The sequence below is a fragment of the Hahella sp. CCB-MM4 genome (assembly GCF_002260525.1).
Lineage (GTDB): Bacteria > Pseudomonadota > Gammaproteobacteria > Pseudomonadales > Oleiphilaceae > Hahella.
Genome location: NZ_MRYI01000001.1, coordinates 288,358 through 346,028, shown reverse-complemented (window position 1 = coordinate 346,028; position 57,671 = coordinate 288,358). Strand labels below are relative to the sequence as shown.

Genomic DNA, 57,671 nt, shown 5'->3' with positions numbered 1-57,671 from the left:
ACCTGGTCAACAGAAAATTGGCTAAAAGGCGTGTTTGTCTGTTTCTGGTTGTTCTCTGTTCCTGAGCATTCTATCTCTTCAGCGTATTCTGTATTGCGAATAACTTATTAAGTTGTTTTTATATGTATCGAGAAATGATGTCATTAAGTGAATGATGATATATTTTATTGGCTAAAAAGTAATAGAGTGTTTTGGTATTTGAAATAAGTAATATATTTATTCGTATAACATTATATTTTTAAATGATTTTATAATAATTTTAAATGTTAATAGTGATAAAATATATTATATGTTGTAGCGGGAAATACCTATAAAGTTTTTTAAAATTTGTCGACTTGGAGCGTTGACGATTGGATGTTTTCTAACCTAATCTTTCCTCACTTGATCGCTCTAAGACCGAAAAAGCGAAAGGAAATACTAAGTAATATAACATCGCATTTTAGTGGCTATAAGCATCAAGTGGCACAGTGGTGTCAGGCGTTGGAATTCAGGGACCAAGTCCTTTCATCAAACATATGAACGAATTTCCAAAGCCTCCGCTCTGTGAGACAGGGATGGGCAAACTGTACTTGGACGTTTGGTTAAAAAAGATAAATTTGGGCTACAAGTGCAGTCTAGGGATAGCTCGACGCAACAGGGATACTGGTAGTCAGATAGCAAACTGATAAAGCCTTACAAAGACTTTTACATGGATTGTGGAGTTTAGTTAGTCGTCAGCTTCACCGCATTCGGGCAGCGACCTTGTCTGTAATGTTTCCACTAACCTCCGGCGTTATTCACTGAGCGCTTGAGGGTCAATGTTTGTTGATTCCTGACAAGTCCTGAATCCTCAGGCGAAATGTCTATTTTGCGAAATGTCAGTCAGCTTTGCCCGGGTAACACACCTAAACCGGAGTTTTCAGCATGTCTGATCGACACATAAAAAATAAAGTACTGCTGCTGGGTCTTTCACTGGCTACCGCCCATACCATGGCCGCGGAACGAGTGGACCTACGCACGCAACAGGATATCATGTTCTCAGTTTCAGGTGCTTCAGTAGCCACAATGAGCAACGAAGCGGTTCTGGGGTTATTCGGAGAAGATGGACTAGCCACACTATCCAAGCGGACTGAATCCAATGGCCGTACCTATGAGCGCTTGCAACAGACCTATCAGGGATTGAAGGTTTTTGGTGAGCACATCATCATGGTGCGTGACCAGAGCGGAGCGGTCGTTCATATGAACGGCGGCCTGATCCAGGGTGTACAGGCCGACATGGACAATGGGTTCGTTCCTGGTGTTAAACCTTCCGTTACTGATAAAAAGGCAATGGAAATAGCCAAGCAGAATAGCGGTCTGGCCTTTTTCAGGTCTCCGCAATTCAAGAATGAGTCTTCCGAGTTGATGGTCTATTTTGATGAGGAAACGGAACTTGCCCGCCTGGTGTATGTTGTCAATTATTTTGTTGACGCAGCCCAAGGCGCAGCAGAGCCAAAACGTCCTTTCTTTATCATTGATGCTCACAGCGGAGATATCATCCGGACCTGGGATGGGCTGACTACGAGAGACGGTACTGGTCCTGGAGGAAACGAGAAGACCGGGCGTTATGAATACGGGACCGATTACCCCGCTTTTGAAGTGGATGATTCCTGCCGGATGACCACGACCAATGTGGAAACGATCAACCTGAATCATGGAACTTCCGGTGGCAGCATTCATCAATTCACCTGCCCGAGAAATACTGTTAAAGAAATCAATGGCGCTTATTCTCCCCTGAATGATGCACACTTTTTCGGTATCGAAGTATTCAAGATGTACGATGAGTGGTTCAACACCGCTCCTTTAAATACCAAACTAAGATTGCGGGTTCATTACAGCAATGGATATGAAAACGCATTCTGGGACGGAAGCCAGATGACTTTCGGTGACGGCGCCAGCTATTTCTACCCGCTGGTAGATATCAACGTTGTCTCCCACGAGGTTTCTCACGGCTTCACCCAGTTCAACTCTGATCTGGTATATGAAAGACAGCCTGGTGGTATCAACGAAGCATTCTCCGATATGGCAGGGGAAGCGGCTGAGTACTTCATGACTGGCTCCAACGATTTCTATGTCGGCGCAGCTATCATTAAGAACGGCACCGCACTGCGTTATATGCAGGATCCCCCCCAGGATGGCAGCTCCATCGGTAATGCTGACGACTACTATGACGGCCTCGATGTGCACCACAGCAGCGGTGTATACAACAAGGCTTTCTATCTGCTGGCAACCACCGACGGATGGAACACCAAAAAAGCCTTCGAAGCTTTTGTTAAGGCGAACCAGAACTACTGGACACCTAACACTGACTTCAATGATGGGGCCTGTGGTGTTGAGTCTGCCGCTGAAGATCTTGGCTACAGCAAGGCTGACGTCACCGCGGCGTTTGAAGGTGTTGGCGTAAGCTGTGACGGCACTCCTCCTGACGGCCAGGTCATTCAGATGCAGAAAGGTACTTCAATCGACGGCATTTCCGGCGGTCAGGGTTCAGAGACGTTCTACTCTCTGGAAATTCCAGATGGCGCAACCAACCTGACATTCAACATGAGTGGTGGCTCCGGCGATGCTGACATGTACGTACGCAAAGGATCCAAGCCAACCACCAGTTCCTATGATTGTCGCCCATATGAAAATGGGAACAATGAGGAATGCTCGTTTGGCGAACCTGGTTCCGGTACCTACTACGTGATGGTACGTGGCTACAGCAGCTATTCAGGTGCTTCACTGATTGGCGACTATGAAGGTGATGATACTGGCGGCGGTGAATTTGAAAACACTGACGACTATAACATTCCTGATAATAGCTCCAGCGGTGTTACCAGCCCGATAGATGTGAAAGACGTAGGTTCTGCTTCGTCAGTGAAAGTTACTGTGGATATCATCCACACATATATTGGTGACCTGGTTGTTGAGTTGATCGATCCTAACGGTGGCAGCTTCGTTCTGCACAACCGGGCAGGCGGCAGCTCTGATGATCTGCACAGCACCTACACTGTCGATCTGGATGGTAAATCAGTAGATGGCACCTGGCAGTTGAAAGTAACCGATCGCGCCTGGCGTGATACCGGCTACATCGATGCCTGGAAAATGTCATTCTAACTGGCTAAAGCAGCCGGGAGACTGTGCCCGGCTTCAAGTCTAATAAGAGCGCCCGATGGCTTTAGCCATCGGGCGTTTTTTATGTGTTTCACTTAGAGTTTCAAATTCACTTCGCTGTTATTCGTCGCATCCCGTTGCGAGCTTTGAATCTTTCCTGTCATCCCCGGCATAGAGGCCGTACCTTTTAGGTCTGTTGGGAATTTTTACCCAAAAAAAGTACCAAATAAATACCAAAAATACGCAGAAAGCGAACAAGTGTTGTCTTATAGGTATTATATTGGTATGTTTAATTAAATAGTGGTTCTAATATAGGTATTGTCGGCTGATAAGGTCAGCCGTAGATCATCACTCAACAACAATAAGAATCAGTGCCCCCAAACCTAAGTGTTATCAGGAAATGGACTGGCTTTAAGGATGGTGGCGCTGGATGAAAAGCCGGCTAGTTGTGCAGTCATGTTGGCACCGAATTCTAACGATAGGGTGTTAAGCAAATGCCTTTATAAGGCACAACAAAAAAAGGAGAACCTTCCGATGATAGACTGGAAAGAAACCACCCGACCAAAGCGTCTGTTGCTTTGTCTTGCCATGATGGGCCTGGCACAAGCACAGGTAGCTGCGGCAAGCGCATCGCATTCCCCATTGACAGGCCATGCTAAAAATCAGCAGGCCTACCACTCCATAAATAAATCCATAGTTCAGCAATCCTCAAACCTCGCTGTTACCTGGCAGGTTGTGGATAACCTGCAAGACAGCTATAACAGCTTCCTGGCGGATCTCACTATCGAGAATCGTGGGGATGAAGAGCTGGCCGCAGGTGACTGGACGATCTATTTCAATTTTGTGCGGGATATCCTGGCGGTGACTCCCGCTGACCAGTTCAGCATCCAGCACATTAACGGTGATTTTTTCAAAATGACTCCGGCGGCCGGCTTCACCGGGCTTAAACCTGGCGAGTCTGTCACTGTTCAGATCAAGGCAAGCTTCTGGGCTATCAGCAAATCCGATGCTCCGGCAGGATTCTATATTGTTCAAAATGGACCTAGTGGCGATTCAGACCCAATGGCAATCACCGATGTAACATTGGGCGACCAGGTGACGCTTGAGCAAACCAGCCGGTTTGACGGCGACAACCTGCCTCTGGATACGGCAGGTGTTCGTTTTGAGCGTAATCAACAGTATCTGGCGGCAGCAAACACAGCGGGAACGATTCTCCCGACACCGGCTCAGATGACTGTCGATAAGACTGCAATGTTGACGGTGGATGGTCCTATCCAACTATTCTTCGATCATCATTTTGCCCGTGAAGGCAAGTACCTGAAAAACCAGCTTAAAGCCCTGGGGATACCGGTAGAAGTGGTCAGCAGCTGTGGAAAAACTGCGAATGCAATCTGCCTCCAGGGTGAATACGCCAGCACGAATGCGGGCGATAGCGAGAGTTATCGTCTCAACAGTTCAGCAGGGGCTGGCGTAGAGATATCCGCCGCGACCTCTGCCGGAATGTTCTATGGTGTACAGTCACTTCTGGCGTTGATTCCTGTCGAGACCTATCAAGGAGCCGGATTGCCCATGCAATTGCCGGTGGTGCAGATTGAGGACGCTCCCCGTTTCAGTTATCGGGGAATGCATCTGGATGTTGCACGCCATTTCAGCCAGGTGGATAGTGTTAAGCGCCTGATTGACGTGATGGCTCTTTATAAGCTCAATAAACTGCATCTTCACTTGTCTGACGATGAAGGCTGGAGACTGGAAATACCGAGTCTGCCAGAGCTCACAGAAGTGGGGGGGAGCCGGGGACACACGTCGGATGAACTCGATCATCTGGTGCCTTCCTTTGGTTCCGGACCTTATGCGGACAGCAATAACGGTTCCGGTTACTTCTCCCGTGAGGAATTCATCAGTCTGCTGAGATACGCGGCAAAGCATCATATTGAGGTCATTCCTGAATTTGACCTGCCCGGCCATGCGCGGGCCGCCATCAAGTCCATGGAATTCCGTGCAAAAAGACTGGCCGATGAAGGCAAACCTTATCAGGGAAAAAGCTTTTTGCTGAGCGATCCGCAGGACCAGTCCCAGTACAAATCCGTACAGGGCTGGACTGATAACGTTGTAAATCCATGTATGCCGTCCACTTATTTCTTCATCAACCAAGTGGTAGGCGAAGTCTTCAACATGTATCTCGAAGCTGGACAGCGCATGCCGGCGTTCCACGTTGGTGCGGACGAAGTGCCAAACGGAGTGTGGAAAAACTCTCAAGCCTGCGAGCAGATGTTTGGTCGTGATGAACTGACTGCGGATGACGTTGAAATGTTGAACCGCTTCTTCAATTCGACAGTGACTGGCATCGTATCCGCATACGGTACCAAGATTGCGGGATGGGAAGAGTTGGCATTCATCCATGAGGACGGCAGCAAGGTCGTCAATCCGAACTTTGTCGGCGGCATCATGGTGCCTTATGTTTGGAATAACGTCTGGGGCTGGGGCACGGAAGACAATGCCTACAAACTGGCGAATGCGGGATATCCCGTTGTTCTGGCGAATGCCACCAATCTGTATTTTGACCTGGCGTACCAGAAAGATCCTGAGGAGCCTGGATACTATTGGGCGGGGTTTGTGGATACCCGCACAGTGTTTGAATTTACTCCCATGGACCTCTTCAAATCAGCCTGGACAGACCGTATGGGGAATCCACTCAATGATAGTATGTGGGGAAGTCATACCCGTTTAGCCGCCGATCATGCGGACATGATCAAAGGTATTCAGGGTGAACTCTGGAGTGAAAATGTCAAAACGGACGGGGATCTGTTCTATCTGGCATTGCCCAAGCTGTTAGGGTTAGCGGAAAGGGCATGGGCTCCACAACCGGATTGGGCCGTCGTCGAAGATCAGGGACAGCGTCTTACAGATCTCAACAGCGCATGGAGCGGCTTTGCTTCCCGCGTGGGCGAATATGATCTGAAGCGTCTGGACTACTGGAACAATGGTTATGAGTTCCGGGTGCCCCTGCCGGGTGCAAAGGTGGAAGACGGAACTCTCGAAGCCAACGTGGCGTTCCCGGGACTGGAGATCCGCTACACCTTGGATGGATCTGAGCCAGACCAGAGCTCAGCCCTCTACACCGGACCGGTGGCTGCAAACGGCTCAGTTAAGCTGAAAGCCTTTACGCCAAGTGGCCGCGGTAGTCGTACTGTGGAAGTGAACTAGTTCATCTTCTGAAATAAAAAACGCCGACCCTGAGCGGTCGGCGTTTTGGATATCTTTAGATAAAAACTGGAATCAGTTTTCCATCCAGACTCGAATTCCTCCGTTGTCCTCATTCACTACCAGAGCAAAACTGCCGGATGTCACCTGATTGGGGCTGCCAAGGTTGGAGTCCAGCGCGAACACAACTTTCTTGCCTGTTCCCGTTGTCACGCCTGCCAGTCCTGAAACCCCATCTTTGAAGCTGACATTGCTCCATGCTTTGATGCCGGCGTTCTTGCGAATGCTGATCAGGTTCTTGATGAAGTCATGCAGGCCCCAGTCGTACATATGTGGCCAATACACGGTCGGGGTGCCGGGTGACAGCAATATGTAAGCGTACGCCATTTTGCGTTTCCAGTCGGCTAGTGCCCAGTGATGCTGTCCGCCTAACGGACCTGGGGAGTAGCCGGTATCGTGATTGTCGACAAAAGTGACCGCCACTTCCCGCCATTGGGCTGAAGGATTGCCGTTCAATCCATAGCGCCAGTCGGAGATATTACCATTCTGCATGCGTTCTTTAAGGGCAAAATCGAATACCGAACACTTTGAGCTGTTGGTAAAGTCTTTCAGGATATCCTGCCAACTGGCACTGTGGCGCCAGTCACTGGAAGGGTATTCCGAAGGGCCTTTCCAGAGTTCTCCAACGCAGTAGGCGCTATCGTAAGCATTTTGCATCCAGGCATTAATCCGCTCCGGACTATAACCACGGACGAAATCAAATCGATAACCTCCCGCGCTGTAGTTGTTTTTGAGGTTGATTAACTCACTCTTGAAGCGGTTATAGATAGTGGCATCAGCCGTATTCAGATCGGAGCCGCCATCCATGAAGGGATCACCGTCATCACAGCCAAAACAATCATTCCGATAGTGTCCCTGGCCGGAGGGATAATCAAAGCCGTCTCCAGAGATACCGCGATTGTGGTGATTGGGGACGATATCATAGACGACTTTGATTCCTTTGCCGGATAGCGCGGCGGCGGCCTGTTGGAGCTGGCCATCGTTACCGTAACGGCTGTTTTTGTCAAAGTCTGTCCAGAAATAGCCTTCGCCTCCGAAAGTGACGCCACTTCCTGCATCATAGGAAGATTGGTCACGCCAGGGCACCGGCATCCAGATGGCGGTAAAGCCGTCATCTTTAATTTGCTGGGCATTGTTTTTGAGAATGTTGTACCAGTTATATTCTGCTGTCCGCACGACATTCCAGTGGAAACCCTGGAGGATGATTTCATTCCCGCCATGGAAGCGGACACCGCCTCCACTTTTACCGGAGACGTCTGCAGATGCGAAAGGGGCGGTGAATACCAAGCTGGCTGATACAACCAGGGATAAATTCGTTCTTTTTAATAAGGAAAGCATTATGTGTTCCTGTTAGAGAATTTTTTGTATTCGGCAAGCCGATTCTTATGGTCTCTACAACAACCAGAACTCACTTTAGTCAGGTTAAGGGATGATTGGCATCCTCCGGTGGAGGGGAGGTTGAGGGGGAGCTGGTATGATTAGGTTAGGCGGACTATGGCAAATGGGTAATCCTGTCACCTTTCAGACCTTTTAAATGCCTGTACACAGGAGAATGCCCGTGTCTCGTATCCTGTTTTTTGTATATAAGAGGATAAGAGATAGAGACAGGAAATAGATACAGGAGATAGAAACAGGTGCCGCCAATGACTGCACCTGTTACGCGAACCCCTAATATATCAGGAATCGGCCAGTGCCGCCTTGGCCGCTTTACGCCACTTGAAAATCCCCAGCGATGTCAGCAGACCCAATATGACAAAAGTCACGCCGGCATACTCCGCCTGACTTGGGGTTTCATGCAGTACCCAGTCGCCGAACACGACTGCCAGTCCGGGGGCTAATGAAACAAAAATCGCAGCCTGGCCGGCGCCTAAAATAGAAATGGACTTTGTGTAGCAGACCAGGGCGACGGCGGCTGCCAATACTCCTTGAAATACACCCTGCAGCAACAGCTCCTGCCAACCGGCCTCCATGATATGGGTATCACTCATTGCCAGATAACCTGGCACATAGAATACCATGGAAAGTACAGACACTATCGCCGCTCCCATGACTGGCGAGACGTTGAAGCGTTTGCTGTTGAGTGTATAGGACGCCCAAAGAAAGCCGGAAAGAATGAATAGCAGGTCTCCTGCCCAGGCCTCAGATAAGCTGTCGGAAGAGGTTGTGATGCTGCGGTAGCCAATACTCAATATTCCAAGAAGAATCAGGGCAAAACCCGCCCAGCGCTGTGAACTGGGTCGGTCTCCCAGAAGTAGAATGCTTCCCAGCGTCGAGAACAGGAAGGTACAACCTGAAATGATAACGCCGCCATGACTGGCCGGGGCCAGGGTTAATCCGCCCACACTGATCAGGACATAGGGGGCTCCAGCCCCAGTGGTCAGTATCAGGGCTTGTTTCCAGGTCAGGCCACCCAGTCCAGAACGAATAATCCACGGTAGAAATATCATTCCGGCAACCGCAAAACGAATGGCGGCAACATCATAGGCTGTGAGGGTCTGCTGTACCCCCAGCCGTGAAATTACCGGCCACACTCCCCAAATCAACGCGGCCAGGACACCCATGGCAATACCCTGTCCGATACGAGCACGTTCTACTGTCACAACCCACCTGTCTCTCAATCATTACGGTCGAAAATATGGGCCCATTGTAGTGTTGGTTGTGTGGAGAAATTATGCATATTGATGGGTGAATATGAGTAGAATATGCTTATTTGTCATATTTATGCAGAAAATAGGCGAATATGGACGCATTAGACTCATTTGACATCGCTCTGCTCAGAGCGCTTCAGGAAAACTGTCAGCAGACATCCCAACAACTGGCGGAGCAGATAGGTTTATCTCCTACCGCGATTCAACGGCGGATAAAGCGGTTGAGGGAGCAGGGAATTATTCACAAAGAGGTGGCGATTCTGAACTCTCAGGTATTGGGCAATCGGATGACGGTGATCATTCAGGTCATCCTTGAAAAGGGCGGGCCGCAGATTGTGGATTCATTCAAGCGTCGGATGAAGAAATATCCGGAGGTGCAACAGTGTTACTACGTGGCAGGAGAGTATGATTTCATATTGATCGTCAATGTCGCCAATATCACCGAGTATGACCTGCTCACCCGCAAACTGTTTCCGGATGATCTGAAAATCAGTAAGTTCTACACCATTATTGCCATTGAGGCGGTCAAGGCTGAGTTGAGTCTACCGATATGACATTGTTGCCGTCATTTGAATGAATTAACCGGCAGTTTTGGTGCGGCTATCTCAACTCAGACTGTTTTTCATTGGTGATGTGCAGTAATTGACGGATTACGGGAGGGGAGAGAAAAATTTCGTGCCCGCCGTCTACCGTTATGAGTTCTGCACTTTTATCTGCTTTCTGTAAGGCCTCGAAATATTCGTGGCTGAGAGTTGGCCGGGCAACGGGGTCTTCCTTTCCTGTGATAAGCGTTATGTGTGTATTGGTCGATACGTCGTTGACCTGATCAACAGGTGATATCACATCCAGATCACCCTTAAAGAATGATTTGCCTGTCAGTTGAAACATATCGGTCCGCCACTGGTTAATGTTGCAGGGACAAGAAACCAGCACCGCTTCATCCACGAGGTCTGGGTAGGTGGCAATCAGATTCCCGGTAATGGCGGCACCGCCTGAGTGACCTACGAGAATAACATTGCTCGGCTGATATTTGTCCCGCAGCTGCTCAATGGCTTCTGCAATCTGTCTGACTCTCGGTGCGTCATAGTTATCCCCGATGGCATCTCCTTTGGCGCCGTCTGATGTGCGGCCATCGGGGTCAGAGTAACCCGGTCGCAGCATCCCGACAGCGATTAGATTGTCTGAGTTGGAGGCAAGGATTTCGGCCAGCTGATAGTGATAATCGGGGGGATGAAAAGGCGCGTCGCCGTGCAGAACCACCATTAGGCGAGGGTGGGTGGATTGCCGGGGGCTATGGTAGGTTCTCACTTTTGTACAGGCTTCTGCAGCCCAGACTTCATTCTTTTGATCATCGCACTGAGCATGAGATATAAGGGGTAGGCAAAGTATAAAAGCCAATCCAACGAGCCGCATAGTCAAAAGGGAACACTCCATATCACTGTTTTAATATGCTGATTCCAGCACTGAATCTCTAAAGGCCAGCAGATTGGGAAAACTGGCCAGGGCGTCCTGGTGTTGTGTGCCAACCAATATCGTACCGATGCCGGCACTGCTGGCTCCTCCCAAATCCCGTCTGGCTGAATCACCGATCACAAGCGCTTCTTCGGGAGATAATTCCAGCTGCTTTAACACCCTCTCAAACGGAAGGGGAGAGGGCTTCACTATACCGTGATCGGAGGAGAATGATATGGCAGCGAATAGCTCTTCAATTTCCAGTTGTCGAAAAGTTTCCCGCCAGGCAACACTGGGAGACCAGATGTCGATCACTGCGGCCAGGGTGAACCTGTCGGCCAGATCATGAAGAGCGGCCGTGTAATCCGGTGGAATGATGCCAAGTTCATGGAAGGAAAATGTGGCGATCAGGCGGTCGATTTCACGGCGGTTCAGTGGTTGACTACATGTTTCCAGAAGTGCTGTTTCTACACTGGGAAAATGGAGCCGATAAGTTTCATCCGGATAGCGTTCATCCAGATATTGATAGGCATCGGAGATGATTTGATTAACTTCGCTGGCAGGCAGCGTTCCTTCTTTTTCGCGGTCTATTTCGTGATCTATCCCATGATAGTAGGCGGAATAATCCTCATTTTCGCCAAAGCGGTCTTCTTCGAACATGAAAGTGCTGTTCATATCCAACAGAAGCGCTTTTTTCCCATTCAATATTTCACGCATGGAAGCCACTTAAACCGGGGGTTAATTAACAGGTAAGAATAGGTCGGTAATCATCTCATGCTCGGGAACATCTGGAAAGAAGCTTACCCGCTGAAAGAACAAAGGAAAGTCTCTCAGATCCTCGCCGCTTTGTGGAAGCCAGACCGTGTAGAGGTAATGCACTTTTTCTCCCAGACTACTGTCCGGCCCAATGTGTCGGACTCTGGCGCAACGTCCGGCAGGGATCACCTTTTCCACGATGCCGAATTCATTCTCGGTAACGGGTGCCATGATAGAAGCACAAAGGTCAAACCGGTATTCTTCTGCTGGAACCACATCCACATCATCATAAACCAGGTTGAATGTATCACTGACACGAGGTGATAAACCTTGCTGTTTGCGCCATTGAATAAACGTTCGGATAGAGTCCCCAAGCAACCGGGGAGATCCCCGGTGTTCCAGCACGGCAATTCTGGTTTCAGGAAAATCCACAATATCTATTTTGTTATTGGCGATTGAAGTGTCCATTTTAACGCTCCCCAGATCGGTTAACAGATTCATTTGATTCCAGGGAGACCAGTCCGGCTGGTTCCGAAATTCTGTCGGCGTTTGCCCGATGGCTTTTTTAAAAGCGCGGGAAAAGGATTCAGAATTTTCATAGCCACAATCCATGGCGATGTCGGTCACCATTAGATGATCGCGAAATGCCAGTTGATAGGAAGCTCGTTTCAGCCTCTTCAGTTGGATGTATCGGGAGACGCCAATTCCGTACAACTCTGAGAATTGCCTTTGAAAGTGATACTTTGAAAAGGCTGCCAGACCGCAAAGATGCTCCAATGACAATTCGTCATTCAGATGCTGATCAATGTAATCAAGGACTCTATGAAATCGTTTGAAATAGGTTTGGCTGGCTGTCATCGAATATCTCCCTGGAGGTGCCTACTGTATCGTTGCGAGGGGAGTCGCCGCCTGACAGATAGTGCTGAATCCGGGATTATTTTGGAGTGTTTTCATCAGAGCCGTCCCAGCTATCATCAGAGCTAGCCCTCTTTTCACCAGACCTCGCCTAATTTTGATCTGAGTTATCGCTGTCAGGAGGCGCGCCAATATCACACTTGCGACATTCCAGGATATGCCCGAGCATGGCCTGTCGACCCTCGGCAGAAATGACCCACGGCCTGTTGGTCCAAGGGGGCTGGTGGCGAACATGTTGATTATGTCCACATGCCAGCTCAGCCACCCAGTGCTGCTCTTCATCAAGGTGAAACCCTGTTATTCGTTGTTGCATCTGATCAACTACCGGATAAATAAGGCGACCAGTATATCAGCCAGAGAGCAGATTGCCCGAAACAGGACCAAGGCCATGTGAGTCAGGCCACCTTATCGGAACAAGGCATGTCCGAGGACAGCAGAGGGAACTAGGTATGTCTAAGAGCCGCAGAGATAACAGGGTTTCAGGGGAGTTCGGGCATATCCAGTTTATACCCGGCACCATACACCGAGCGTATGGGGTCGTCGCCGATCAGAGACGCCAGTTTCCTGCGAAGTTTGCTGATATGTGAGTCAATCGTTTGATCATGGACGATTTGGGGATTTCGGTAGAGATGGCACATTAGCTGATCGCGGGAAAAGATGCGCCTGTTTTGGTAAAGCAGGGCTTCCAGAATCTGCCATTCAGCCAGGGTCAGATCAATATCGCTGCCATTGAATTTCGCCGTGAGGGTCCCCTCATCCAGAGATAGCTCTCGCAGATCTTCCGGGTATGGGGTCCAGGAAACCGTTTTACGCAGTGCGGCCTTGATGCGTGCAACCACATCTCTGGGGCTATAGGGCTTACATACAAAATCGTCGGCTTCAATTTCCAGGCTGAGCAGACGATGGATTTCCGCAACGCTGGCGGTCAGCATGATGATGGGAACCTGAGAGCACTGCCTGACCTCCTGGCAGATACCGATACCGTCCATTCCCGGTAGCTTGATATTGAGGAGCACCAGATCCCATGGGTGATTGAGAATGGTGATGGTGGCGGTTTTCCCGTCGCTCAGGTGTGTGACATTGAAGCCCTGTTGTCGCAGATATTCCGTCAGAATCTCAGCCAGCTCCATGTCATCTTCGATAAGCAGGATATTCATGCTATCTCTTCTCCAGCATGGGGGATAAGGGCGCTAAGTTCGCCCGGAGACCAGCTGATATAGCGATAAGAATGGCCGTGAAGATTTGCGCTCTGAAGCTCAAAAAGCCCTCCAATTGATGTACCGTTGACAACAGAGCGGCAGATTAGCTGACAATTGTGCAAAAAATATGATTTGCCGTTTTGTTTTGCTGCGGTAGTCGGCTGACGGGGCCGCACAAAGCGCTGTCGTTATTGGAAACTGCGAAACCGGTCCATAGTTTTCGCGTCGGATAATTCGTACACTTTGGCTACATAATAAGTAAAACCCACCTTTTGCCGGTTTAGGCTGAGGACTTCAGGTAGGCAGATGCAAACAATGCAGATCCACAATCCAATCAAAGCACCTTTAAAGGCTCAACTCATTACTGCGGTTCTTGCCGTCTTTCTGTTGATTGGCTGTCAGACGGTTTCACGGGAGGATCAACTGGCTGTGAGCCGGGCGGAAGAGCCGACGGAGCTGATGGCCGCTATCCTTGATGGGGACATGGGAAGAGTTCAGTCGCTGATTTCATCCGGAAGCCGTATCAATGTTGTGTCTCCCATCGGATCTCCTCTGGATGTCGCAGCCAGGCAAAAGAATGCGGACGCCGTGCTAATGCTATTGAAGGCTGGTGCGGACCCCAATGTAGGACTTAGAAACGGTCAGCCGTCGCCACTGCATTATATGACGGAGCAGGGTGAGACCAATGCGGTTCGGGCGTTAACTGTAGCAGGCGCTGAGCTGGACTATCCTATGGGATCCGGCGCGACCTCACTGGCTTTGGCGATTCAGCATGGACATCTCTCCACCGCTAAAGCCCTGATCAAAGCCGGAGCTGATGTGAATGCCGTGGTGGAAGGCAAATCCCTGCTGATGATGGTGGTTGAGCAAAACTCACTGTTGATGGCTCAAATGCTGGTGGATTCCGGCGTGGATATCAATTTCCAAAATGATGAGGGTCTGTCGGCGCTGACACTGGCCCAACAAAAAGGATTCGTGGACCTGCAGATGTTGTTACTGCAATCAGGCGCTCGCTCTTGATTTCGCCTAGGTCTCATCCCATATAGTTCTGCCCTACGCAATAGAAAGAGGCTATTCCATGCAAATACCGGTGTATTTTGTCCGGTCGTTCACCGACTCTGCATTTGGTGGAAATCCCGCCGCTGTTTGTCCTTTAGAGGAGTGGTTGGCGGAGGATGTCATGCAGGCAATAGCAGCAGAAAATGCAGTTGCTGAAACGGCGTTTGTCGTCAATGAAGGACACGGGTTTCGTATACGCTGGTTCACTCCTGAAATAGAAATGGATCTCTGTGGGCACGCCACTCTGGCTGCGGCACATGTTCTTTCACAGCGTTCGGATCAGCCCCTGGAATATATGGAGTTTCAGTCGGCCAGCGGCCTGTTGACAGTGTCTGTTGAGGAAGCCAAAAGTGGGAAAACAGGACGGCTTTATACCATGGACCTTCCTGCCCGCGTACCTGAGCCTGTGGGGAATCTGCCGGAGATTATTCAGCAGGCATTCTCTGTTCCGCCCATCGCGGTGCTTAAATCCCGTGACTATATATTGGTATATCCCGATGAAGATACCGTCAGCAATCTGCAGCCTGATGAGCAACTCTTAAAGCAGATTAATCTGGATCCCGGTGGCGTTGTCGCGACAGCTCCCGGTGACAGCGTAGACTTTGTCTCCCGTTACTTTACCCCCGGGGCAAGTATCTTTGAGGATCCGGTTACCGGATCAGCCCATTGTTCGCTGGTGCCATATTGGGCGGCCCGATTGGATAAATCAGACTTGCATGCCAGGCAGATATCGCCACGCATGGGAGAGTTGAAGTGCGTGTTGAAGGGGGGTCGCGTTCTATTATCCGGTGAGGTGGCAGGATACCTGGAGGGCAATATCACCGTCTGAATGACGAGTAACTCCTCATGTTTCAAGGTTGCAGTATTGAAACATGTAAGTGATTGATATTTATATAGAAATATATGATGGAAGATTTTTCTGTCGCAATTTCAATACAAATGTACTGGGACAGAAAGTATCGGAACTCTGAAATTGTTTGTTAACTCATTGAATTGTAATTAGTTTTAAAAACCTGGTCTCTTTATTGACTCTATTCAAAGTGAAAGATGATGGCAGCTGGGAAATTTCACCATCTTCGGAGAAATACGCTGCCTCTTGATTAGACCAAATAAGGACGAGGTATAAATGATGAAAAAGCTTACCGCCATTTTAGTTTCTGGTTTGTTGGTATCTTCTGTTGCTTTCGCTGCTGAAGGTGAAGAAGCAAAATTGCAGTCAGAGCAATCTTTTGCTGCTATTGACGCTAACCAGGATGGCGTAATCGACACTGAAGAAGCTCGTGCAGACAGCGCTCTGATGGAAAAATGGGCCAGTGTTGACCTGGACGGCGACGGCGCGATCTCCAGCCAGGAATATTCTGTATATGCAGGTGAAGCTACTGCCGCTGGCGAGTAATTCACCAAACCCGATTGTCACTGATTAGCGACATCAGTGACGACAAAAAAACCGACATTATTTGTCGGTTTTTTTATGTCCGGAGGACGGGGCTGCTGTGCATCTAAATGTGCTGCTGCCTCTCCGCTTCATCTATCCGGTCAGCCCACGATGTAAGTTGCGGTGCCTACGGCAATATCCTGATTTCTGTCGTTTACCAGATGCATTCGGGTAACGGCAATTTTCTGGCCATGACGTATCACTTCGGCCTTTGCCGTAAACACTTCTCCACGACCACCCCGAAGATAGTCCACCCGCATATCGATGGTCCCGATCTTGCGAAGCTTGCGTTGTATTTCCTTGGGGTCTGCGTCGGTGATGCGGTCAATCGTATGGATCAGGGCAACCAGACCTCCAGCCACATCAAGCATGGTGGCCGTCACACCGCCGTGAAGTATCTTCTGCAAAGTATTCCCGATAAGCTCAGGCTTCATTTTGCATTGCAAAGTCACCTCGTCCTTGTTGACTTCGACAACCTGAATCCCCACCAACTTGTTAAATGGGATGTGTTCATTGAAGTATTGGGTGATGGTGGCGATGAGTTCGTCTTTGGTCATAGGTTGCAACAATCCTCTCTGCAAACCTAGCTAGAGTAACCTGTCGGGTGGTGCTTGGATATGGGAAAAAGGTCAAATGGCCAATAGCCTGTTCGGTATAAGGAGAAGCCCTGTATGCCTAGAACGGCCACCACCAGCTTGATTCCTCTTTTTCAGAAGAGGCCAGTGAAGCCACATATTCATCTTCCCGTTTATCCAGCTTTCGCAGTTCCCTTTCTGCTTTCACTGCTTTAGTTGGTCCGCCACCGAATGGCCAGTACCATTTGGGATCACGCCAGTAACCGGCTTCTTTCAATTGAGCGAGCTCAATTTCACGACGCTCCTCCAGATCCTGGCGCTCACGGGTAAAGTTGTCCATCCGGTTGGTTTCGGCAATGGAGACTGCTGCGGAGTTTTTCGCGAAAGGTGCCTGACTTTCCAGAAAGCGGGTTTCGACGATTTCATTAAAGGCGACATCGGAGGTAACCAATTGCATATCTCCTTGGGCCAGAGGGTTTTCCTCATCCAGCTCAGGATTGGGAGCGCCGGGCTTGTCTACTTCTGAGTAGCGGAAGTAATAGATTTTTCCGGCTTCGACTTCAAAATCCGCGTCTACGATTTTACTTAAGGCAAAGCTGCCCATGCCTTCAAAGCCCAGTAGCAGTCCTATCGGGCGGCGCATGGTGATATGACGGGTTCCTGGAGCCATTTCCAGCCAGGTGTATCCATTAGAGCGAATGCTGAAGTAACGGTGATCATCAATAAAGACGGAGGGGGCATCGATTTCCTCTGAGCCCCAATCGCTGTCAGGACGGTAAAAATAGACCAGAGCATTATTCTTATTGTCCCACTCGGTATCAGGGATATGCACAAATCTTTCGCCGCTTACCGGTGCCAGGAATGCGCCGCCATGTTTTTCAAACGCCATATACAAGGACGGGCAACCTGCCAGAACGCTGGTCATCGCTGTCAGTAGTGCGACTTGTAGCGTTTTAATCCACATAACCTGCCTCAGCTAAATCTTTCATTCGAACACCGGAAAGCGGTGTCTGATTATCTTATTTGGCGGAATGCTAGCAAAATGGTCATCGGAAAACTGCGATGCACTGCAAGAGATGGATACAAAAAATTACATTTGGTTGAAATGTGAACAGGTTGGAGTTGAGTGTTTTTAAAATATCAGGTCACAAGAGCTCAAACGGTAGCAGGCGAGATTAGCATATCCCAAGGTCGTCCAAAGGATTTTGGCTCCAGGGGGGGATAAAAAACTCCTCAATGTAGCTTTCAGGAACACTTCGAACATCCTGGTAGCGCCATGCCGGTCGCCGGTCCTTGTCGATCAGCAATGCTCTGACACCTTCTTTGAATTCGCCGTGCCGGGTGCACTGCAGTGCCATTATCAGCTCCTGCCTGAAAACCTCAGGGAGTGACAGTGCCGCACCGTCACGCACTTGTTTCCAAACCAGATGCAATGACGTGGGACAGGCCCCAGACAGGGACTCCTGAGATTTTCTTAACCACCCGTCCTGGGCTGGAAGAGACAGTATGGAATCTACCACTTCAGGTAGAGTTTCTGCCCGCGTTACCTGTCTGACCAAATCTCTGTGCTCGGCGATTTGTCCCTGGGGAAGCTGTGCTTTGTGTTGTTCCTGTAATGCTCGCAGTAACTGGGTGACCCGGCTGTGATTACTTTCACCACTGCTCCATTGCAATCTTGAAAGAGATTCCAGCAGCGATGCCTTCTGGCTGGAAGGGAGAAAATGATCTGCCCAACCTAACTCAATGGCATCTGTGGCATTGCAACTGGCTCCCGTCAGCCCCAGGTAAAGGCCGGAGCCCCCTGTCATTCTACTGAGAAACCAGGTGCCCCCCACATCGGGAAACAGTCCGATGGAGGTTTCCGGCATGGCAATGCGGGAAGCTTCGGTGACGATCCGATGGCTGGCGCCGGTCATAATTCCCAGACCTCCACCCATGACAACACCGTGTCCCCAGCAGATGATAGGTTTGGAAAAATTGTGGATCAGGAAATCCAGCCGGTATTCTTCGCTGAAAAATTTGAAGGCATAGCTGCTGCTACCGGATTGTTCGTCCTGGCAGATGGAATCATAGAGCTTGACGATATCCCCGCCGGCACAGAATGCCCGGTCACCTGCGCCTTCCAGCCAGACGAAACTGATTGCCGGATCCAGACGCCACTGATTCAGGGCTTCTGTCAGCTTTCTAATCATGGGAAGGGTGAGGGCATTAAGGCTTTCGGGAGCATTCAGGCAGGCATATCCCATACGTTGCCCGGAATTGCATTCGCGTTCTTCAATGATGATACCGGTGTTTGCCATATCTGAGTAATCCCTGCCTGCAGAAAACGTCGTTAGTATAAAGGATTGCTGATTCTGTGTTTTTTTCCACTGTGCCTGCGGCTTTTTGTACTGTGTCTATGATTGGCCTCATGGACCCGACTTTTATGGCGTACCTGGGACAGACAAGGATTGTCCCAGGGGATGGCTGGTGGATCTCTGTGCCCGTCATCAGCGTATGGCTTCCAGGCTGTGTTCCAGCAGAATGCGTCGTGCGATGATGACACGCATAATCTCATTCGTGCCTTCCAGTATCTGATGTACCCGGCTGTCCCGTACATATCGTTCCAGTGGATATTCCCGAATATAGCCATAACCACCGTGTAGCTGGAGCGCGTCATTGCAGATGTTGAAACCGGCGTCGGTGGCAAACCGTTTCGCCATGGCACTGTAAGTGCCGGCTTCCGGATCCTGTTGATCCAGCTTGAAAGCGGCCAGTCTGACCATTTGTCTGGCTGCCACCAATTCCGTCGTCATATCCGCCAGCTTAAACTGGAGAGCTTGAAATTCTGCCAGGGGTTTATTGAACTGATGACGCTCCAGCAGATAAGATCTGGCAGTTTCCAGCGCTGCCTGGGCCGTCCCTACGGAGCATGTGGCGATATTGATGCGGCCGCCGTCCAGTCCTTTCATGGCAAAGGTGAAGCCTTCTCCCTCTTCACCCAGGCGATAGGTCGTGGGAATTTTGACATCTTCAAAGGTTATGGCCCGGGTTGGCTGGCAGTTCCATCCCATTTTTTCCTCTTTGCGACCGTAGCTGATGCCTTGGGTATCTGCGGGAACCAAAAACGCGGATACTCCTTTGGGACCAAGGCCGCCGGTCCTGGCCATGACAATCAACACTTCAGTGCTGCCAGCCCCTGAAATGAACATTTTGGAGCCATTCAGGACATAGTGTTTGCCTTTGGATTTTGCTGTCGTTCTCAATGAGGCGGCATCTGAACCCGAGCCAGGTTCAGTCAGGCAATATGAGGCCAGGAGCTGTCCGGCGACCAGCTTGGGAAGCCAGACTTGTTGTAATTCTTCACTACCGAACATGGCGACCATCCAGGTGGCCATATTGTGAATGGTGAGATATGCCGTGGTGGCTGTGCAGCCTCGAGCCAATTCCTCGATAATGATAGAGCTGTCCAACCGGGACAGACCCATGCCGCCATGGTCTTCCGGAGTGTACAGCGACAGAAAGCCCATTTCTCCTGCCCGATGGATGGTGTCCAGTGGAAAGTCCGCCTGAGCATCCCACTCCGCGGCAAAAGGCATCAGCTCTTTCTCGGCAAATTGTCGGGCACTGGCCGCATAGGCCTGCTGTTCTTCGGTAAGGTTAAAATCCATAAATTCAGTCAGCTCTATAGTGTAAGCAGCGATAATCGTGCGATGGGGAGACGGATTTGAAGATGTCCAATCGATACCTGTATATCTTCGCGGCGGTTGCATAGGCCGCCGGGGCTCTACAAATCAATCTCCCTGTGAGTTCATACTTATAAAAGTTTAACGCATCTGTATGGTCAGGTTAGGCCTCTGTACCTCTTCACCATGATGAAACCAGCGGCTGATGACTGTCTTGGTTTCTGTGTAGAAACGTATGGCCTGTTTACCGTAGGCATGCTGGTCACCGTAAAAAGACTGACGCCAGCCGGTAAATGAAAAGAACGGTAACGGCACCGGAATGGGAACATTGATTCCCACCTGGCCCACCAGCACATTACGTTGGAAGTGACGGGCGGCGCCACCGGAGTTGGTAAACAGCGAAGTACCGTTCCCATAAGGGTTGTTGTTAATCAGGTCCAGTGCTTCATCCAGACTGTCCACATGCATGGTGATCAGCACCGGGCCAAAGATTTCTTCTTTGTAGATGGACATGTGAGGCTTTACATCGGCAAACAGGGTCGGCCCGATCCAATTTCCGTCCGGATAATCGGGATGGGTAAATCCAGAGCCGTCCAGCAGACAGTCGGCTCCTTCCTCTTTGCCTTGCTCGATCAGGCCAAGTACCCGCTGACGGGCTGCACCACTGATCAACGGGCCGAACCCCGCGTCCTCCTCATTCCATAATCCCGGTTTCACCTTTGACATGGCGTCCTTCAACTCATCGAGCCATTGCACTGAGTCGCCCACGAAGACAGCCACGGATATCGCCATGCAGCGCTGGCCGGCAGCGCCGACCGAGGAGCCTACCAAGTGTGAAATCACTTGCTGCCTGTCCGCATCCGGCATGATCACCATATGATTTTTAGCGCCGGTCATGCATTGCACGCGTTTTAAATGATCGGTCCCGGACCGGTAGATATGCTGGCCGACCCTGGCTGAGCCAACAAATGAGATCGCTTTGATTGCTGGATGGGTAATCAGATGGTCCACCTGCTCCCGATCGCCATGAATGACTTGCAACACGCCTTTAGGGAATCCTGCCTGCTGGAATATTTCGGCAATTTGCATGGGCGTCAGCGGGTCTTGCTCCGATGGCTTCAGTATAAAAGTATTGCCGCATGCCAGGGCGAGGGGGAACATCCACAGAGGGATCATGGCCGGGAAGTTGAATGGAGTGATGCCGGCGCAGACTCCCAAGGGTTGCAGGTAGGAACTCGTATCGATATCCCTGGCCACGTTTTCCACGGTCTCGCCCATGATCAGGCTGGGAATATTGCAGGCGTGCTCCACCACTTCGATACCGCGCCACACATCACCTTTGGCATCAGCGAAAATCTTGCCGGTTTCCTGGCTCAGAGTCTCGGCAATATCGTCCTGTTGATCTTTGAGTCGCTGGCAAAAATTCATCATCAGTCTGGCCCGTTCAGGGACAGGCACGTCACGCCAGTCTTTAAAAGCCTGCTCTGCGCTCGCAATCGCCCGGTCTATTTCCTCGAAGGTCGTGCAGGGCACCTGCGCCAGGGTGAGTTGGGTGGCTGGGTTGATGTTGGCAATGGATCGGTGGGCTTGGCTTTCAACAAACTCGCCGTCCAGGTAAAGAGGGACTGAATGTGTCATAGCCATCTCCGTTTGTTGGTTCCACACGGATAGTGAGTATGATAATACGCTCAATAGGGAGTGATGTCGCGACAGATGCTTTGAGCAAGGTTGCCGTTTGGAGCCGTGTTGGGGACTATGAAGATATAGGGAAATTATTCAGATAAAAATATGGGCGGGTATGGTTGGGATTAAGGAAAGCAGCGACCGGTAGTTAAGTACCGATCGCCCTGAAGATCAGGCATCTGCCAGATTGTTATCTGTTTCAGCGTTTTCGGCTTCACGTTTGGCGATGGCCTTGGCAATCAGATGATTGAACAGGCTTCTCGCGCTATAGGTGATTCCAAACAACACCAGTGCAGCGGCTATCGTTGACTCGATTGGGGCTTCCAATAACATAGTGAACTCCTGATTTAACTTAAGAAAACTATGATTAGTTCACTGCAACCATCGAACTAATCACAGGCTTCTTCAGTGTTCCGGATGTGCTGTCTGTCAGCGACAAAGGATGTCAGGAGCTGGAGCGCGCTGTTAAATGCCTTGTTTAAAATTGTCTGTATAAGCTTGAGGTCATCTGTTCATAAAGGTGAACAGATGTACGAAAAAGCGGACGCAGAATAACCAACCTTTGTATGCTTGGCAACCAGACCAATTGTTAACCATTGCAAACTCAGGCTTGTCAGGGGAATGAATTTGTTAGCTGACATATTGTTTTTATTGAAAAAATTGATAGGCGGATGGATTAAGCCACTGCCTTTTTCTTTATTTCTGTTCATGTTGGGATTCCTGCTGCTATGGCGAGGTCGAAAACGGGCTGGCCTCAGATTGACGGCAACCGGGCTGGTGATTGTCTTGCTGTGCAGTAACGGTCTCTTTGCAAGGCAGTTGGTGATGCCGTTGGAGAGCCAATATCCGGCATATGACTCACAACCGGTGGATTATGTACTCGTGCTTGGCAATTATCACCGTTCCGCCAAAGGGATACCGGTGACGAGTGTATTGGAGGGCGACAGTATGTATCGCCTGACAGAGGGCCTTCGTATTGCAAGGCTGAATCCTGAGGCGACATTGATTCTTTCAGGCTATGCATTTGAAGACCCCGTATCCAATGCGGAAGCTTATCGGCAGGTTGCGTTGGCATTGGGCATCAATAATGGGCGGATTAAGCTGATGGAACAGACGAAAGATACGGGAGAAGAACTGGAAACGGTGGCCGGGATGGTTGGGAATCGTCCGCTGGCGCTGGTGACTTCTGCCTATCATATGCCCCGCAGTATGGCGCTGGCATCAAAGCAACAGTTGAACGTGGTTGCCGCTCCGGCCGCCCATAAGAATAAGCCCGGAGTACGTAGTTGGCTGATGGATTTTATTCCCAGTCCATCGGCTCTCGAATTAAGTCATATGGCAATCCACGAATACATGGGGTTGATCTGGTATCGAATGACAGGACGGCTGTAGGTGCAGTTGCTTTCTTTTGTAATAGCTCAAGCCTGACCTAAAGCAGTATCCATGGTATCAGTATTTGCAATCCAGGCTTCTGGTCAGCGCGTAGAAAAACCTATGAAATCTGATTCCTACGCGGCTCCAGGCTATCCATAGTCAGACAAGCTATGTTATAAAAACCGTGCCGTGATTACTCAGTCTCCTGACAAGGTATGGCATTGCGGTCCTTGGGAGGAGGTAAATAACTTTATAACGGAAGCTATTATGAAACTGATGAAGAGTACTCTGTTGGTGGTTGCCGCCAGCACCGTTTTGAGCATTGCAACAACTGCCTCTGCTGGAGATGCAGCAGCAGGTAAGGCAAAGTCTGCCGTTTGTGCAGCATGTCATGGGGCTAATGGTAAGGCGACGATTCCAACTTATCCGAATCTGGCCGGTCAAAATGAAATGTATATTGTGGAAGCATTAAAAGCTTACCGTGCGAAGAATCGTACTGGCGGACAGGCGGTGATCATGCAGGGACAGGCAGCAGCTCTGTCTGATGATGATATTGCCAACCTGGCAGCCTACTTCTCTAGTCTGTAAGCCGTCCAGACTGTCAGCAGACCCGTCTGTAAAGGCGTGGGATGCGGGAGCCGGCCTTCACTGGGCTGGCTCCACAATCGTGATGTCTTGATTAATTATCGTGAGCTAGTGATTAATTCAGAGATCTCTCTCTACACCACCCGATAGCTGGGAACATATTCGGTTCCGGGCAGTTTCATCCTTCCCTGTTTCACAAATGACGTCAGCAGCGCATTGAAGGGTTTGATCAGATCCGGATTTCCACTGATCTCAAACGGCCCGTGTTGGGCGATCTGACGGACGCCTTCTTCTTTCACATTCCCCGCCACGATACCGGAAAACGCACAGCGCAGATTGGCTGCGAGCTCATGGATCGGCTGGTCATAATGCAGTTTAAGTGACCTCATGGTGTCATGAGTCGGCATGAAGGGACGCTGAAATTCCGGGGCGATTTTCAGGTTCCAGTTGTAGTAATAAGCATCACTGGTGGTTTTACGGTAGTAGGTAACGTCCTGCAGGCCTTTTTTCATGTTCAATGCCACTAGCTCCGGGTCATCGATAATAATCTGATAACGCTTCTGAGCTGTTTTACCCAGCGTCAGGCCGATGAATTCATCGATCTGGCCAAAATACTCCTCATTGTCTTTGGACCCTGTAAATATCAGCGGAAATGGCAGATGATCATTTGCCGGGTTAGTGAGGACTCCGAGGATATAGAGAATTTCCTCGGCTGTTCCCACACCACCGGGAAATACCACAATGCCGTGTCCCATACGAACAAAGGCTTCCAGACGCTTTTCGATGTCCGGCAGTATCACCAGCTCATTCACGATGGGATTGGGTGACTCTGCAGCAATGATGCCGGGCTCAGAGACGCCAACGTAGCGGCCACTGCGGATACGCTGTTTGGCGTGAGCGATGGCGGCTCCCTTCATCGGGCCTTTCATAGCGCCGGGTCCACAACCGGTACAGATATCCATGCCACGCAAACCAAGGGAGTGTCCGACCACTTTGGTGTAGTCATATTCATCCCGGCTGATAGAGTGGCCTCCCCAGCAAACCACCAGGTTAGGGTAGCGGCGCGGAACCAGGACACCCGCGTTACGCAGCAGGTGAAAGATAAAGTTGGTAATGCCGTCGCCATTTTCCAGATTAAAAATGGCGTTGTGTGACATGACGTTGCCGGTGTAAAGAATATCCCTCAGTACAGCGTAGAGGTGCGATTGGATTCCCTTGATCATCTGTCCGTCTACAAAGGCAGAGCCGGGAGCATTCATGACTTCCAGTTTGATACCCCGGGCCTGACCGATCAGCTCAATATCAAAATTGGCGTTCTCGCTGAGCATGGCCTCAGGATCGTCGGATTCGTTGCCGCAATTCAAAACGGCCAGTGCACATTGGCGGAATAGCTTATACAGGCCTTTCTGGCCTTTATCCATCAGCAGTTTAACTTCGTGTTGTGAGACCAGGTCGAGGCTGCCTTCCGGGGCAATGCGTGCAGTAATTTTTTCACTCATAGGATAGGGACTTCCTTTTTTACTATGCTTTCTACAGTTATAACGGGACTGACATCAGTCTACAACGGGGTTGTTATCAGTTTACAACCCTGGCGGGGCTGTGGCTGTTGGGCTTCAGTCGTGTTCCCGGCAGACGATCTTTGATGCCTGTGTCTGCATCCTGTTGCCGGAGCGCAATTACGGGTACACTATGCACCCCTTTTTTGCGGCACTTGGGGCTTGAATCTGCCCCAAGTAGAATGTCGCCGGAAAAGGCTTTGTATGTTCGATTAGGCTCCTTATGAAATTTCTCGTCAAACTTTTTCCTGAAATTACCATTAAAAGTCGTCCGGTCCGTAAACAGCTGGTGAAACAGCTGCGGGTCAATATCCGCAGGGTTCTGCGCCAATTCGATGAACAGTTGGAAGTAGAGGGCACCTGGGACAAGATCGAGGTGAACCTGCCAAATATCGGCGACCATCCTGAACAGGCCATAGAGGCTATGCAGAGAGTCAGCGGCATTGCTCATTTTATGGTGGTTCGGGAATATCCGTTACAGGATATTCATGACATCTATCTGAAAACCAAGGCGTTGCACGAAGCCGCATTGGAAGGCAAAAAGTTTGTCGTGAGAGTGAAGCGTGCCGGCGTGCATGATTTTACCTCCATCGATGTGGAGCGCTATGTCGGGGGCGGTCTCAGACAGCATACCAACGCCTTGGGAGTGGATCTCAAGAATCCTGATATGGTGGTGCAGGTTGAGGTTCGCGATCAAAAAGTCTTTATTGTCGAGCGTCGATATGAGGGGCTGGGTGGATATCCTATTGGCATGCTGGATCCGGTCTTGTCATTGATTTCTGGTGGTTACGACTCTAGTGTCGCGAGTTACCTGACGATGCGGCGGGGCATGCGGACACATTTCTGTTTCTTCAATCTTGGTGGGGCAGCCCATGAGGTAGGGGTAAAACAGGCGGCTCTCTATCTATGGGAGCAATATGGCAGCAATCAGCGGGTTAAATTTGTCACCGTGCCTTTCGAGGATGTGGTGGGAGAGATTCTGACCAAAGTGCACCATTCCAATATGGGGGTTGTGCTCAAACGGATGATGTTACGGGCTGCGGAAGCGGTGGCCAGAAAGTACAAACTATCTGCCTTGGTGACTGGAGAATGCGTGGCCCAGGTTTCCAGCCAGACTCTGACCAACCTTAATGTGATCGACAGTGTTGCGGATATGCTGGTGCTGCGTCCTCTGATTACCACCGACAAACCGGACATTATTCGGATCGCTGGTGAAATCGGTATGGAGGAGTTTGCCCGCAACATGCCGGAGTACTGTGGGGTGATTTCGGATCGGCCAACCACGAAGGCGCGCCCACACCGGATTGAAAACGATGAAAACCGCTTTGACATGGCTGTTCTGGAAAAAGCCATAGAGGACATGCGGGTTCTAAATATTGACGAAATCCTGCAGACGGTGACAACGGTCAATGATGTCCAGGTCGTTGATACGCCTGCACGTGATGATGTGGTGGTCGATATCCGGCATCCAAATGAGCAGGAAAAGGCTCCACTTCATCTGACCAATAACCGGATACTCTCAATACCTTTCTATGAATTGTCCTCCCGTAAGGATGAATTGACCGGTGCTCCGCGTTACCTGCTGTATTGTGACAAGGGAGTCATGAGCCAGTTGCATGCCAGCCATATGGCGGAAGACGGGGAACGGGAAATCCTGGTATACCGGCCGCAGGAATAATCTCTGCGGCCATTACGTTAGTCTGATGCGGACGATTAGTATTCGTAGACTTCAAACCCGTCCGCCGTCAGGCTGTATCCTGCCTCTGCCAGTTCACTGCTGACAGTACCCACCTTGATGGTTCCCGTGATCCAGAATGCGTCATAGATCATGTCGACAGGGAGCTTCTCGCCTCCTTTTACGTAAACAATTTGATTGGAAGGGGGCGGAGGAACGTGGATACAGGCTCCCATATAGGGCACCAGCAAAAATTCTGTGATGCCATTTTCGTCCCCCTCCAGAGGGACCGCAAACCCCGCCAGCCGAATCTTCTGTTTATCCAGACTATCCACTACCGGAGCAAGGGTGGGGGATTTGAAGTCCGGGCTGATCTGATCATGGGTAACGGTGCCGTTCAATGTCTGTTGAGGAGCGTCGGCAGGAATCAAATCTTTCCATTCAACCGTCTTGTAAGATGCCGCCTGTAATAGGGGAGAGAAGAGCATCACGACAAGGCACAGAATTAAGTTGAAGCTTTTTAACATAGAGGCTCCGGTGATAACGGGATACTTGGGTTAAGAATTTATAGTTGCTGATTATGTTATGTTATAACATAATTGATTCGCATTGTAACTCATCACATGTCTCAAGGATACGCTCATGAAGCACGGTCTATTATCTCTTATTTCCACGATTGTGATTACTAACTCACCGGGTTCGCTGGCAGCTGAATTTGAACAGCATGGAGCTCATGAACATGGTTCGGCCAGATTGAATGTGGCCTTGGATGGCTCTGCGTTATATCTGGAGTTGGAGTCTCCTGCGGTTAACATTGTTGGATTTGAGCATGCGCCGGTGAAGGATGAGGAAAAATTACAGCTTGATCGGGCACGGGTTCAGCTACAGAATCCTGAAAGCCTGTTTCTTCTCCCTGATAATGCTGAATGTCAGCTTGTGGAAGTTGATGTTGATTCTTCTCTGTTTTCCGGCGCGGTAGAGCATCATCACGCTGATTCAGCGGAAGAACATGACCATGAGAAGGATAAGGATAAGGATAAGGATAAGGATAAGGAGAAGGGGCATGAAGATGAGCATGAAAATGACAAGGGGCATGCTGATATCCATGCTGTCTATCATTTTGAATGTTCAAAGCCGCAGCAGCTAAGTCACCTGGAGCTAAAACTGTTCAGCACTTTTCCCCAAACCAGGGATATCGATGCCCAGGTGATCAGTCCCCGGGGACAAACCCAGCAGGAGTTATCGCCTGCCAATACAAAGATCGAGCTTTGATGAGTGCCATGGAACTTGATATTGCCAACGGGGATGCCACACCGGGTCTGGCTCACACCCCAACTAACACATCTCTATTGGTGTCCCTGCGGAATGTCCGGTTCAATTGGCCCGGTCAGGAGCATGATGTACTGAACATCGAAGAATTTTTTCTCAGGGAGGGGGAGCGGGTTTTCCTGCAGGGCGCCAGTGGGTCGGGGAAAACCACACTTCTGAGTCTGCTGGGAGGTGTCATTTCACCCCAGAGCGGCACAATCCGAATACTGGATAAGGACGTTACGGGGATGGGACATGCCGCCAGGGACAAGTTCCGAGCCGACCATATCGGCTTTGTCTTTCAACAATTCAACCTGATTCCCTATCTGTCACTGGTGGATAACGTCACATTGCCTTGCCGATTTTCCAGACTACGCAGGGATAGAGCAGTGTCGAAGGCCGCAACTGTGGATGCCGAGGCCGGCCGCCTGCTGGAACATCTGGGGCTGGATGTGAGTGTGCTGGGCTCTCGTCCTGTTACCGATCTAAGTGTTGGCCAGCAGCAGCGTGTGGCCGTTGCCCGGGCACTGATTGGGAGTCCGGAGCTGATCATTGCGGATGAGCCGACTTCTGCCCTGGATGTGGAGGCACGGTTTGCCTTTCTCGACTTGCTGTTCCGGGAAGTGAAGGAAAGCGGTGCAACGCTGTTGTTTGTCAGTCATGATCCGGCGCTGCAAAGCCGGTTTGAACGCAGTGTCCGATTGTCGGAAATCAACAGTGCCAGTTGTCATATGGGGGAAGGGATATGAATACATTGCTGAAACCAAAGCGATTGAGGATGAGCGGATCATGTCCATATATGGCTTAACCCTTCGCAGTCTCTGGAACCGCAAAACCACAGTCATTCTCACGTTGGTCTCCATCGCTTTGTCTGTCACTCTGCTGTTGGGAGTGGAGCACATTCGGCGGGAAGCCAAGGCCAGTTTTGCCAACACCATCTCGGGAACGGATCTTATTGTGGGGGCACGCAGTGGTTCAGTGCAGTTACTGATGTATTCGGTATTTCACATTGGAAACGCCACCAACAATATTGGTTGGAGCAGCTATCAGGATATTGCTCAATCGCCGCAGGTTGCATGGACGATTCCCCTGTCCCTGGGAGACTCTCACCGAGGGTATCGGGTGTTGGGAACGAATCAGGACTTTTTTCGCTATTTTCATTATGGCAAGAAACAGGCACTGCTTTTTGATACGGGGAAACCCTTTGAAGGAGTATACGAAGCCGTTCTGGGTGCCGAAGTGGCCGAAAAACTGGGCTATAAAGTAGGCGATCAGATTGTGATTGCCCATGGTGGCGGCAAGGTCAGCTTTGCCATGCACGACGACAAACCATTTTCCGTCGTCGGCATTCTGAAACCTACAGGGACTCCGGTAGATCGAACGGTCCATGTTGGTTTGAAAGGAATCGAGGCGATTCATATCGGATGGAAGGAGACCGGTCGAAGTACGGTATCGGCAGATGAGGCTATGGAATACGATCTGCAGCCCAAACTGATTACCGCCGCGCTGGTGGGCCTGAAGTCAAAAATCGGTGTCTTTACCATGCAGAGGCAGGTCAATGAATATCGAAAAGAACCTCTGCTGGCAATTCTGCCGGGAGTTGCCCTGCAGGAGCTCTGGGGGCTCATGGGAACGGCTGAATATGCACTGTTGGCTGTCTCTGGCTTCGTTGTCGTGACAGGGTTGCTGGGAATGCTGACGGTTATCTGGTCGGGGCTGAATGAGCGTAGACGGGAAATGGCCATACTGCGTTCGGTCGGTGCGCGCCCTTATCAGATTATGGGCCTGCTGATGGTTGAATCCGGTTTACTGGTGAGTTTGGGAGCCGGACTCGGAGTAGTGTTGCTGCTCCTGGTACTGTTGGTGGCCAGGCCGTTGATTTTGTCAGTGACCGGAATCCAGATAGGCCTTGATTTCCTGACGCTGGAAGATCTCTATATCCTGCTGGTGATATTCCTTGCCGGCTGCCTCATGGGCCTGGTGCCTGCGGCTAAAGCCTATCGGCTGTCAGTTGCCGATGGTATGACGGTCAGGGTTTGACCCAGCCTGCTGTGACCCCAGGATTTCCGATACCCGTGGCGGAATCCTGGTTTCAGTGGCAACGGCTATTGACTCTGGTTGAACATTGCCCGATCCTTGCGGCTTCTTGAGATCTTATCCGTTTCTCTGTGGAATATTGCCAACTAATTTTTGGAACATTGCCAACTAAATTGTGGAACGTTGCTAACTATGTCAGCTGCTAATCTTCCGTCTCCAACGGTCAAACCGGCCAACCCCAACTTTTCTTCAGGTCCCTGCAGTAAACGTCCGGGGTATTCCCTGGCGAATCTGCGAACCGAGACTTTAGGTCGCTCCCACCGCTCTTCCGTCGGCGAAGAAGCATTGAGAAGGGCTTGTGAGGACACCGCCCGGATTCTTGGCCTGCCTGAGGGGTATCGCGTGGGCATCGTGCCTGCTTCCGATACCGGGGCGATGGAAATGGCAATGTGGTCAATGCTGGGTGAAAGGCCGGTGGACATCTTTGCGTGGGAATCCTTCGGCAAGGAGTGGGTGAACGATATAACCACTCAGCTGCGTCTGGATAACGTCAGTCTGCATCAAGCCGAATATGGCAAGCTGCCGGACTTTAGTCAGGCGAATCCAGAGCACGATATCGTGTTTACCTGGAACGGTACGACTTCGGGCGTCAAAGTCCTGAATGCTGATTGGATCAGCGATGATCGTCAGGGAATTGCCATCTGCGATGCCACATCTGCGGTATTTGCCATGGAGATGCCCTGGGAAAAGCTCGATGTGGTGACATTCAGCTGGCAGAAGGTACTGGGTGGTGAAGGTGCTCACGGAGTGCTGATCCTGAGTCCTCGTGCAGTGGCACGTCTGGAAAGCTACACGCCGCCCTGGCCGATGCCCAAGATCTTTCGTCTGACCAAAGGCGGTAAGCTGAACGAAGGTATTTTCAAAGGCTCTACCATAAATACTCCGTCCATGCTGTGTGTGGAAGACTATCTGGACGCTCTGGATTGGGTGGATTCTCTGGGAGGGCTAGAAGCCTGTATTGGTAAATCCCAGAGGAATCTCGCGGTTATTCAGGAATTCGTTGAAAGCCATGAATGGATTAGATTCCTGGCGGAAGCTGAGGGCACGGTGTCCAATACCAGCGTGTGCCTGATCCTGGATCTTTCTCCTGATCAGGTAAAACAGATGGTGAAACTCCTGGAGCAAGAATCTGTCGCCTACGATATCGGTTCTTATCGCGATGCCCCTCCCGGCCTGCGTATCTGGTGTGGCAGCACGGTAGAGGAATCTGATCTGCAAGCGCTGATGCCATGGATTGAGTGGGCTTACCAGCAGGTCAAGGCAGCCTGACCGACCGCGTTCTACCGTCCATGACCACAGTTCTACCGTCCATGACCACAGTCCGGACTGAAATGGTCCGGGTTTAACTGGTCCAGGTTCATTAGAAGGCCGTGTATCGCACGGCCTTTTCTTTGTGCAAACTTTGCCCCTTCGCTAATGCCTGCAATAATGACTAGACTAGTATGCATCTGGTTTATGTCTCCGCCGTCCCCCAGACAAAATTACCAAAGAATGCGACCGGTGCCTAACTCATGGAAATATGGGCAATCCGTCTGCCCACAGACCCTAACAATCAGGGAGATGTGGTTTGCGAAAAATAATATCCAAAGGCCTTCACTACTCCATCAAAGTCCATTTGTCGACGGCGTTTGTATTGACACTACTGGCTTTCGGAGTGGTGTTGGGATGGTTTCATTACCAAAAGCTGACAGATTTACTGGTGGCATCCAGTGAGCAGCTGTCGGATCGTATTGCTGATGAGGTGATCAGCGACTTCAATATCAGTCACAGTGCTACCGCCAACATCGTCGAGCTGTTAGCGCTATCGCCGTTAATGGAAACCTCTTCACTGAGTGATCGGTTTAGTCATCTACCCTCACTGGCGCTTGCCCTGGATACCCATAAAGATGTCGTTGCATTGCAGGTGGGTTATGAAAGTGGCGAATACTTTATCGTCAGAAAGATCAACTCTGAGACGATGCGGCAACGTTTCTCCGCGCCGAAAGAAGCGGTATATATCGTCGATAATATAGAAGCCTTGGGCGAAGAAAGATTTCTGGAAAGGTTTTTCTTTGATGCTCAGCTATTGCAGCTGGACTACCTGAGCCTGGGGACCACTGATTACGATCCCCGTGTACGGCCATGGTTCAAAATGGCAATGGAGAACGATTCGGTCAGTACCAGTGCGCCTTATTTTTTCTATTTCATTGGCGAGGTTGGGGTAACGGTCGTTCGAGCCAGTGAATTTAAACAGCATGTCTTTGGGGCGGACATCGCCGTGAGTGCTCTTAGTGAATCGTTAAAGGAAAATCCTATTTCGCCGTCGTCGGAAATGTTCATTGTGACTGATGACGGTGGTGTTGTCGCCAGTCGACGGGACTATCGTCCGACCTCTAAGGATGAATCAACCCCTGGAATCCTGGCCTTTAAAGAAGTAAAGCAGCCTGTTGTGCAGGATTATCTGGCATGGAAAGCCGCAAATCTGGATGTTGCCAATGCTGATGGGGAGGTTGCAGGAGGATTGGATTTCAGCCAGGTTTTCACCTCCCAGGGAGAAAACTGGCTGGCGGTCGTCAGGCCGGTTTCATTGCCCGGTATGAACGCAAGTCTGCTGGTTTTGACTCCGGAGCGGGAACTGTTGGCGGAAGCCTATGCGATTCGTAATCAGTCGGTGATGATTACCTCGCTGATAGTGCTCTTGTCTATTCCTCTAGCGCTGGTGATTGCTCACTATATTGCAGAGCCCCTGCGTATGCTGGCGGCAGAGACCCAACGAATCAACCGATTTGATTACAGTTCCGGAATCGAATTGAAATCCATGATCAGGGAAATTCATGAACTGGCTTCAGGCATGGATATCATGAAGAAAACGATTGCCCGGTTTACTGATTTAATTCGATCGGTCTCTGCGGAAAAGGACTTTTTGCCCCTTTTGGCCAGAGTAACTTCTGAGACGATGCATGTGAGTCAGGCCGATGGCGCTGTTATCTATCTGATGAACGATGAAGGGACAGCCCTGGAACCCAGGAGCCTGCAGAACAAAGAGGGTGCCTGTGAAATCGGTCAGTTACCGCGGTTGATGTTAAGCCTGAAAAAACACCCATTTGTGGCGGGTACCAATGATGACCGGGTACGGGTAATCAAGGTTAATGATGAGCTGCATCAGGACGACCCGACGTGCAGCTATTTGCGTGAGCTGCTGAATACCACGGAAGCGGACATCGTGTTGATCCCCCTGAAGAATCGCCAGAAACAGAAAATAGGACTATTGTGCCTGCTGTTTGATACCCGTTTCGAGGAAGGCCAAATCATTACCGAAGACGCTCGAATTGCGTTTGTTAACGCTCTTTCAGGATTCAGTGCAATTACTATCGAAAGCAGTTATCTGCTAAATGCCCAGAAAGCTCTGCTGGAATCATTCATGAAACTGATAGCAGGAGCTATCGATGAAAAATCTCCCTATACAGGAGGTCATTGCCAAAGGGTTCCCGAGCTTACCAAAATGCTGGCACGCGCTGCCTGTACCGCGTCTGAAGGGCCTTTTGCCCGATTTAATCTCAACGCAGAACAGTGGGAAGAACTCCATATCGCTGCCTGGATGCATGATTGCGGTAAAGTCACCACGCCCGAATATGTGGTGGATAAAGCGACGAAACTGGAAACCATCTACGATCGCATCCATGAAGTTAGAATGCGGTTTGAAGTCATCAAACAGATGGAAGCGGTCAAAACCTGGAAACATATTGCAGAAGGCGGTGACAAGGATGCAGCTTTGCAGAGCCTGCAACGTGTCTGGAAGTCCATCGATGATGATTGGAAATTTATTGCTGAGTGCAACAAAGGCTCAGAAGGCCTGTCGGAGCAGAACGCGGAACGCTTGCGGAAGATTGCGGAAAGAACCTGGACCAGAACCCTGGATGACCGCCTGGGGATTTCCTGGGAAGAGGTGAAGAGGCGGCAGGGAACACCAGAGGAGTCACTACCGGTGGAAGAAAAGCTGCTGGATAACAAATTGCATCATGTGATTCCCTGGCGACGGGGAGAGCGGCTGTCAGAAGACAACCCCTGGGGATTCAAAATGGAGGTGCCGGATGTCAAATATGACCGGGGTGAGTTGCACAATCTCCTCATACAACGCGGCACACTGACGGATGAAGAGCGGTTTATCATCAACAATCATATCGTCCAGACCATCATTATGTTGAAGTCGCTGCCGTTTCCGAGACATCTGCAGCAAGTTCCTGAGATCGCCGGTGGTCATCATGAGAAGATGGATGGCTCGGGCTATCCCAGACGTCTGTCCAAAGATGAAATGCCTGTGACAGCCAGGATGATGGCGATTGCGGATATCTTTGAGGCACTGACCGCTTCAGATCGGCCGTATAAGGAGCCCAAATCGCTCAGTGAATCGCTGAATATCATGAGCCGTATGAGACAGGGTCAGCATATTGATCCGGAAGTGTTCGAACTCTTTCTGCGATCGGGCGTATATTTGGAGTATGCACGGCGTTTTCTGAACCCTGATCAGATTGATGCTGTGGATATTGACGCTCTTCTGGAATCTGAAACCCCTGCTTGAGACTTATACTCCTGGGAGACTTATACTCCTGCTTGAAACCGGGGTGATACACGGACAATGAATACCAACGACATGCCTCATGAATCATTTCGAAATTTTGCCGAGTTTTATCCTTTCTATCTAAGCCAGCACCAGGACAAGACCTGCCGCCGCTTACATTTTGTGGGGACCTGTCTTGTGATTGCGCTGTTCATATATGCTGTTGTGACTCTTCAGCCCGCCTGGTTACTGCTGATGCCTTTGGCCGGATACGGTTTTGCCTGGATCGGACATTTTTTCTTTGAAAAAAATCAGCCGGCGACCTTTCAGCATCCTTTGTGGAGCCTGATTGGAGATTTCCGAATGTTCAAGGACATCATGATTGGAAAGGTTCCCTGGTGACCTTTTGCAGTCTAATGAGACTTTTCCTGTGAAGTACTGAGCGCTTTTCCAACCTGCCGATTGACGTCCTTCAGAGGGCTGGTTATAAGCTGTAAGACTTGGGGGAAAACCCAAAAAACAAAAAGGGGAGAACCCCCTGAAAATAAAAATAGAATAAACAACAAAACCAGAATAAGCACTGAAACAAGCAAGGCAGTCTCAATGGATAGCAAAGGAATCAGCACGATTCTGGTCATGGTGGCAGTGAGTGTCATGATGGCCGGGTGCGATAATGGCGGTGTTCCAAGAGCCTCGATAGATAAGTCTACTGTCGTCATCAATTCCCTTTCGGCCGAAAATGAGGTGATGGAAAGGGACATCAGTTTTTTTAATGTCACTTTCACTGCCCGGGACAGTTTATCGGGCTCTGACTATGATGTTACCTGGCGTGTTGTGGATGCCAGTGGCCTTCCTGTTACCTCCTGGACATCCTCTAATGCATTTGGCGGTCAGGCGTCAGAAAGCCCTGCCTGCTTTGGCGTGGAGTATGTTGCCACTCCTGCCCCTGCAGCAACACCAGATCCGGATTCGACTGCTCCGACCACGCGACAGGTCGCGTTCCTGGCCCCGCCGGTCAACGATGATACAACGTTGACGGTTGAAGTAGCGGTTTCTGCTGACGAAGGGGTGGAAGAAGAAAACATTGTGACGGCAACCAAGCGATTCGACATTTTGGTGAAGGCATTTCCTGATGCCGGTACCCTGGTGATTGCAGATGGAAATCTGAATACCTGCGTGACGAATGCCATTAATGCCTGTCCGGATGGTACCGAATACGATGATTTGGGGATATATCAGCTCAGCTGTGAAACCACGGTGAATTCTCTGTCAGGAGTGCAGGCTCTATCCAGAATGCAGGCGCTGTCGCTGACTCAACTGGATGCCGCCGACCTGACTCCCATCGACGCTCTGACGAATATGAGGCAGCTGGAGCTGTCCGGGGCGACGGACCAGACCAGCTACGCCGGCTTGGGGATGATGGGCAACCTTAATGATCTCCGCTTGAATCTCGATATCTCCACTCCGGGAGCTTTTGCCCTGGCGGATCTTCAACCGATTCTGGCCAACCTTGATAATCTTGAGCTTTGTGTTGCTGATCTGGCTGATATCAGTCTGTTGCCTGAAGCCGTTAACCTATCTTCGTTGACCATCTGCGACACGGGTGATGATGGTATTGAGGATGCGTCCTTTATCGGCCAACTGACTCAAATGACCAGCCTGACCTACAACAAGGGCCGTAGTAATTCTGACGATGCGGAGCTGGTCATAGACTTCAGTATTTTTCAGCCTCTGCACTTGCTGAGAACATTGACCGCAACCAGCCAGTTACCTACGGCGACAGAGCGTGGTGCAGATCTGTCTCCGTTGTCTGATCTGAACGTTTTGGAAAATCTGACGATTAATGCTGCCCAGGTTGGGAGTCTCACTCCTCTCGCAACCTTGTCTGATTTAACGACATTGGATTTATCGACAAATTATATTGTTGATGTCAGCCCTTTGGGTGACCTGACGACGCTGGAGAATTTATACCTCTCCCATAACCGGATACCTGACGATATTTCCGCACTGGAGACCCTCCAGCGGCTGAAGATACTGGATTTGGAAGATAACGGCGTTATTGATATCTCTGCAATCGGGGAAATGCGCCAACTCCGTACCCTCGATCTGGAAACTAATCAGCTGACCAGTGTTTCGGCGCTAAACGGGCTCAGCCGCTTAACCAGTATCAATGTCAGCGATAATCCGTCCTTGGGGAGTTTGAGTATTCTGAGGACTACCGGGGTCACTACGCTGGAAGTGCGTAGTCTTGGATTGACCAGTGATTCTTTCGTTGCGCTGTTGAATGATCTGGTGACTCTGGATATCAGTGACAACCAGCTGCTTTCAGGCGTTTCCAATATTGTTTCCAATGAGACATTAACCACCCTGACCCTGGATGAATGTGTGTTCAATAGTGCCTCCTCCGGCGAGCAGGATGCACTCAATGCACTGAATCTGACAAAAGTCGGTTGTTGATTTTCGTTATACATGTAAAAAAAATCGTCCTCGGTGACGGGTTTCGGGATATTTCCGACGCTTGTACAAGGTAGACCAGTAATTATTGATTCCTGCTCCGGATTGTCCGTTCCGGTAAGGAGAAACAGGTGCCTTTATCGAGTCGTTTCCATTGGATGATGCATACCCTCTTGGGGTACAAAGTCCCTGCGGTACAGCAGTCTGCTGTTGCTGCAGGAGGGTTCTGTACCTGGCCTTTCTCCCAGGTGCGCGATCCGGTTAAAACTTTAATTTGTACCCATACGGATACCAGCGGCGGTATTTGCGAGATGCTGGCGGCAAAGTGGCTGGAATCCCACGCAAATAACGGCTCTATCGTTAACTGGATTATGGATGGATCGGGTACCCGGATTGATCCGGATAAAATCCGTCAGTTAATGCAATGGTTTGCGGTGGGAGTCACCATGCGCTCGGGAGGCATGAACGAGCGTGCCAATGAAGGAGCCATGGACCAAAGTCAGGCAACTGAACAATGGTTACGTAGCCATGGCGTTGTCAGGCGTCGCCGAATTACCGGTGGTCTGCCACTGATGGGCGGCGGGTATTTCCACGCTCCACGGGTTTCTACTGGAAGCCGTGGACGCCAGTCACGCTCTGATTTCTCCGGCGATATTGCCCATGGCATCACCAGCAGTACCGGTTCCTACAAGATGATTGGGATCGCCGGTCCTCACTTCGCCCACGCGATGGCGGCGTGGAGCGACCAGGATGTCAGCTTCTTTGATCCCAATTTTGGGGAGTTCTGGTTTGCCCGCCCTGCGGACTTTCATGCATGGTTTCCCCGTTTCTGGCAATTGGCAGGCTATGCCATGCCTTTGTTGGGGTTGAGTGAGTCCTTTACTATCGACGAATACGGTCCGACCGCCTGATCTGGTAGAAACAGGCGTGTCTGACTGGCTTGGGATCAGCTTTTCGAAATATAGAGATTCCGTACGGCCATATTGAAGGCTTCCACGCAAGCCGGATCAAACAGAGTGCCGTTGCAGGAATTCACATGCCTGACTGCTTCAAAGAGGGATTTCTTGTAGGAGCGGTCTTCACGTTCGCTGGTGATATCAAAAAAAGCATCACAAAGCGCCAGAATTCGCGAGCCCACCGGAATATCTTCACCACTTAAGTTGTAAGGATAACCGCTGCCGTCATAGGCTTCATGGTGATGGAGAATAATATTGGCGGCTTCATGCCAGCGACTCATTCTGTAAAGAATCTGGGCACTGGTGGCGACATGGGCAGATAAAATTTTCTGTTCCTCTCTGGACAGATCCTCGCTGTTTTTATTCATCAGCGTGGGAGGAATGAACGCCATTCCCAGATCATGAAGTAATACGGCCACTTCGAGTTGGCTGGGGTCAACAATCATGCCCAACTCCCGATTAACCTCATCGCAGAGTTCAAGTTCTTTGGAAGTCCTGTCCTTACGGTAGATGCTCAACTGGTCTATTTGCCGGGAAAGGAAGCGGAAAAATTCAATGTCATCATCACGTCCGAGCAGGAAGTGACTTGGCATGCCGCTGGGAGCGCTGGTCTCGGCAACTTCGCTTGCCGGGCCGGCCATAAGAGTGTCCAGGGCTTCGTCAATTACCTTGTTCACATTGCCCGGGGTTGCTTCGCGCACTTTCTGGATAACTTTCAAGAGCGACTGCTGTAGATCGCCGTCAGCCTCCTGATCGCTGGAAAGTTGGCCGATGAGGGTCTCTACGTAACCGATGATACTCATGAAGAAAACCCCAAACATCGGTTGGTAGGGAAGCTCGCCATTCCTCATTTCCGAGACGATTTCTTCCAGCTCATGAATGACATCAACCATTGGGTCGAGAAAAACCATCCGGCAATTGCCCTTGAGCGAATGCATGCTGCGGAACAGTTCATTGATCTGTTCCGGGGAGACATCGTGTTCCAATCCCTGCACAGTTTGCTCAATTTCTTCCACATTCTCCTGAAAACAGGCAACGAACTCATTGATCAGGTCTTTTTCCAGTTCGACGAATTGCGGGCAGGTTATTTTGGTCATCGTAGCTCCCGGATCAACAGTCCAAGTCGGGTTTCATCATCCTGGTCACTGGATGAGGCTGGTGAGTTGAAGACAACAATAACTTAAGTATAGACGTAGTATTTGAATCTTCAGTGTCTGGTGAAAGAGGGGAAGCGATTGGGTTTTTGTCAGCAAGACTAACCCTTCAGGCCGCAATCAGCTTTCCCGGCCGGAGTATGGGGGTACTGCCCGGTGCCCATTGCCCTGGGGCAACGGGCTACGCGGTATGATCAGTTAATCCTGGTAAAAGTCGTTGAGAGATTCACGCAAACGCTTGCTTTCCATGTAGTCTTCAATGGCTCTGCGGGTTTTCAGGCGGCGTTTGGCGCTGTCCTTTTCTTTGGATTTTTTGTCCCCTACATGAATATCAAACAGGCTTTCGATAAGTTCTTCGTTGGCGGAGTTCAAATGAGATGTGTTTTGCATGGACTTCCCCTGACCAGTTCCACAGTGTGGGACTAATGTAATTGTTGTTTTTGAAACTACTGTGACAGTGACTGACACAGTCATCCTTATGGTGTTTGCAGCTTGCGGAGAAAGTGCAATCTGCCTTGCCAGGTTTACCGCTTGTCAGTATTTCGTGCGATGATTCCGGCCTGACCGGAAACCCCTACACCGCATGAAATTGAATTGTCTGACAAGGCTATTTTTTTATCACGATTAGCTCATGGCCTCAAGAGACAATGAACGTGGATAAGAGGTTTTGTCGTAAGGGATAGAAAGAGGCTGAGAAGTGTTCTCAGGGAGCAGGGAACGTGCCGGGTGACCTTAGTTGGGGACCAGAAATGAGAGAGATGACTTTTGCATCTGGCTTTGCAGCAGAACTGTCATGTCGACACTGTCCAGTGGTCTGGCAACAAGGAAGCCCTGTATGGTGTGGCAATCCAGGGACGTCAGGAAGTCCAGGTGTTCTTTCAGTTCTACCCCTTCGGCGATGACCTCAAGGTTCAAGCTGTTGGCCAGCAATATGATGGCCTTGGTGATAGAGGCATCGTCAGCATTCTGGTGGACATCGCTGATAAACATCCGGTCGATTTTCAAGGCACTGATCGGGAAGCGCTTCAGGTAAGCCAGTGAAGAGTAGCCGGTACCAAAGTCATCTATGGTAATGCTGATCCCCATATTACGGAGGCGATTGAGCATTGCCTGGGTATGACTGGCGTTTTCCATCAGGGCGCTCTCAGTCAATTCCAGATCCAGTTGGTCAGGGCTGAGTTCTGTGGATTTGAGAACGTCACGGACGACCAGGGGAAGATTGGCTTGCCTTAATTGATAAGCCGATACATTGACCGAGACCTTGATATTCCCCAGCCCCATGTCATTCCAGATGCGAGCCTGGGTGCAGGCTTTGTGCAGCACCTGTTCCCCGATTGCCATGATCAAACCGCTTTCTTCGGCAACAGGAACAAAATCGGCGGGGGGGATCATACCCAGTTCCGGGTGCCGCCAACGGACCAGTGCCTCAGCGCCGGTGATAAAGCCGCTTTGCAGGGAAACCTTGGGTTGGTAATAGACTTCAAGCTGTTCACGCTGAACAGCCTTGCGAAGCTCTGATTCCATGCTCAGGCGGCGACTGGATATGTTCTGCAGCATGCGGCTGTAGAATTCGTAAGTGTTGCCGCCGAGATATTTGGCCTGGCGAACGGCCGTATTGGCTTGTTGCATCAGGGACTGAATCTCACGTCCGTTGTCGGGTGCCTGGGTGATCCCTATGGAGGTTGAGATAAAGTACTCCTGGGCGTCGACCTGATAAGGCGCCTTCAGGGAATCCAGTAAGAGTTCGCAGAACTTGGCCACCTGGACCCGGTTCTTGGCTGTCATGATAATGGCGAACTCATCACTGCCTAATCGAGCGACGGTATCTGCGTCTTGGGAGTTGTCGGAGATACGCAAGGCAATCTGTTTGAGCAGCTCATCACCGAGATCGTGTCCCAAGCTCTCATTGATCTGCCTGAAACGGTCAACATCAATAATCAGCAGAGCCACCTTGTCGCCGTGTTCGCGCATTTGCCTCAGGCGTTTGTGCAGGCGGTCCTTGAACAATACCCGGTTGGCGAGGCCGGTGAGATCATCGTAGTTGAGCAGATAGTGAAGCTTTTCATTGGTTTCTTTGCGTTCGGTAAGATCGGAGAACAGCCCTGCATAGTGGGAGATTTTGCCGTCATTGTCGGTAATTGCCTTCAAATGGAGCCATTGGCTGTAATAGTCCCCGTTTTTACGTTTTTCATAGAGTTCGCCCTGCCAGCTGCCTTTGAGGACCAGCTCATCCCGTATCAGCGAAAATACCTTTTCCTTGTTGGGGGTCTTGCTGAACTGCTCCAGGCTTCCACCGATAATTTCATCAGCGTGGTATCCGGTAATACGCTGAAAAGCATTATTCACCGTCAGGAAGCGAAGCTCGTTATCGAGTGCGAAAATACCCTCTGAGGTATTGTCGAATACCGACTTGGCCAGACGTAGCTGCTCTTCCCGTTTCTGGTCAAGGGTGATATCCCGGCGAGTGCCCAGTATCCTGGTGACTCGTCCTTTGCTATCGGTATTTACGACTTTGCCGCAATCCTCCACCCACATCCAGGTCTGGTCGTCGAGACGAATCCGGTATTGCAGGCGGCAGCGTTCAATAAGCCCTTTCACGCAATTGCTGATCTGGCGGGAGGCTTTTTCAAAATCATCTGGGTGGATCAGGTCGCGGACGCGTCTTAAGAATTCTGTGGCGGAGATTTCGCGGGGGCCGAATACAGGATGGAAATATGACTGATAAACGGAATCAGTGGGGATGTCCCAATCCCAGAGTGCCAGCCCTGTCGCTTCAATCGCCTGCGACAGTCTCGACTGGCTTTTCACCAGGGCATCACTGATATTCTTGCGTAGTTTAATTTGCTGGTTCAGTGCCCGGTTGGTCTCAGTCAGGGCCTCGGTGCGGTCTCGTATGGTGTTTTCCAGATCCTTCTGGATATCTCGAAGTTCGTACTCCACCATTTCCCGCTGTGCGATTTCATGGGCAAGCTTGGTATTGAGCTCATCAGCGGCGCTACGAGCATTTTCCTGATAATCGATGAGTTTCTGGAATTGAAGTTTCTGTATCAGGTAGCGCCCGGAGGACATAAACCAGAAAGCGGCCAGAGGGTAAACAAATCCACTGATAATAGCGGTCTGCGTCAGCAGCCGTGAGTCCATCAGGTCTCCGGCCAGAGCAGATGTGGCCAGCCACAACAGGGGGATCGTCATCAGCAGAACGAATGGGGTTAGCCAGATCCCCATAAGATAAGCCATCAGACTGGCGCCACCAAAACTCATCAGAGTAAGATTCTGTACCCAGCTGTCAGAAGTCGTATGGGCAGCATAGGCTGCAACGGGGCCGAAAGTAAGGACAATGGCTACCACGATACTGGTGAACAGTACATTCAGAGTCGCAATATTCTTGGGCAGGTTGGGGGAGTCATCTCCCAATCGATGAGGGATAAGGCGTCCAAGAAACATGACCAGGACGGCCTCGGCCATCGCCAGGAAAATGAATCCGACGGATTGCCCCAGTTTTCCCTGCCAGCCAAGAAGCCAAGTCAGACATAATGCAATGCCGACCAGGGATATGGCGGCATAGGTAGACATATGACTTACACGCAACAGCTGCTCACGGCGAATCTCCAATGACTTTGGACGCGCCATGGCCGACATGAGATGAAGGCTTTGTATCGACTTATCGATGTTGTGTTGGTGCATGTTTTAGTATAGTAATTCACTCCCTCGGGAGTACTGCTGCGCAATAGTGGTGGCCAGAAGGCCTTATAAAGGTTACAGCTAATCTCAGGTGCAACCCGTGCACCTTCCGTGGCAGACCTGAGAGTGGCCCGGTAGATGGGCATTCTGGACTAGGCCCAATCATATACCGCAGCAGCTTGTTATCGCCACCAGTACAGCAAATAAATCTTGAGATTTTGGTGGAAGTAGAGAGTGTAACCTTTTGTTATGTTTTGTAACCCGCCTCTTTATAACCTGATATGGTGGTAGGTACAAGTATCATTTTCAGGCGAAAAGCCTGGTCATTTGAAAAATCACCAATATAGAGGTAGATCAAACTATGGATGTCACCGCTGTGATTGATCCCCTGAACGACGCGCAACGCCAGGCGGTGACCTCCAGCGCGCGTAATTTACTGGTTCTCGCCGGTGCCGGTAGTGGCAAAACGCGAGTGCTGGTGCATCGTATGGCGTGGCTGGTGCAGGTGGACAACCTGAACCCCAATTCGATCCTGTCGGTCACATTTACCAACAAAGCCGCCAAAGAGATGCGCCATCGCGTCGAGAGTCTCTTTCATTTGCCGACCCGCGGTATGTGGATTGGTACATTTCACAGTCTGGCTCACCGTTTATTGAGAGCCCATTGGCGTGAGGCAGGCTTGCCGGAAAGTTTTCAGGTCATTGATTCTGATGACCAGCAACGAATGGTAAAGCGGATCATCCGTCAAATGGGGCTGGATGAAGCCAAGTGGCCCGCCCGACAAGCTCAGTACTTTATCAACCAGCAAAAAGATGAAGGTATTCGCCCTGCAAACCTGGATCCAGGATCTGATCTGTGGCAGCAGACCATGGCGAAAGTTTACCAACTCTATAATGAGCAATGCCGACAGTCGGGGCTGGTGGATTTTGGCGAGCTCTTATTACGCTCCCATGAACTCTGGCTGCAAAAGCCGGATTTGCTCCAGCACTATCAACATCGGTTCCGTCATATTCTGGTGGATGAGTTCCAGGATACCAATACGATTCAGTATGCCTGGCTTCGGGTGCTGGCGGGACAGCAGATCCCCTTAACCGTCGTAGGGGATGACGACCAGTCAATATATGGCTGGCGTGGTGCCAAGATCGAGAACATTCAGAAATTCCAGCAGGATCTGGCTCCGGTGGAATTGGTGCGCCTGGAGCAGAATTACCGTTCTACCGGCTCAATTCTGAAAGCAGCCAACCGGGTAATCTCCAACAATCCAAGCCGTCTTGGAAAAGAATTGTGGACGGACCAGGGGGATGGGGAGCAGATCGATTGCTATGCCGCTTTCAACGAACAGGATGAAGCGAACTACATCGTTGAGAGCCTTCAGCAGTGGGTTGATCAGGGCCGTTACCGTTCTGAGGTGGCTGTACTATATCGATCCAACGTCCAATCAAGGGTGTTGGAGGAAGCCTTGATTCGTCATGGGGTGCCTTATCGAATCTATGGCGGACTTCGATTTTACGATCGGCTGGAGGTAAAGAATGCTCTGGCGTATCTGCGTCTGGTGAGATATCCACACGATGATGCCGCGTTTGAACGAGTGGTTAATGTGCCGCCCCGGGGGATTGGTGCCAAATCGCTGGAAATGTTGCGTGAGATGGCGCAGCACATGAGTTCATCGCTATGGCAGGCAGCGCTGAGATTGGTGGAAACTGGAGATCTCAAAGGCAAGGCCCGGACAGGTCTGGAAGCAATGCTGGCGATGGTGAAAGATCTGCAGGCGTTTTCCACCGAGAACGGACTGCAGGAGCTGACCAAACAGATGCTGGACGCAACCGGCCTGCTTGAGTTTCATGCCAGTGAGAAAGGCGAAAAAGGTGAAGCCCGTAAAGAAAACCTTCTGGAAATGGTGAACGCGGTTGCTGAATACGAGCAGTCGGAAGACGAACCCTTAGCGGAATTTCTGGCCCAGGCTGCGCTGGACGCAGGAGAGCAGCAAGCCGAAGTGGACCAGGATGCGGTACAACTGATGACACTTCACTCTGCCAAAGGACTGGAGTTTCCGATGGTATTTCTGACCGGCATGGAAGAAGAGCTGTTTCCCCACGCGATGGCGATGGAAGAAGCCGGAAGGCTGGAAGAGGAACGCAGGCTCTGTTATGTGGGCATAACCCGGGCGATGGAAAAGCTGGTGCTGACTTTTGCCGAGAGTCGTCGGCTGTATGGGCAGGATAAATACCACAGCATTTCCCGCTTTGTACGTGAGATCCCCCCTGAGTTGTTACGGGAGGTCCGGTTGCGCTCGGTGGTCAGTAAACCGCTGTTTTGGGATCGTCAGCCGGGCGCTGCCTATGGTGGTGCCAGCGGTGGAACGGGAAGTGATCAACCACAGCTTGCACTTGGGCAGCGGGTTCGTCATGAAAGGTATGGGGAAGGTGTCGTGCTGAATTATGAAGGGCAGGGGCCACATGCCAGAATACAGGTGAATTTCGATGACGAGGGCAGTAAGTGGCTGATACTGTCATACGCTAAACTGCAGACCTTATAGCTGCCGTTAGGGAAGTAACTTTGTGTCACATTGGCCGGATATTTATCCGGCCTCTTCAAACTAACTATCCGGCTTCACAGTGTTCATCTGCGGGAAATTGAGGTTATACTTGCCACGCAAGGGTTTAGGTATAAAAAACAATCCCGGTCTTGCCCACAGAACCATAATACGTACCGGCAGTGGTTCATCTGTGGGAATCTGACAAGAATAATTAGAAGGAGAATTGCATGAAATTCCGTTACCTGATGTCGATTGTCGGCGCAGGCCTGCTTGGCAGCGCGCTGATTGGTTGTTCCCAGGAAAAGCAGGAAACTGCCCCCGCCAAAGTTGTTGAAGCTCCGGCACCGGAAACCATTCACTGGAAACTGGTAACCACCTGGCCGAAAAACTTTCCCGGTTTAGGTGAAGCCCCTGAGCATTTCGCACAAGAAGTCGACAAGATGAGTAATGGGCGGCTGAAGATCAAGGTCTATGGTGCAGGGGAGTTGGTACCTGCGCTGGAAGTGTTTGATGCCGTTTCACAAGGGACTGCAGAGGTAGGCCATGGCGCCGCCTATTATTGGAAAGGGAAAGTGCCCGCAGCACAGTTTTTTGCAACTGTACCCTTTGGCCTGAATGCTCAGGAACTGAATTCCTGGATTTCCTATGGTGGAGGTCTTGAGTTGTGGGAAGAGGTCTACGCACCCTTCGGCGTTATTCCAATGCTGGGAGGCAATACCGGAGTACAGATGGGGGGTTGGTTTAATAAAGAAATCAACTCACTGGAAGACCTGAAAGGCCTGAAGATGCGCATTCCAGGATTGGGTGGTGAAGTTCTGCAGCGCGCAGGAGGAACCCCGGTTCAGTTGCCCGGTGGTGAAATATTTACGGCGCTTCAGACCGGTACAATCGATGCGACAGAATGGGTTGGACCCTACAATGACCTGGCGTTCGGTCTCCATAAAGCGGCCAAGTACTACTATTATCCTGGCTGGCACGAACCCGGTACCGCGTTGGAATTCACCTTCAACAAGAAGGCGTTTGAAGCTCTGCCGACTGATCTTCAGGCCATCTTGAGAGTGGCTGCAAAATCGATCAACCAGGATATGCTGGATGAGTACACGGCTCGCAACAACACGGCTCTGGAAGAGCTGGTTAATAACCACGACATTGAAGTGAGACGCTTCCCTGATGAAGTGCTGGCGCAATTGAAAACAATTTCCAAGCAGACGGTGAAGGAAATTGCGGACAACGATCCTGCGGTCAAAAAGGTTTACGACTCGTTCGAGAAATTCCGCAGCAATGTTGAGAAGTACCACGAGATCTCAGAGAAGGCGTATATCAACGCTCGGTGATCAGCTGACGTAGTTGACATGTGTCGTCGATGAAAAAAAGCCCGCATAAGCGGGCTTTTTTGTATGCGGTATCCTTAACGGGACTTATTGGGTACCGGGCGAATTCTTCCTGTGGCATCGATAGCCACCAGGACAAATTTACCTTCTGTCACTTTCCGGGGGTGCTGGCTGGTTGAATCCCGGGTCCAGACTTCCACTTCAATATGAATAGAGCTGGTGCCGATCTCTTCTACCCGTGTATAGCAACTGACTTCCGCGCCGATTCGTACCGGCGATATGAAGTCCAGTTGTTTGATGGATACTGTAGCAGTGCGGCCCTCAGCCAGACGTCCGGCAGTACTTGAGGCCGCAAGATCCATTTGTGATACCAGCCAGCCAGCATGGATATCACCATTGCCGTTGGTATCTTTTTCAAGAGCAATCACCCGCAGGGAAAGTTCGCCCTTGGGCATTGCGCGGTCTGAAGTTGGCATGTCAATTACTCATTAAATGACAGGTTTTTCCTGCCTTGCTATTTGTTTTTGTGACTTAGGCTGTCTCACCGTTTGGCATCCATTAATACCACAGATTGTCGTAAAACCTGATGGATATTTGTAAAACAGTATAGTGATTTCATAAACGCGACGATATCAGCCATTTTTCTCTGGGCCTGTCCGTTCTTCTCCAGGTCAACCCATTCGGTTCAAGGACCATAAACCACTTGCGGCAACCAGGTTGCCAGATCAGGCCAGAATGCCAGTAGCGCCAGCATGAGTACTTGAATGCCGATGAAAGGGGCCACGCCTTTATAGATATCGATCGTTTTGACGGATTCCGGTGCCACCCCTCGCAAATAAAACAGCGAAAAGCCGAATGGAGGCGTCAGGAAAGAGGTTTGCAGATTGAGCCCGATCATGATTCCCAGCCAGATGGGATCCACGCCCATTGTTAGTAGTACTGGCCCAACAATCGGTACCACGACAAAGGTAATCTCGATAAAGTCCAGAATGAATCCAAGTAGGAAAATGACCACCATCACAACCAACACCGCCATGAACACGCCGCCGGGCATGTTATCGAAAATGTGTTTGATGAGTTCATCACCGCCGTAAGCCCTGAACACCAGCGAAAAGATGGTGGCGCCGATCAGAATCATAAATACCATGCAGGTGACTCGGGTGGTTTGCTGACAAACCTCCCGTAGTATCGACAGACCAAACTGCCCTCTCGCTGCGGCCAGGATGATTGCACCGAAAGCACCGACACCGGCCGCTTCTGTGGGGGTTGCGATGCCTGCCAGAATAGAACCAAGCACAGCAATGATCAGAATCAGAGGAGGTGTGAGGTCATGGATCAGAGAAAGCTCACGCTGATGCAGTTCGTCCCGGTCCACGGTTTGGCCGGAAGGCACCAGGTTGGGTTTTATAAAGGCAAGTAGCAGGATGTAAAGAATATATAGCCCCACCAGAACGAGCCCCGGAATAAGGGCCCCTACAAACAGGTCTCCTACCGACACAGTTTTGGGGCTGAAAATTCCCATATCCCTTTGTGCCTGCTGGTATGCACTGGAGAGCACATCGCCCAACAGAACCAGCGCAATCGAAGGGGGGATAATCTGTCCCAGTGTACCTGTGGCGCAGATCGTACCGGTTGCCACGGATGGGGCATAACCGCGTTTCAGCATGGTGGGCAGGGAGATCAGTCCCATGGTGACCACTGTCGCTCCGACAATTCCGGTACTCGCCGCGAGCAGCATACCGACTACTGCCACCGAGATTCCCAGGCCTCCCCGAACACCGCTGAAGATCACCGCCATACTTTCAAGAAGATTTTCAGCCACTTTTGACTTCTGCAGCATGCACCCCATGAAGACAAATAAGGGTACGGCTATGAGCGTCTGGTTATTGATGAGACCATACAAACGGCTTGGTGTTGCCTGCAGGAATGAGGCATCAAATATATTGAATAGGGAACCGATAGCAGCAAAAGCCAGTGCCGTGCCTGCCAGGGAAAATGCGACGGGATAGCCGCATATCAATACCAGACAGACCACACCGAACATGAACAGCGACATATACTCAACCATTGTTCGACTCCATGTTCGGATTAATGATGGTGACCAGAGAGCGCATGGCCTCAGCGATTCCCTGGAGGCCGAGGACCACAACCATGCCAAGAATCAGGGTCTTCAATAGATAAACATAGGGTAGGCCGGCGGCTTCCTGGGACACTTCTTTAAACTTCCAACTCTGCAGGATGTAGGGCCAGCTTTCGATGCATATATATATAAGAGAGGGGAGCAACAGCAGAAGTGTGCCCAACAAATTGACCACGGCACGCCCTCGAGGGGAAAAGCGCTGGTACAGGATGTCCACTCGAACGTGTTCGTTGTGCTTGAGTGTATAGGCAGATCCGAGCAGGAAAACAGCACCGTGGAGATAAATAACCCCTTCCTGCAGGGCGATGGAGCTGTTGTTGAAGACATATCGGAGAACAACGACCAGGACAGTGCCGACAACCATTCCGATATTCAGCCAGGAAATGAACCGGCCGGTATGTTCGGTGAAGGCATCAATCAACCTGGTCAGGCTGATCAAGTACTGCATAAATAACTTCCCGTATTATTGTTTTAGGGCCCGATGGGGCCTAGTGCAGATCACTGAAATTCAACAGTTTACCGAGTGTTTGCGTGAAAATCGACGTTCGAAGAAGAAATATAAATGTCACATTAATTTCAGATGTAACAATAGTGTCACAAAGGATTTGTATATTTTTCGCCAATCCGACGAACCCATCGGATACGTCGAAATAAAACCAGGAGTTTATCCCTATGCAACTGAAAAAAGTATTCGCAGCAGCTACTGTTGTCGCAGCTTCATTCTGGGCTACTACTGCCTCAGCAGACGTAGACCCGAAATTGCCTACTTATAATAAAGCAAGCGGTGTATCCGGTAACCTTTCATCCGTAGGTTCTGACACTCTGGCTAACCTGATGACTCTGTGGGCAGAAGAATTCAAGCGTAACTACCCGAACGTTAACATCCAGATTCAGGCTGCCGGTTCTTCTACCGCTCCCCCAGCGCTGACCGAAGGTACTTCTAACCTGGGTCCTATGAGCCGTAAGATGAAGGACAAAGAGCTGGAAGCTTTCGAAAAGAAATTCGGTTACAAGCCTACTGCGATTCCAGTTGCCATTGACGCATTGGCCGTATTTGCTCACAAGGACAACCCTATCAAAGGCCTGACCATCGCACAGGTCGACGCAATTTTCTCTTCTACCCGTAAGTGTGGCTATGAAAAAGATCTGACTACCTGGGGTCAACTGGGTGTGACTGGCTCTCTGGCTAACCAGAGCTTCCAGCTGTTCGGTCGTAACTCAGTTTCCGGTACTTACGGTTACTTCAAGAAGCATGCCCTGTGTAAAGGTGACTACAAAAACAGCGTTAACGAACAGCCTGGTTCCGCTTCTGTAGTTCAGGGTGTTTCTGAGTCTGTTAATGGTATCGGCTACTCTGGTATCGGCTACAAAACTGCCAGCGTTCGCACTATTCCTTTGGCCAAGAAAGAAGGTGACAAGTTCATTGAAGCAACTCCTGCAATGGCGGTTACCGGCGAATACCCACTGTCACGTTTCCTCTACGTGTATGTGAACAAAGCGCCTAACAAGGACCTGGAGCCGATTGTTTCTGAGTTCGTAAAACTGGTGATGTCCAAGCAAGGTCAGGAAGTGGTTGTTAAAGATGGTTATGTACCTCTGCCTGCTTCTGTTGCTGCCAAGTACATGAAAGAGTTGGCTCTGTAATCCAGACTCATCTCCTTTCAGGAAAAGCCACCTTCGGGTGGCTTTTTTTATGTCCGCACGACACCAATCCGGTTTCATGAGAGTGGTTATTCTCCAACACAACTTTGTTCTCATACACTTTTGTACTGGCTGTTGGTATCTTTACTCCTTGATCTTACACCGATTGCTATAATTTATTGCCGAAAGAACTATACAAGGAACTGTCATGCGAGCTCTCAAGCTGGTTGGTTATTTAATTGCCCTACTGTTGTTGATCATCATCGTGGCGTTGTTCTTCATCGACGTCATTGCAAAATACGTCATAGAAGAGGAGGGAACCAAAGCTGTAAAAGCCCGTGTGGAACTGGAATCGGTTGATGTCAGATTCTTTCCTCTGGGAGTATCCCTGGAAGGTTTAAAAGTAACCAATCCCCAAGAGCCGATGACCAATGCTTTTGAAGCGGGGCTGATTGATGCCAATGTGGCCTTTGCACCGTTACTGAAATCCAAGGTGATTGTGGATAGCGCTGCACTGACAGGCATGCGCTTTAATACTGCTCGCCAATCCAGTGGAGCGGTGCCTGGGCTAACGCCACCTCCCGGTAATGAACCTTCCATGCTGGATAAATTGAAACAGGATTTTAAACTGCCGACATTCCAGGTGCCGGATCCCGATCAGTTACTGGCCCAGGCGGACCTGCAGACAGTGAAGCTCGCCAATGAATTGCAAACTTCCATTGGGCAGAGCAAGCAGGAATGGAATCAAAGAATCGACGGTTTGCCCGATAAAGAGACATTGGAAGGTTATAAGCAAAGAATCAAAGCTCTGAAGGAATCCAAAGATCCCCTGAAGCGTTTGCAGGCCTTGAAGGATGTTGCCAATATCCAGAAAGAGGTGAAGAGTGACCTAGATAAGATCAAATCGGCGCGGGAGGATCTCAACAAAGAGATCGCCAACCTGAAATCAGGTATCGCTAAAATCAAAGCCGCACCCAAACAGGATATCGATAAAATGCTGGGCATGGTCGGACTTGATGCGGATGCGGTCCAAGGTCTGGCAAAAGGACTTTTCGGTGATGAAGTTGCGCAGTGGATCGGTAATGGTTACGCATGGTACGAAAAATTGCTGCCTTATATGAACGGCGGAGGTGAGTCTTCAGCCCAGGCGCAGCCAGTGGCAGATACCACGGACTACAGTGACGGATTGCCTAAATTCCTGGTGAAACGACTAACCTTGGACGGTGAGTTGCCTTTCCCCGGTGAAAAGGTTCCTTTTTCGGGTGAATTTACCGATCTGACGGATCAGGCATCTGTTTGGGGTAAACCGGCGCAACTGGCATTGAACAGCCAGGCGAAAGCGATTGGCGGGCTCGACTTTAAAGGGGTTCTCGATCATGTCGTCCCAGCAAACGCCAAAGATACATTCAACTTCGACCTGAAAAACCTGCCTCTGCAGGATATCGTTTTTTCCAGCCGGGAAGACTTCCCTGTCACGATGGCCAAAGCTTTGGCGGTGGTGGCCGGTCAGGCGGAAATCAAAGGCGGGGACCTGGATTTGAAAGTGGATACCCGTTTCCTGGAGGTACAGATGGCAAATCTGTTGGCAGGTGATTCGGCGCCACTCAAGCAGGCGATGATTGATGCATTGAAAAGTGTGAGTGAGCTTGATGTGCTGGTGCTGGCAACTGGTGCGTTACAGGATCCGGATGTGAAAATGTCTACCAGCCTGGACAAGATATTCAGCCAGAGCATGCGTGGTCTGATCAAGAAAGAGCAGGACAAGCTGACCGGACAATTACAGACCAAACTGAATAGCCTGGTTGAAGAAAAAACAGGTAGCCTGAACTCAGAAATGGGCGGGCTGGTCGACCTGAATGGATTGCTGGGTGACCGTATCGGCGATTTCAACTCACTTCTTTAAGATTTCCCGCCGACGTCATCTGCCTGTAAAGCAAATATGACAGTGCTGTAACAATACTGTCATATTTGCTGGTTAAGGTGTGCCAGGATAGTCCCATAGCACTACATTTATTCATTTTTTCCTCTTTCCAGGTCGGCTGAACCTTCCGGAAAGTGTGTTATGGCGTCATTCTTTTTTTGGGTTTTAGTTCCACCACTGTAGGAAAGCATGATGAACGAAGTCGTCACAGCCAAAGCCCCTGAGCTGGATTTCGATACGCCGCAACTAAAACGTTACCGCAACATCCGAGCGATGAAAGACAAGATTGCCAAGGTGTCTATCGCGGCTGGAGGTGTCAGTGTTATTGTCGCGGTGACGCTTATCTTCTTTTACCTCCTCTATGAAGTCATGCCATTGTTTAAATCCGCAGAGGTTGAACAGGTGGCAGAATATGCTCTACCGACAGAAGGAAAAACGGCTTTCCTGGCGGTTGAAGAGCAGGGCGAGAAGGCACTTCGATTAACTGTCGACGGCAATGTGACGTTCATTAACACTGCTGACGGCAGCCTGGACTCTCAAAGCCGCTTGCCCATTCCTGAAGGCGTGACGGTCACTAGTGTCAATGAAGGTGCTGCCGGATCGCGGACGTTGGCTGTTGGTCTCAGTAATGGCTCTGTTCTGGTTTTCAAACACGATTACAACATCACATGGCCGGATAACAAGCGCCTGATCACGCCTCAACTGGTGTTTCCGTACGGTGAGGAACCCATCATCCTGGATAAGGAAAACGGGCAGCCCATTAAGTCTGTCACCCTGAGGGACAACGGCGATTTCCTGATCATCATCGGCGCGACCCAAGACAATACGCTGAAAGCTTCCTACTTCGAAAAGAGTGAAAACTTCCTTACAGGAGACGTTACTCTGGAAGAGTCGGATATCGTCATGCCGTCGATCAACGGCGAGATCATTTCCATGCAGCTGACACCGGATACCCGTTGGTTATACGTGGCAACGGGCAATGGCAAGCTGGATATGTATGATTTGAAAGACCGCGAACAACCTGATCTGAATGCCCGGGTGGATGCAGTGACGCCGGGAAGCAAAGTTGTCGACATGCGCTTCCTGTTGGGAGGTATTTCTCTGCTGGTGGCCAACGATCAGGGAGAAATCGTTCAATGGTTCCCGGTTCGGGATGTTGAAAACCAGTTTCATCTTGAGGCCGTTCGCAAGTTCACAGTGGAAGGTGGTCAAATCACCCAGTTGGGTATTGAGGAGCGGCGTAAGGGCTTTTATGCGGTTACAGCCGCTGGTGAGCTGGGCTTATACAATTCAACAGCAGAGCGGGAAGCGCTATTTGAACAACTGGTGGATAAGAAAATTTCCATCGCCACGCTTGCTCCACGGGCAAACTTCCTGCTGTTTGAGACCACCGATGGCCGCCTGAATTTCTGGAAGGTGGAAAATGAACACCCCGATGTGTCCTGGTCTGCGCTTTGGAGTGAGGTTTGGTACGAGGGCTATGAAGAACCTGATTATGTATGGCAGTCCTCTGCGGCCACGAATGATTTTGAGCCCAAATACAGCTTGATGCCACTGGCTTTTGGTACGCTGAAAGCGGCCTTCTACGCAATGTTAATTGCGATGCCTCTGGCGATATGCGGTGCTCTTTATACCGCTCACTTTATGTCTCCTACTCTGCGTCGCAAGGTTAAACCTGCCATCGAGCTGATGGAGGCACTGCCGACCGTTATTCTGGGGTTCTTAGCCGGACTGTTCTTTGCGCCATTCATGGAGGCAAATCTTCCAGGTGTCTTCGCCGTATTATTCTTGATGCCCATAGGTATCGTGTTATTCGGTTTCTTCTGGAGCAATCTTCCACAGTCATTCCGTCTTGTGATTCCGGATGGCTGGGAAGCTGCGTTGCTCATTCCTGTGGTGCTGTTGATCGGCTGGCTGTCATTTCTTGCCAGTCCGGGGTTGGAAACGGCTCTGTTCGATGGCGATATGCGATCCTGGCTGACCAATACAGTGGGCATTGATTTTGATCAGCGCAACGCTCTGGTTGTAGGGGCTGCGATGGGCTTTGCGGTTATTCCTACGATCTTCTCCATCACTGAAGATGCGGTCTTCAGTGTACCAAAGCATCTGACATATGGTTCTTTGGCGCTTGGCGCGACCCCATGGCAGACCATGGTACGGGTGGTGTTGCCAACTGCCAGCCCGGGTATATTCTCCGCCGTGATGATAGGGCTCGGCCGTGCCGTCGGTGAAACCATGATTGTTCTAATGGCGACCGGTAACACGCCTATCATGGATATGAACATCTTTGAGGGGATGCGTACCCTGGCAGCTAACATCGCGGTGGAAATGCCCGAGTCGGAAGTCGGCAGTTCCCATTTCAGGATTCTGTTCCTGGCTGCGTTCGTACTATTCCTATTTACCTTTGTGGTCAACACACTGGCGGAATTTGTCCGGCAGCGACTGCGTAATAAGTACAGCGTCATCTAACCATCAGGTGGATGCTTGTTTAACGAATACTCCGAATAAACGATAGAGATACATCGATGCGAGTTTCAGTAAAAGAGTGGACTGCCAAGGGAGATCCCTGGGTTTGGTTAAACGCTGGGGCGGTTGCGATCAGCCTCGTTATGGTACTTGGATTGCTGTCGCTGATTGCGGTTCGTGGGTTATCGCATTTCTGGCCTCACAGCATCATGGAGGCCGATTACGTCGGTGATGACGGCAAAGTCTCACTGATGATTGGTGAAGTGGTGGAATCTGAAGAAGTACCCGCCGAACAGTTGCGACACAGTGGTGTGGATGTTCCCGAAGGTGCAGAGTTTCTGAACCGGTTATTGATTAAAACCGGTAACAGGGATGTGCTCGGCTTTGATTTCCGCTGGATTCTGGAAAAGAAAATCCGTGATCGCCGTCAGCCGGGAGATCTCATGGCAATCGAACGTCGTGAGTGGGGAAATTTTTATGGCTATCTTGAAGATGTAAAAGAAAGCGGTGAAGTCGTTGCCAGTGGCCCTCAGGCATGGGACGAGTTTCAGCAGAGAATAGAGCGTACTCTTGATCTGCATGACCAGATCTATGATATCGAAAAGCATCAGATCGGTAGTGTGAACTACACTCTGGAACGCTTGCGTCTCAAGGAACGCCGCCTTGAGTTAAATGGCAAGAAAACACCACAGGCGATGGCTGATATTGAAGCCGAGCGTGCGGAAGAAGATCAGATTTATCAATCCTTGCAGCAACAGTTGTCCGAGCTGTATACCCAGATTAACCGGGATTCGATTACTGCCCGGGCTATGAACGGCAATGTGATTGATATTCCCCTGGCGAAGGTCGTTAGAGCCTTTCAACCAAACAATATGGATCTCTTTGAAAAGATAGGCTTCTATTTTGTCAAAGTCTGGGAATTTATCAGTGATGACCCGCGTGAGGCCAATACCGAAGGTGGTATATTCCCTGCCATCTATGGCACCGTGCTAATGGTAATCATCATGTCGGTGATCGTGACACCACTGGGGGTTGTTGCAGCCGTTTACCTGCGTGAGTATGCCCACCAGGGAGCGATGACCAGGATTATCCGGATCGCTGTAAACAACCTGGCCGGTGTTCCCTCTATTGTTTACGGGGTGTTCGGTTTAGGTTTCTTCATCTATTTCATTGGTAGCAATATTGACCAGGCGCTCTATCCGGAAGCATTGCCGTCACCGACCTTTGGTACTCCGGGATTGATGTGGGCTTCGATTACTCTGGCCATTTTGACTCTACCGGTGGTTATCGTGGCTACCGAGGAAGGCCTGGCGCGGATTCCCCGTTCCATGAGGGAAGGGAGTCTGGCATTGGGCGCGACCAAGGCTGAAACTCTGTGGCGCGTGGTTATCCCAATGGCGAGTCCTGCGATGATGACGGGAGTGATACTCGCGATTGCCCGGGCTGCTGGTGAGGTAGCGCCTTTAATGTTGGTTGGTGTCGTGAAACTGGCACCGTCGTTACCTTTGGATGGTAACTATCCATACCTGCATCTGGATCAGAAATTCATGCACCTGGGCTTCCACATTTATGATGTCGGTTTCCAGAGCCCGAATGTTGAAGCGGCGCGCCCGCTGGTGTATGCCACTGCGCTATTGCTGGTGGCGGTGATTGCCCTGCTAAACTTAAGTGCAGTCGCCATCCGTAACCGCCTGCGGGAAAAATACAAAGCGCTGGAAATGTAATTCAGTTTTTAAAGATCACAGAACCCTAGCGGGAGAGCTGTAATGAACGACTCTATGACCCAAACTACTGCACATCAGGAAACCAAATCCCGGACGCACGGTATTGATATCAGTGCCATCGAGCGGTCCGCTGAAGATATTTCCATTGAGCAGGAAACCATTGCCCTGCAGGTTAACAATCTCAAACTCTATTACGGAGAGAAGGAAGCATTGCACGGGATAGACATGCAGATCCCGCAAAAACGTGTAACTGCTTTCATTGGGCCTTCCGGCTGTGGTAAGTCGACTCTTCTGCGTTGCTTCAACCGGATGAATGATCTGGTAGATGGCTGCCGTATTGACGGACGCATTCTACTGGAAGATCAGAATATCTATGAAAAGGGCGTGGATGTCGCTGAGCTCCGTCGTCGGGTTGGCATGGTGTTCCAGAAGCCGAATCCGTTTCCCAAGAGTATTTATGAAAACGTGGCTTATGGTCTGCGTATTCAAGGAATCAATAAGAAGCGTGTCATTGACGAAACCGTTGAGTGGGCGCTTAAGTCTGCGGCTTTATGGGATGAAGTGAAAGATCGCCTCAATGAGAGTGCACTTGGTCTGTCAGGAGGACAGCAACAGCGTCTGGTTATCGCGAGAACTGTGGCTGTAAAGCCGGAGGTCTTGTTGCTTGATGAGCCGGCCTCGGCCCTTGACCCTTTGTCGACATTGAAAATCGAGGAGCTGATCCACGAACTCAAGGATGAATACACCATTGTGATAGTGACTCACAACATGCA

The 57,671-nt window shown here is 50.4% G+C and carries 46 protein-coding genes (1 of these 46 running past the window's edge); 24 read left to right on the top strand and 22 right to left on the bottom strand.

The window, feature by feature from the left end; translation table 11 throughout:
• Positions 1-903: 903 nt before the first annotated feature.
• Together BTA51_RS01585 and BTA51_RS01580 are read left to right on the top strand one after the other, a co-directional pair.
• Complete coding sequence (locus tag BTA51_RS01585; protein WP_094705594.1) at positions 904-3,117, top strand: M4 family metallopeptidase; 2,214 nt, start codon at positions 904-906, stop codon at positions 3,115-3,117.
• A gap of 531 nt (positions 3,118-3,648) precedes the next feature.
• Positions 3,649-6,318, top strand: coding sequence for a family 20 glycosylhydrolase (locus tag BTA51_RS01580; RefSeq protein WP_094706030.1), 2,670 nt, complete (start codon positions 3,649-3,651; stop codon positions 6,316-6,318).
• A gap of 72 nt (positions 6,319-6,390) precedes the next feature.
• Here BTA51_RS01580 and BTA51_RS01575 read toward each other — a convergent pair whose 3' ends face one another.
• Positions 6,391-7,713, bottom strand: coding sequence for a glucan 1,4-alpha-maltotetraohydrolase domain-containing protein (locus BTA51_RS01575; RefSeq protein WP_094705592.1), 1,323 nt, complete (start codon positions 7,711-7,713; stop codon positions 6,391-6,393).
• A 338-nt stretch (positions 7,714-8,051) separates the two neighbouring features.
• A complete protein-coding gene (locus BTA51_RS01570) occupies positions 8,052-8,975 on the bottom strand; it encodes a DMT family transporter (RefSeq protein WP_246840880.1) in 924 nt (307 codons plus the stop codon).
• Positions 8,976-9,115: 140 nt separating this feature from the next.
• On the opposite strand from BTA51_RS01570, the gene BTA51_RS01565 reads away from it, so the two are divergent.
• A complete protein-coding gene (locus BTA51_RS01565; protein WP_094705590.1) occupies positions 9,116-9,577 on the top strand; it encodes an Lrp/AsnC family transcriptional regulator in 462 nt (153 codons plus the stop codon).
• Between the two features lie 46 nt (positions 9,578-9,623).
• Here the strand turns inward: BTA51_RS01565 and BTA51_RS01560 are convergent, their stop codons facing one another.
• The 5 genes from BTA51_RS01560 to BTA51_RS01540 all read right to left on the bottom strand — a co-directional run bounded on the left by BTA51_RS01560 (position 9,624) and on the right by BTA51_RS01540 (position 13,303).
• Positions 9,624-10,331, bottom strand: a complete 708-nt coding sequence (locus BTA51_RS01560) for a S9 family peptidase (protein ID WP_168188016.1) — start codon at positions 10,329-10,331, stop codon at positions 9,624-9,626.
• 135 nt (positions 10,332-10,466) lie between these two features.
• Positions 10,467-11,192 carry an HAD family hydrolase gene (locus tag BTA51_RS01555; protein ID WP_094705586.1) on the bottom strand — a complete coding sequence of 242 codons (726 nt, stop codon included), beginning with the start codon at positions 11,190-11,192 and terminating at the stop codon, positions 10,467-10,469.
• Positions 11,193-11,213: 21 nt separating this feature from the next.
• A complete protein-coding gene (locus BTA51_RS01550) occupies positions 11,214-12,089 on the bottom strand; it encodes a GyrI-like domain-containing protein (protein ID WP_094705584.1) in 876 nt (291 codons plus the stop codon).
• Between the two features lie 148 nt (positions 12,090-12,237).
• Complete coding sequence (locus BTA51_RS01545) at positions 12,238-12,459, bottom strand: DUF3565 domain-containing protein (protein ID WP_094705582.1); 222 nt, start codon at positions 12,457-12,459, stop codon at positions 12,238-12,240.
• Positions 12,460-12,625: 166 nt separating this feature from the next.
• Positions 12,626-13,303 (bottom strand): response regulator, encoded by a 678-nt coding sequence (locus BTA51_RS01540; protein WP_094705580.1) that lies wholly within the window; start codon positions 13,301-13,303, stop codon positions 12,626-12,628.
• 348 nt (positions 13,304-13,651) lie between these two features.
• Between BTA51_RS01540 and BTA51_RS01535 the strand changes: the two genes are divergently transcribed.
• The 3 genes from BTA51_RS01535 to BTA51_RS01525 all read left to right on the top strand — a co-directional run bounded on the left by BTA51_RS01535 (position 13,652) and on the right by BTA51_RS01525 (position 15,800).
• On the top strand, positions 13,652-14,365 hold the full coding sequence (locus BTA51_RS01535) for an ankyrin repeat domain-containing protein (RefSeq protein ID WP_094705578.1): 714 nt from the start codon (positions 13,652-13,654) through the stop codon (positions 14,363-14,365).
• Positions 14,366-14,423: 58 nt separating this feature from the next.
• Positions 14,424-15,233 carry a PhzF family phenazine biosynthesis protein gene (locus tag BTA51_RS01530; RefSeq protein WP_094705577.1) on the top strand — a complete coding sequence of 270 codons (810 nt, stop codon included), beginning with the start codon at positions 14,424-14,426 and terminating at the stop codon, positions 15,231-15,233.
• 297 nt (positions 15,234-15,530) lie between these two features.
• On the top strand, positions 15,531-15,800 hold the full coding sequence (locus tag BTA51_RS01525; RefSeq protein ID WP_246840879.1) for a hypothetical protein: 270 nt from the start codon (positions 15,531-15,533) through the stop codon (positions 15,798-15,800).
• A 140-nt stretch (positions 15,801-15,940) separates the two neighbouring features.
• Here the strand turns inward: BTA51_RS01525 and BTA51_RS01520 are convergent, their stop codons facing one another.
• From BTA51_RS01520 to BTA51_RS30095, 6 genes are all read right to left on the bottom strand, one after another.
• Entirely contained in the window at positions 15,941-16,396 is a 456-nt protein-coding gene (locus tag BTA51_RS01520; RefSeq protein WP_094705575.1) for a thioesterase family protein, read from the bottom strand.
• A gap of 118 nt (positions 16,397-16,514) precedes the next feature.
• On the bottom strand, positions 16,515-17,378 hold the full coding sequence (locus tag BTA51_RS01515) for a DUF2846 domain-containing protein (RefSeq protein WP_094705573.1): 864 nt from the start codon (positions 17,376-17,378) through the stop codon (positions 16,515-16,517).
• 211 nt (positions 17,379-17,589) lie between these two features.
• On the bottom strand, positions 17,590-18,714 hold the full coding sequence (locus BTA51_RS01510) for an enoyl-CoA hydratase/isomerase family protein (protein ID WP_094705571.1): 1,125 nt from the start codon (positions 18,712-18,714) through the stop codon (positions 17,590-17,592).
• Positions 18,715-18,903: 189 nt separating this feature from the next.
• Positions 18,904-20,064 carry an acyl-CoA dehydrogenase family protein gene (locus BTA51_RS01505; RefSeq protein ID WP_094705569.1) on the bottom strand — a complete coding sequence of 387 codons (1,161 nt, stop codon included), beginning with the start codon at positions 20,062-20,064 and terminating at the stop codon, positions 18,904-18,906.
• Positions 20,065-20,220: 156 nt separating this feature from the next.
• Complete coding sequence (locus BTA51_RS01500) at positions 20,221-21,717, bottom strand: CoA-acylating methylmalonate-semialdehyde dehydrogenase (protein ID WP_094705567.1); 1,497 nt, start codon at positions 21,715-21,717, stop codon at positions 20,221-20,223.
• A 216-nt stretch (positions 21,718-21,933) separates the two neighbouring features.
• Positions 21,934-22,095 carry a hypothetical protein gene (locus BTA51_RS30095; protein WP_168188015.1) on the bottom strand — a complete coding sequence of 54 codons (162 nt, stop codon included), beginning with the start codon at positions 22,093-22,095 and terminating at the stop codon, positions 21,934-21,936.
• 288 nt (positions 22,096-22,383) lie between these two features.
• Between BTA51_RS30095 and BTA51_RS01495 the strand changes: the two genes are divergently transcribed.
• Positions 22,384-23,154, top strand: a complete 771-nt coding sequence (locus BTA51_RS01495) for an ElyC/SanA/YdcF family protein (RefSeq protein ID WP_094705565.1) — start codon at positions 22,384-22,386, stop codon at positions 23,152-23,154.
• 249 nt (positions 23,155-23,403) lie between these two features.
• Positions 23,404-23,724 (top strand): cytochrome c, encoded by a 321-nt coding sequence (locus BTA51_RS01490; protein WP_210404741.1) that lies wholly within the window; start codon positions 23,404-23,406, stop codon positions 23,722-23,724.
• Positions 23,725-23,855: 131 nt separating this feature from the next.
• Here the strand turns inward: BTA51_RS01490 and ppnN are convergent, their stop codons facing one another.
• On the bottom strand, positions 23,856-25,220 hold the full coding sequence (ppnN, locus tag BTA51_RS01485; protein ID WP_094705563.1) for a nucleotide 5'-monophosphate nucleosidase PpnN: 1,365 nt from the start codon (positions 25,218-25,220) through the stop codon (positions 23,856-23,858).
• A gap of 280 nt (positions 25,221-25,500) precedes the next feature.
• On the opposite strand from ppnN, the gene thiI reads away from it, so the two are divergent.
• On the top strand, positions 25,501-26,955 hold the full coding sequence (gene thiI, locus BTA51_RS01480; protein ID WP_094705561.1) for a tRNA uracil 4-sulfurtransferase ThiI: 1,455 nt from the start codon (positions 25,501-25,503) through the stop codon (positions 26,953-26,955).
• Positions 26,956-26,990: 35 nt separating this feature from the next.
• On the opposite strand, the gene BTA51_RS01475 is transcribed toward thiI, so the two are convergent.
• Positions 26,991-27,479: a DUF3299 domain-containing protein gene (locus tag BTA51_RS01475; protein ID WP_094705559.1), complete on the bottom strand. Its 489-nt coding sequence runs from the start codon at positions 27,477-27,479 to the stop codon at positions 26,991-26,993.
• 115 nt (positions 27,480-27,594) lie between these two features.
• Here BTA51_RS01475 and BTA51_RS01470 point away from each other — a divergent pair, with 115 nt between their 5' ends.
• The 4 genes from BTA51_RS01470 to BTA51_RS01455 all read left to right on the top strand — a co-directional run bounded on the left by BTA51_RS01470 (position 27,595) and on the right by BTA51_RS01455 (position 31,626).
• A complete protein-coding gene (locus BTA51_RS01470; protein ID WP_094705557.1) occupies positions 27,595-28,224 on the top strand; it encodes a DUF2796 domain-containing protein in 630 nt (209 codons plus the stop codon).
• Between the two features lie 8 nt (positions 28,225-28,232).
• On the top strand, positions 28,233-29,009 hold the full coding sequence (locus BTA51_RS01465; protein WP_094706026.1) for an ABC transporter ATP-binding protein: 777 nt from the start codon (positions 28,233-28,235) through the stop codon (positions 29,007-29,009).
• Entirely contained in the window at positions 28,978-30,300 is a 1,323-nt protein-coding gene (locus BTA51_RS01460) for an ABC transporter permease (RefSeq protein ID WP_371333166.1), read from the top strand. The genes BTA51_RS01465 and BTA51_RS01460 overlap by 32 nt, the downstream gene beginning before the upstream one ends.
• Positions 30,301-30,489: 189 nt before the next feature.
• Positions 30,490-31,626, top strand: coding sequence for a phosphoserine transaminase (locus BTA51_RS01455; RefSeq protein ID WP_094705555.1), 1,137 nt, complete (start codon positions 30,490-30,492; stop codon positions 31,624-31,626).
• 32 nt (positions 31,627-31,658) lie between these two features.
• Here the strand turns inward: BTA51_RS01455 and BTA51_RS30090 are convergent, their stop codons facing one another.
• Positions 31,659-31,805, bottom strand: coding sequence for a hypothetical protein (locus tag BTA51_RS30090; RefSeq protein ID WP_168188014.1), 147 nt, complete (start codon positions 31,803-31,805; stop codon positions 31,659-31,661).
• 119 nt (positions 31,806-31,924) lie between these two features.
• On the opposite strand from BTA51_RS30090, the gene BTA51_RS30610 reads away from it, so the two are divergent.
• From BTA51_RS30610 to BTA51_RS01430, 4 genes are all read left to right on the top strand, one after another.
• A complete protein-coding gene (locus BTA51_RS30610; protein WP_094705553.1) occupies positions 31,925-34,915 on the top strand; it encodes an HD domain-containing phosphohydrolase in 2,991 nt (996 codons plus the stop codon).
• Positions 34,916-34,972: 57 nt separating this feature from the next.
• On the top strand, positions 34,973-35,296 hold the full coding sequence (locus BTA51_RS01445) for a DUF962 domain-containing protein (RefSeq protein ID WP_246840878.1): 324 nt from the start codon (positions 34,973-34,975) through the stop codon (positions 35,294-35,296).
• A gap of 201 nt (positions 35,297-35,497) precedes the next feature.
• Positions 35,498-37,351 carry a leucine-rich repeat domain-containing protein gene (locus BTA51_RS01435; protein ID WP_094705549.1) on the top strand — a complete coding sequence of 618 codons (1,854 nt, stop codon included), beginning with the start codon at positions 35,498-35,500 and terminating at the stop codon, positions 37,349-37,351.
• A 128-nt stretch (positions 37,352-37,479) separates the two neighbouring features.
• Positions 37,480-38,259 carry a YopT-type cysteine protease domain-containing protein gene (locus BTA51_RS01430; RefSeq protein ID WP_246840877.1) on the top strand — a complete coding sequence of 260 codons (780 nt, stop codon included), beginning with the start codon at positions 37,480-37,482 and terminating at the stop codon, positions 38,257-38,259.
• A 35-nt stretch (positions 38,260-38,294) separates the two neighbouring features.
• On the opposite strand, the gene BTA51_RS01425 is transcribed toward BTA51_RS01430, so the two are convergent.
• The 3 genes from BTA51_RS01425 to BTA51_RS01415 all read right to left on the bottom strand — a co-directional run bounded on the left by BTA51_RS01425 (position 38,295) and on the right by BTA51_RS01415 (position 43,142).
• On the bottom strand, positions 38,295-39,401 hold the full coding sequence (locus BTA51_RS01425) for an HD domain-containing phosphohydrolase (protein ID WP_094705547.1): 1,107 nt from the start codon (positions 39,399-39,401) through the stop codon (positions 38,295-38,297).
• A 255-nt stretch (positions 39,402-39,656) separates the two neighbouring features.
• Positions 39,657-39,848, bottom strand: coding sequence for a PA3496 family putative envelope integrity protein (locus BTA51_RS01420; RefSeq protein ID WP_094705545.1), 192 nt, complete (start codon positions 39,846-39,848; stop codon positions 39,657-39,659).
• A 342-nt stretch (positions 39,849-40,190) separates the two neighbouring features.
• Positions 40,191-43,142: a GGDEF domain-containing phosphodiesterase gene (locus BTA51_RS01415; protein ID WP_094705543.1), complete on the bottom strand. Its 2,952-nt coding sequence runs from the start codon at positions 43,140-43,142 to the stop codon at positions 40,191-40,193.
• A 358-nt stretch (positions 43,143-43,500) separates the two neighbouring features.
• Between BTA51_RS01415 and uvrD the strand changes: the two genes are divergently transcribed.
• Together uvrD and BTA51_RS01405 are read left to right on the top strand one after the other, a co-directional pair.
• Entirely contained in the window at positions 43,501-45,675 is a 2,175-nt protein-coding gene (uvrD, locus tag BTA51_RS01410; protein WP_094705541.1) for a DNA helicase II, read from the top strand.
• Between the two features lie 227 nt (positions 45,676-45,902).
• The gene (locus tag BTA51_RS01405; protein ID WP_094705539.1) at positions 45,903-47,009 is read left to right on the top strand and encodes a TRAP transporter substrate-binding protein; all 1,107 of its coding nucleotides are present in this window, start codon (positions 45,903-45,905) and stop codon (positions 47,007-47,009) included.
• 74 nt (positions 47,010-47,083) lie between these two features.
• On the opposite strand, the gene BTA51_RS01400 is transcribed toward BTA51_RS01405, so the two are convergent.
• The 3 genes from BTA51_RS01400 to BTA51_RS01390 form a co-directional block, all read right to left on the bottom strand.
• Positions 47,084-47,482 (bottom strand): acyl-CoA thioesterase, encoded by a 399-nt coding sequence (locus BTA51_RS01400; RefSeq protein ID WP_094705537.1) that lies wholly within the window; start codon positions 47,480-47,482, stop codon positions 47,084-47,086.
• A 209-nt stretch (positions 47,483-47,691) separates the two neighbouring features.
• Positions 47,692-49,074 (bottom strand): TRAP transporter large permease subunit, encoded by a 1,383-nt coding sequence (locus BTA51_RS01395; RefSeq protein WP_094705535.1) that lies wholly within the window; start codon positions 49,072-49,074, stop codon positions 47,692-47,694.
• Positions 49,067-49,594, bottom strand: coding sequence for a TRAP transporter small permease subunit (locus BTA51_RS01390; protein ID WP_094705533.1), 528 nt, complete (start codon positions 49,592-49,594; stop codon positions 49,067-49,069). The genes BTA51_RS01395 and BTA51_RS01390 overlap by 8 nt, the downstream gene beginning before the upstream one ends.
• A gap of 224 nt (positions 49,595-49,818) precedes the next feature.
• Between BTA51_RS01390 and BTA51_RS01385 the strand changes: the two genes are divergently transcribed.
• From BTA51_RS01385 to pstB, 5 genes are all read left to right on the top strand, one after another.
• Positions 49,819-50,790: a PstS family phosphate ABC transporter substrate-binding protein gene (locus BTA51_RS01385; RefSeq protein WP_094705531.1), complete on the top strand. Its 972-nt coding sequence runs from the start codon at positions 49,819-49,821 to the stop codon at positions 50,788-50,790.
• Positions 50,791-50,995: 205 nt separating this feature from the next.
• On the top strand, positions 50,996-52,690 hold the full coding sequence (locus BTA51_RS01380; protein ID WP_094705529.1) for a TIGR03545 family protein: 1,695 nt from the start codon (positions 50,996-50,998) through the stop codon (positions 52,688-52,690).
• Between the two features lie 210 nt (positions 52,691-52,900).
• The gene (locus BTA51_RS01375) at positions 52,901-55,177 is read left to right on the top strand and encodes an ABC transporter permease subunit (protein ID WP_094705527.1); all 2,277 of its coding nucleotides are present in this window, start codon (positions 52,901-52,903) and stop codon (positions 55,175-55,177) included.
• A 56-nt stretch (positions 55,178-55,233) separates the two neighbouring features.
• Positions 55,234-56,898 (top strand): phosphate ABC transporter permease PstA, encoded by a 1,665-nt coding sequence (pstA, locus tag BTA51_RS01370; protein WP_094705525.1) that lies wholly within the window; start codon positions 55,234-55,236, stop codon positions 56,896-56,898.
• Positions 56,899-56,940: 42 nt separating this feature from the next.
• Positions 56,941-57,671, top strand: the 5' portion of a protein-coding gene (gene pstB, locus BTA51_RS01365; RefSeq protein WP_210404740.1) for a phosphate ABC transporter ATP-binding protein PstB. Its footprint extends 136 nt past the window's final position; 731 of the gene's 867 nt are visible here — the first part of the coding sequence; the start codon lies at positions 56,941-56,943; its stop codon lies beyond the right edge, outside the window.

Excerpts from the sequence above, each read along its gene's own strand:
- BTA51_RS01585 (WP_094705594.1), top strand. The coding sequence starts at position 904 with ATGTCTGATCGACACATAAAAAATAAAGTACTGCTGCTGGGTCTTTCA.
- BTA51_RS01580 (WP_094706030.1), top strand. The coding sequence starts at position 3,649 with ATGATAGACTGGAAAGAAACCACCCGACCAAAGCGTCTGTTGCTTTGT.
- BTA51_RS01575 (WP_094705592.1), bottom strand. The coding sequence starts at position 7,713 with ATGCTTTCCTTATTAAAAAGAACGAATTTATCCCTGGTTGTATCAGCC.
- BTA51_RS01565 (WP_094705590.1), top strand. The coding sequence starts at position 9,116 with ATGGACGCATTAGACTCATTTGACATCGCTCTGCTCAGAGCGCTTCAG.
- BTA51_RS01555 (WP_094705586.1), bottom strand. The coding sequence starts at position 11,192 with ATGCGTGAAATATTGAATGGGAAAAAAGCGCTTCTGTTGGATATGAAC.
- BTA51_RS01550 (WP_094705584.1), bottom strand. The coding sequence starts at position 12,089 with ATGACAGCCAGCCAAACCTATTTCAAACGATTTCATAGAGTCCTTGAT.
- BTA51_RS01545 (WP_094705582.1), bottom strand. The coding sequence starts at position 12,459 with ATGCAACAACGAATAACAGGGTTTCACCTTGATGAAGAGCAGCACTGG.
- BTA51_RS01540 (WP_094705580.1), bottom strand. The coding sequence starts at position 13,303 with ATGAATATCCTGCTTATCGAAGATGACATGGAGCTGGCTGAGATTCTG.
- BTA51_RS01535 (WP_094705578.1), top strand. The coding sequence starts at position 13,652 with ATGCAAACAATGCAGATCCACAATCCAATCAAAGCACCTTTAAAGGCT.
- BTA51_RS01530 (WP_094705577.1), top strand. The coding sequence starts at position 14,424 with ATGCAAATACCGGTGTATTTTGTCCGGTCGTTCACCGACTCTGCATTT.
- BTA51_RS01525 (WP_246840879.1), top strand. The coding sequence starts at position 15,531 with ATGATGAAAAAGCTTACCGCCATTTTAGTTTCTGGTTTGTTGGTATCT.
- BTA51_RS01520 (WP_094705575.1), bottom strand. The coding sequence starts at position 16,396 with ATGACCAAAGACGAACTCATCGCCACCATCACCCAATACTTCAATGAA.
- BTA51_RS01515 (WP_094705573.1), bottom strand. The coding sequence starts at position 17,378 with ATGTGGATTAAAACGCTACAAGTCGCACTACTGACAGCGATGACCAGC.
- BTA51_RS01510 (WP_094705571.1), bottom strand. The coding sequence starts at position 18,714 with ATGGCAAACACCGGTATCATCATTGAAGAACGCGAATGCAATTCCGGG.
- BTA51_RS01505 (WP_094705569.1), bottom strand. The coding sequence starts at position 20,064 with ATGGATTTTAACCTTACCGAAGAACAGCAGGCCTATGCGGCCAGTGCC.
- BTA51_RS01500 (WP_094705567.1), bottom strand. The coding sequence starts at position 21,717 with ATGACACATTCAGTCCCTCTTTACCTGGACGGCGAGTTTGTTGAAAGC.
- BTA51_RS30095 (WP_168188015.1), bottom strand. The coding sequence starts at position 22,095 with ATGTTATTGGAAGCCCCAATCGAGTCAACGATAGCCGCTGCACTGGTG.
- BTA51_RS01495 (WP_094705565.1), top strand. The coding sequence starts at position 22,384 with ATGAATTTGTTAGCTGACATATTGTTTTTATTGAAAAAATTGATAGGC.
- BTA51_RS01490 (WP_210404741.1), top strand. The coding sequence starts at position 23,404 with ATGAAACTGATGAAGAGTACTCTGTTGGTGGTTGCCGCCAGCACCGTT.
- ppnN (WP_094705563.1), bottom strand. The coding sequence starts at position 25,220 with ATGAGTGAAAAAATTACTGCACGCATTGCCCCGGAAGGCAGCCTCGAC.
- thiI (WP_094705561.1), top strand. The coding sequence starts at position 25,501 with ATGAAATTTCTCGTCAAACTTTTTCCTGAAATTACCATTAAAAGTCGT.
- BTA51_RS01475 (WP_094705559.1), bottom strand. The coding sequence starts at position 27,479 with ATGTTAAAAAGCTTCAACTTAATTCTGTGCCTTGTCGTGATGCTCTTC.
- BTA51_RS01470 (WP_094705557.1), top strand. The coding sequence starts at position 27,595 with ATGAAGCACGGTCTATTATCTCTTATTTCCACGATTGTGATTACTAAC.
- BTA51_RS01465 (WP_094706026.1), top strand. The coding sequence starts at position 28,233 with ATGGAACTTGATATTGCCAACGGGGATGCCACACCGGGTCTGGCTCAC.
- BTA51_RS01455 (WP_094705555.1), top strand. The coding sequence starts at position 30,490 with ATGTCAGCTGCTAATCTTCCGTCTCCAACGGTCAAACCGGCCAACCCC.
- BTA51_RS30090 (WP_168188014.1), bottom strand. The coding sequence starts at position 31,805 with ATGCATACTAGTCTAGTCATTATTGCAGGCATTAGCGAAGGGGCAAAG.
- BTA51_RS01445 (WP_246840878.1), top strand. The coding sequence starts at position 34,973 with ATGAATACCAACGACATGCCTCATGAATCATTTCGAAATTTTGCCGAG.
- BTA51_RS01435 (WP_094705549.1), top strand. The coding sequence starts at position 35,498 with ATGGATAGCAAAGGAATCAGCACGATTCTGGTCATGGTGGCAGTGAGT.
- BTA51_RS01425 (WP_094705547.1), bottom strand. The coding sequence starts at position 39,401 with ATGACCAAAATAACCTGCCCGCAATTCGTCGAACTGGAAAAAGACCTG.
- BTA51_RS01420 (WP_094705545.1), bottom strand. The coding sequence starts at position 39,848 with ATGCAAAACACATCTCATTTGAACTCCGCCAACGAAGAACTTATCGAA.
- BTA51_RS01415 (WP_094705543.1), bottom strand. The coding sequence starts at position 43,142 with ATGCACCAACACAACATCGATAAGTCGATACAAAGCCTTCATCTCATG.
- uvrD (WP_094705541.1), top strand. The coding sequence starts at position 43,501 with ATGGATGTCACCGCTGTGATTGATCCCCTGAACGACGCGCAACGCCAG.
- BTA51_RS01405 (WP_094705539.1), top strand. The coding sequence starts at position 45,903 with ATGAAATTCCGTTACCTGATGTCGATTGTCGGCGCAGGCCTGCTTGGC.
- BTA51_RS01400 (WP_094705537.1), bottom strand. The coding sequence starts at position 47,482 with ATGCCAACTTCAGACCGCGCAATGCCCAAGGGCGAACTTTCCCTGCGG.
- BTA51_RS01395 (WP_094705535.1), bottom strand. The coding sequence starts at position 49,074 with ATGGTTGAGTATATGTCGCTGTTCATGTTCGGTGTGGTCTGTCTGGTA.
- BTA51_RS01390 (WP_094705533.1), bottom strand. The coding sequence starts at position 49,594 with ATGCAGTACTTGATCAGCCTGACCAGGTTGATTGATGCCTTCACCGAA.
- BTA51_RS01385 (WP_094705531.1), top strand. The coding sequence starts at position 49,819 with ATGCAACTGAAAAAAGTATTCGCAGCAGCTACTGTTGTCGCAGCTTCA.
- BTA51_RS01380 (WP_094705529.1), top strand. The coding sequence starts at position 50,996 with ATGCGAGCTCTCAAGCTGGTTGGTTATTTAATTGCCCTACTGTTGTTG.
- BTA51_RS01375 (WP_094705527.1), top strand. The coding sequence starts at position 52,901 with ATGAACGAAGTCGTCACAGCCAAAGCCCCTGAGCTGGATTTCGATACG.
- pstA (WP_094705525.1), top strand. The coding sequence starts at position 55,234 with ATGCGAGTTTCAGTAAAAGAGTGGACTGCCAAGGGAGATCCCTGGGTT.